General features: G+C 74.3%; 48 protein-coding genes (2 of these 48 cut by a window edge). 28 read left to right on the top strand and 20 right to left on the bottom strand.

Going from position 1 to position 57671, the window contains the following annotated elements:
* Together ACFY23_RS05205 and ACFY23_RS05210 are read left to right on the top strand one after the other, a co-directional pair.
* Positions 1-319 carry the 3' portion of a YkvA family protein gene (locus ACFY23_RS05205; RefSeq protein ID WP_350680329.1) on the top strand. It extends 38 nt beyond the left edge of the window, so 319 of the gene's 357 nt are visible here — the last part of the coding sequence; its start codon lies off the left edge, out of view; its stop codon occupies positions 317-319.
* A gap of 76 nt (positions 320-395) precedes the next feature.
* On the top strand, positions 396-1766 hold the full coding sequence (locus tag ACFY23_RS05210; protein ID WP_350680331.1) for a cystathionine beta-synthase: 1371 nt from the start codon (positions 396-398) through the stop codon (positions 1764-1766).
* A gap of 50 nt (positions 1767-1816) precedes the next feature.
* On the opposite strand, the gene ACFY23_RS05215 is transcribed toward ACFY23_RS05210, so the two are convergent.
* From ACFY23_RS05215 to ACFY23_RS05245, 7 genes are all read right to left on the bottom strand, one after another.
* On the bottom strand, positions 1817-2326 hold the full coding sequence (locus ACFY23_RS05215) for a GNAT family N-acetyltransferase (protein ID WP_350680333.1): 510 nt from the start codon (positions 2324-2326) through the stop codon (positions 1817-1819).
* Positions 2323-3252, bottom strand: coding sequence for a ribonuclease Z (locus ACFY23_RS05220; RefSeq protein ID WP_350680335.1), 930 nt, complete (start codon positions 3250-3252; stop codon positions 2323-2325). Before ACFY23_RS05220 ends, ACFY23_RS05215 begins: the two co-directional genes overlap by 4 nt.
* 336 nt (positions 3253-3588) lie before the next feature.
* On the bottom strand, positions 3589-4773 hold the full coding sequence (locus tag ACFY23_RS05225) for an osmoprotectant NAGGN system M42 family peptidase (RefSeq protein ID WP_350680337.1): 1185 nt from the start codon (positions 4771-4773) through the stop codon (positions 3589-3591).
* Positions 4770-6581 (bottom strand): N-acetylglutaminylglutamine synthetase, encoded by a 1812-nt coding sequence (gene ngg / locus ACFY23_RS05230; protein ID WP_350680339.1) that lies wholly within the window; start codon positions 6579-6581, stop codon positions 4770-4772. Before ngg ends, ACFY23_RS05225 begins: the two co-directional genes overlap by 4 nt.
* 2 nt (positions 6582-6583) lie before the next feature.
* On the bottom strand, positions 6584-8368 hold the full coding sequence (locus ACFY23_RS05235; protein WP_350680341.1) for an N-acetylglutaminylglutamine amidotransferase: 1785 nt from the start codon (positions 8366-8368) through the stop codon (positions 6584-6586).
* Positions 8369-8572: 204 nt separating this feature from the next.
* On the bottom strand, positions 8573-9235 hold the full coding sequence (gene msrA / locus ACFY23_RS05240) for a peptide-methionine (S)-S-oxide reductase MsrA (RefSeq protein ID WP_350680343.1): 663 nt from the start codon (positions 9233-9235) through the stop codon (positions 8573-8575).
* A gap of 82 nt (positions 9236-9317) precedes the next feature.
* Positions 9318-9737 carry an HIT family protein gene (locus ACFY23_RS05245; protein ID WP_350680345.1) on the bottom strand — a complete coding sequence of 140 codons (420 nt, stop codon included), beginning with the start codon at positions 9735-9737 and terminating at the stop codon, positions 9318-9320.
* Between the two features lie 148 nt (positions 9738-9885).
* Between ACFY23_RS05245 and ACFY23_RS05250 the strand changes: the two genes are divergently transcribed.
* The 3 genes from ACFY23_RS05250 (at position 9886) to ilvA (ending at position 13819) form a co-directional block, all read left to right on the top strand.
* Positions 9886-11028, top strand: a complete 1143-nt coding sequence (locus tag ACFY23_RS05250; RefSeq protein WP_350680347.1) for a cystathionine gamma-synthase — start codon at positions 9886-9888, stop codon at positions 11026-11028.
* A 15-nt stretch (positions 11029-11043) separates the two neighbouring features.
* Positions 11044-12441 carry an amidase family protein gene (locus ACFY23_RS05255; RefSeq protein ID WP_350680349.1) on the top strand — a complete coding sequence of 466 codons (1398 nt, stop codon included), beginning with the start codon at positions 11044-11046 and terminating at the stop codon, positions 12439-12441.
* 157 nt (positions 12442-12598) lie between these two features.
* Positions 12599-13819, top strand: a complete 1221-nt coding sequence (gene ilvA / locus ACFY23_RS05260) for a threonine ammonia-lyase (RefSeq protein ID WP_350680351.1) — start codon at positions 12599-12601, stop codon at positions 13817-13819.
* 88 nt (positions 13820-13907) lie between these two features.
* On the opposite strand, the gene greA is transcribed toward ilvA, so the two are convergent.
* Positions 13908-14405 carry a transcription elongation factor GreA gene (gene greA, locus ACFY23_RS05265; protein ID WP_350680353.1) on the bottom strand — a complete coding sequence of 166 codons (498 nt, stop codon included), beginning with the start codon at positions 14403-14405 and terminating at the stop codon, positions 13908-13910.
* A gap of 152 nt (positions 14406-14557) precedes the next feature.
* Positions 14558-14992 carry a DUF4307 domain-containing protein gene (locus ACFY23_RS05270; RefSeq protein WP_350680355.1) on the bottom strand — a complete coding sequence of 145 codons (435 nt, stop codon included), beginning with the start codon at positions 14990-14992 and terminating at the stop codon, positions 14558-14560.
* Positions 14993-15185: 193 nt separating this feature from the next.
* Here ACFY23_RS05270 and mca point away from each other — a divergent pair, with 193 nt between their 5' ends.
* The 9 genes from mca (at position 15186) to ACFY23_RS05315 (ending at position 26159) form a co-directional block, all read left to right on the top strand.
* Positions 15186-16067, top strand: a complete 882-nt coding sequence (gene mca / locus ACFY23_RS05275; protein ID WP_350680357.1) for a mycothiol conjugate amidase Mca — start codon at positions 15186-15188, stop codon at positions 16065-16067.
* A 48-nt stretch (positions 16068-16115) separates the two neighbouring features.
* Complete coding sequence (locus ACFY23_RS05280) at positions 16116-16409, top strand: hypothetical protein (protein ID WP_350680359.1); 294 nt, start codon at positions 16116-16118, stop codon at positions 16407-16409.
* Between the two features lie 242 nt (positions 16410-16651).
* Positions 16652-19120 carry a putative bifunctional diguanylate cyclase/phosphodiesterase gene (locus ACFY23_RS05285; RefSeq protein ID WP_387035845.1) on the top strand — a complete coding sequence of 823 codons (2469 nt, stop codon included), beginning with the start codon at positions 16652-16654 and terminating at the stop codon, positions 19118-19120.
* Between the two features lie 94 nt (positions 19121-19214).
* Positions 19215-21209 (top strand): thioredoxin domain-containing protein, encoded by a 1995-nt coding sequence (locus ACFY23_RS05290; protein WP_350680363.1) that lies wholly within the window; start codon positions 19215-19217, stop codon positions 21207-21209.
* 129 nt (positions 21210-21338) lie between these two features.
* Positions 21339-22520, top strand: coding sequence for a 5-(carboxyamino)imidazole ribonucleotide synthase (locus ACFY23_RS05295; protein ID WP_350680365.1), 1182 nt, complete (start codon positions 21339-21341; stop codon positions 22518-22520).
* A 50-nt stretch (positions 22521-22570) separates the two neighbouring features.
* Positions 22571-23041, top strand: a complete 471-nt coding sequence (gene purE / locus ACFY23_RS05300; protein ID WP_350680377.1) for a 5-(carboxyamino)imidazole ribonucleotide mutase — start codon at positions 22571-22573, stop codon at positions 23039-23041.
* Positions 23042-23206: 165 nt separating this feature from the next.
* Positions 23207-23359, top strand: a complete 153-nt coding sequence (locus ACFY23_RS05305) for a hypothetical protein (protein ID WP_350680367.1) — start codon at positions 23207-23209, stop codon at positions 23357-23359.
* Between the two features lie 128 nt (positions 23360-23487).
* Entirely contained in the window at positions 23488-25605 is a 2118-nt protein-coding gene (locus ACFY23_RS05310) for an MMPL family transporter (RefSeq protein WP_350680369.1), read from the top strand.
* A gap of 125 nt (positions 25606-25730) precedes the next feature.
* A complete protein-coding gene (locus ACFY23_RS05315) occupies positions 25731-26159 on the top strand; it encodes a protein-tyrosine phosphatase family protein (protein ID WP_350680371.1) in 429 nt (142 codons plus the stop codon).
* A gap of 163 nt (positions 26160-26322) precedes the next feature.
* Here the strand turns inward: ACFY23_RS05315 and ACFY23_RS05320 are convergent, their stop codons facing one another.
* Positions 26323-31236 carry an SCO7613 C-terminal domain-containing membrane protein gene (locus ACFY23_RS05320; RefSeq protein WP_350818856.1) on the bottom strand — a complete coding sequence of 1638 codons (4914 nt, stop codon included), beginning with the start codon at positions 31234-31236 and terminating at the stop codon, positions 26323-26325.
* 164 nt (positions 31237-31400) lie between these two features.
* Positions 31401-32828: a UDP-glucose/GDP-mannose dehydrogenase family protein gene (locus tag ACFY23_RS05325; RefSeq protein WP_350682601.1), complete on the bottom strand. Its 1428-nt coding sequence runs from the start codon at positions 32826-32828 to the stop codon at positions 31401-31403.
* Positions 32829-33075: 247 nt separating this feature from the next.
* Between ACFY23_RS05325 and ACFY23_RS05330 the strand changes: the two genes are divergently transcribed.
* Positions 33076-34239: an acyl-CoA dehydrogenase family protein gene (locus ACFY23_RS05330; RefSeq protein WP_350682599.1), complete on the top strand. Its 1164-nt coding sequence runs from the start codon at positions 33076-33078 to the stop codon at positions 34237-34239.
* Positions 34240-34281: 42 nt separating this feature from the next.
* Here ACFY23_RS05330 and ACFY23_RS05335 read toward each other — a convergent pair whose 3' ends face one another.
* Positions 34282-34938 (bottom strand): hypothetical protein, encoded by a 657-nt coding sequence (locus ACFY23_RS05335; protein ID WP_350682597.1) that lies wholly within the window; start codon positions 34936-34938, stop codon positions 34282-34284.
* Between the two features lie 23 nt (positions 34939-34961).
* On the opposite strand from ACFY23_RS05335, the gene ACFY23_RS05340 reads away from it, so the two are divergent.
* Both ACFY23_RS05340 and ACFY23_RS05345 read left to right on the top strand, forming a co-directional pair.
* Positions 34962-35480, top strand: coding sequence for an acyl-CoA thioesterase (locus ACFY23_RS05340; protein ID WP_350682595.1), 519 nt, complete (start codon positions 34962-34964; stop codon positions 35478-35480).
* 207 nt (positions 35481-35687) lie between these two features.
* Positions 35688-37676 (top strand): acetoacetate--CoA ligase, encoded by a 1989-nt coding sequence (locus ACFY23_RS05345; RefSeq protein WP_350818855.1) that lies wholly within the window; start codon positions 35688-35690, stop codon positions 37674-37676.
* Positions 37677-37790: 114 nt separating this feature from the next.
* On the opposite strand, the gene ACFY23_RS05350 is transcribed toward ACFY23_RS05345, so the two are convergent.
* A complete protein-coding gene (locus ACFY23_RS05350; protein WP_350682591.1) occupies positions 37791-38480 on the bottom strand; it encodes a TIGR03089 family protein in 690 nt (229 codons plus the stop codon).
* A 151-nt stretch (positions 38481-38631) separates the two neighbouring features.
* On the opposite strand from ACFY23_RS05350, the gene ACFY23_RS05355 reads away from it, so the two are divergent.
* Both ACFY23_RS05355 and ACFY23_RS05360 read left to right on the top strand, forming a co-directional pair.
* Positions 38632-39777: a glycosyltransferase family 1 protein gene (locus tag ACFY23_RS05355; protein WP_350682589.1), complete on the top strand. Its 1146-nt coding sequence runs from the start codon at positions 38632-38634 to the stop codon at positions 39775-39777.
* Between the two features lie 61 nt (positions 39778-39838).
* Complete coding sequence (locus tag ACFY23_RS05360; protein WP_350682587.1) at positions 39839-40930, top strand: sugar phosphate nucleotidyltransferase; 1092 nt, start codon at positions 39839-39841, stop codon at positions 40928-40930.
* Here ACFY23_RS05360 and ACFY23_RS05365 read toward each other — a convergent pair.
* Entirely contained in the window at positions 40899-41525 is a 627-nt protein-coding gene (locus tag ACFY23_RS05365) for an NUDIX hydrolase (RefSeq protein ID WP_350682585.1), read from the bottom strand. The two genes, ACFY23_RS05360 and ACFY23_RS05365, sit on opposite strands and share 32 nt — an antisense overlap.
* Positions 41526-41564: 39 nt before the next feature.
* Between ACFY23_RS05365 and ACFY23_RS05370 the strand changes: the two genes are divergently transcribed.
* Together ACFY23_RS05370 and ACFY23_RS05375 are read left to right on the top strand one after the other, a co-directional pair.
* Positions 41565-42599 (top strand): hypothetical protein, encoded by a 1035-nt coding sequence (locus ACFY23_RS05370; RefSeq protein ID WP_350682583.1) that lies wholly within the window; start codon positions 41565-41567, stop codon positions 42597-42599.
* 300 nt (positions 42600-42899) lie between these two features.
* Positions 42900-43904: a helix-turn-helix domain-containing protein gene (locus ACFY23_RS05375; protein ID WP_350682581.1), complete on the top strand. Its 1005-nt coding sequence runs from the start codon at positions 42900-42902 to the stop codon at positions 43902-43904.
* Between the two features lie 185 nt (positions 43905-44089).
* Here the strand turns inward: ACFY23_RS05375 and ACFY23_RS05380 are convergent, their stop codons facing one another.
* On the bottom strand, positions 44090-45178 hold the full coding sequence (locus tag ACFY23_RS05380) for a coenzyme F420-0:L-glutamate ligase (protein ID WP_350682579.1): 1089 nt from the start codon (positions 45176-45178) through the stop codon (positions 44090-44092).
* The gene (gene cofD, locus ACFY23_RS05385) at positions 45175-46158 is read right to left on the bottom strand and encodes a 2-phospho-L-lactate transferase (RefSeq protein WP_350682577.1); all 984 of its coding nucleotides are present in this window, start codon (positions 46156-46158) and stop codon (positions 45175-45177) included. Before cofD ends, ACFY23_RS05380 begins: the two co-directional genes overlap by 4 nt.
* A gap of 98 nt (positions 46159-46256) precedes the next feature.
* On the opposite strand from cofD, the gene ACFY23_RS05390 reads away from it, so the two are divergent.
* The 3 genes from ACFY23_RS05390 (at position 46257) to ACFY23_RS05400 (ending at position 51549) form a co-directional block, all read left to right on the top strand.
* Entirely contained in the window at positions 46257-47213 is a 957-nt protein-coding gene (locus ACFY23_RS05390) for a hypothetical protein (RefSeq protein ID WP_350682575.1), read from the top strand.
* 492 nt (positions 47214-47705) lie between these two features.
* Positions 47706-50213, top strand: coding sequence for a bifunctional FO biosynthesis protein CofGH (locus ACFY23_RS05395; protein WP_350682573.1), 2508 nt, complete (start codon positions 47706-47708; stop codon positions 50211-50213).
* Positions 50214-51291: 1078 nt separating this feature from the next.
* Entirely contained in the window at positions 51292-51549 is a 258-nt protein-coding gene (locus ACFY23_RS05400; RefSeq protein ID WP_350682572.1) for a WhiB family transcriptional regulator, read from the top strand.
* Between the two features lie 85 nt (positions 51550-51634).
* Here ACFY23_RS05400 and ACFY23_RS05405 read toward each other — a convergent pair whose 3' ends face one another.
* Positions 51635-52084: a metallopeptidase family protein gene (locus tag ACFY23_RS05405; protein WP_089001916.1), complete on the bottom strand. Its 450-nt coding sequence runs from the start codon at positions 52082-52084 to the stop codon at positions 51635-51637.
* 155 nt (positions 52085-52239) lie between these two features.
* Here ACFY23_RS05405 and ACFY23_RS05410 point away from each other — a divergent pair, with 155 nt between their 5' ends.
* Positions 52240-52608 carry a DUF3499 domain-containing protein gene (locus ACFY23_RS05410; RefSeq protein WP_350682570.1) on the top strand — a complete coding sequence of 123 codons (369 nt, stop codon included), beginning with the start codon at positions 52240-52242 and terminating at the stop codon, positions 52606-52608.
* A 13-nt stretch (positions 52609-52621) separates the two neighbouring features.
* Here the strand turns inward: ACFY23_RS05410 and ACFY23_RS05415 are convergent, their stop codons facing one another.
* Both ACFY23_RS05415 and ACFY23_RS05420 read right to left on the bottom strand, forming a co-directional pair.
* On the bottom strand, positions 52622-53998 hold the full coding sequence (locus tag ACFY23_RS05415; protein WP_350682568.1) for an FAD-binding oxidoreductase: 1377 nt from the start codon (positions 53996-53998) through the stop codon (positions 52622-52624).
* A gap of 80 nt (positions 53999-54078) precedes the next feature.
* Complete coding sequence (locus tag ACFY23_RS05420) at positions 54079-55425, bottom strand: aspartate aminotransferase family protein (RefSeq protein WP_350682567.1); 1347 nt, start codon at positions 55423-55425, stop codon at positions 54079-54081.
* Between the two features lie 628 nt (positions 55426-56053).
* Here ACFY23_RS05420 and ACFY23_RS05425 point away from each other — a divergent pair.
* Together ACFY23_RS05425 and ACFY23_RS05430 are read left to right on the top strand one after the other, a co-directional pair.
* The gene (locus ACFY23_RS05425) at positions 56054-56458 is read left to right on the top strand and encodes a Scr1 family TA system antitoxin-like transcriptional regulator (RefSeq protein ID WP_350682566.1); all 405 of its coding nucleotides are present in this window, start codon (positions 56054-56056) and stop codon (positions 56456-56458) included.
* The gene (locus tag ACFY23_RS05430; protein ID WP_350682564.1) at positions 56449-56649 is read left to right on the top strand and encodes a DUF397 domain-containing protein; all 201 of its coding nucleotides are present in this window, start codon (positions 56449-56451) and stop codon (positions 56647-56649) included. Before ACFY23_RS05425 ends, ACFY23_RS05430 begins: the two co-directional genes overlap by 10 nt.
* A 35-nt stretch (positions 56650-56684) precedes the next feature.
* Here ACFY23_RS05430 and ACFY23_RS05435 read toward each other — a convergent pair whose 3' ends face one another.
* Complete coding sequence (locus ACFY23_RS05435) at positions 56685-57197, bottom strand: Lrp/AsnC family transcriptional regulator (RefSeq protein WP_350682562.1); 513 nt, start codon at positions 57195-57197, stop codon at positions 56685-56687.
* A gap of 203 nt (positions 57198-57400) precedes the next feature.
* Between ACFY23_RS05435 and ACFY23_RS05440 the strand changes: the two genes are divergently transcribed.
* On the top strand, positions 57401-57671 hold the beginning of the coding sequence (locus ACFY23_RS05440; RefSeq protein ID WP_350682560.1) for a spermidine/putrescine ABC transporter substrate-binding protein. 914 nt of this gene lie beyond the right edge of the window; the window shows 271 of its 1185 coding nt (coding positions 1-271); the start codon lies at positions 57401-57403; its stop codon lies beyond the right edge, outside the window.

Raw genomic sequence — 57671 nt, forward strand, 5'->3', positions numbered from 1 at the left:
GCTGGCGAGGGCGCTCGCGGCGGGGTCCCGGGGCGGGCCGTCGCTCGGGGCGCGGCTGGCGGCGCTGCCCCGGATGATCCGGGCGACCGCCCGGGGGGAGTACGACGGCGGCCTGCGGCTGGCCCTGATGACCGCCGCGACGGCGTACATCGTCTCGCCGATCGACCTGCTGCCGGAGATCCCGCTGGCGATCTTCGGGCTGGCCGACGACGCGGTCATGGTGACCTGGCTGGCCGGCAGCGTGCTCGCGGAGACCGAGCGGTTCCTGGAGTGGGAGGCGCGCCGCGACTCCGTGATCCCCGGGCACGTGGTGTCCTGAGCCGACGTACCCTGGGGCGTCAGAACACGTCTGCCCGGCCGCCGCCGGCGGCGCCGGAGGAGAAGGGCACAACCAGGTGCGGTACTACGACAACGTCGTCGAGCTGATCGGCAACACCCCGCTGGTACGGCTGCGCAACGTCACGGCCGGCATCCAGGCCACCGTGCTGGCGAAGGTGGAGTACCTCAACCCGGGCGGATCGGTGAAGGACCGGATCGCGCTGCGGATGGTGGAGGACGCGGAGAAGGCGGGCATCCTCCAGCCGGGCGGCACGATCGTCGAGCCGACCAGCGGCAACACGGGCGTCGGCCTGGCGCTGGTGGCCCAGCTCAAGGGCTACAAGTGCGTCTTCGTCTGCCCCGACAAGGTCAGCCAGGACAAGCAGGACGTGCTGCGGGCGTACGGCGCGGAGGTGGTGGTCTGCCCGACCGCCGTGGCGCCGGAGGACCCGCGCTCCTACTACAACGTCTCCGACCGGCTGGCCCGGGAGATCCCCGGCGCCTGGAAGCCCAACCAGTACAGCAACCCGGCCAACCCGCGCTCGCACTACGAGACCACCGGCCCGGAGCTGTGGGAGCAGACCGGGGGCGGGCTCACCCACTTCGTGGCGGGCGTCGGCACCGGCGGCACCATCTCCGGCATCGGCCGCTACCTGAAGGAGGCGTCGGAGGGCCGGGTCAAGGTCATCGGCGCCGACCCGGAGGGCTCGGTCTACTCGGGCGGCACCGGCCGGCCGTATCTCGTCGAGGGCGTCGGCGAGGACTTCTGGCCGGAGACGTACGACCGGGGCCTCGCCGACGAGATCATCGAGGTCTCCGACAAGGCGTCGTTCGAGATGACCCGGCGGCTGGCCCGCGAGGAGGGGCTGCTGGTCGGCGGCTCCTGCGGCATGGCCGTGGTGGCCGCCCTCGAGGTGGCCCGCAAGGCCGGTCCGGACGACGTGGTCGTGGTGCTGCTGCCCGACAGCGGCAAGGGCTACCTGTCGAAGATCTTCAACGACACCTGGATGGCCCGGTACGGCTTCCTGGACAACTCCGGCACCGAGCCGACCGTCGCCGACGCGCTGGCGAACAAGCCGGGCGGCCTGCCCGAGCTGGTGCACGTGCACCCGACCGAGACGGTCCGTGACGCGATCGACTACATGCGCGAGTACGGCGTCTCGCAGTTGCCGGTGCTCAAGGCCGAGCCCCCGGTGGTGACCGGCGAGGTGGCCGGCTCGATCGCCGAGAAGGACCTGCTCGACGCGCTGTTCACCGGTCAGGCGCACCTGCACGACACGATCGAGCGACACATGGCCGAGCCGCTGCCGATGGTCGGCGGCGGTCAGCCGGTGAGCGAGGCGGTCGCCCTGCTGGAGAAGTCCGACGCCGCCCTGGTGCTGGTCGACGGCAAGCCCAAGGGCGTCCTCACCCGGCAGGACCTGCTCGCCCACCTCGGCGCCCGCTGACGATGTAAGGAAGGGTCCCTCGGGGCCCTTCCTTACACTCCGGCCGCTCGTTACAGGGCGCGGGCGTAGCGGAGCTGGGGCACGACCACCGGGCCGAGGTGCTCGTCCCGGGCGGTGCCGGTCGGGGTCCAGCCACCGCGCTCGTAGAAGCGGCGCGCGTCCGCGTTGCCCGCGAGCACCCACAGCGCCGCCCGGGACCAGCCGCGCGAGCGCATGGCGTCCAGCGCGTCGACCATCAGGGCCCGCCCGGTGCCCCGGCCGCGCTCGGCCGGGTCGAGATGGATGGCGTTGAGCAGGCCCGTCGCCGGGTCGCCCTCGTCGTCGGGGCCGAGGTAGCTGAAGCCGACCAACCGGCCGTCGCGGTCGGCGACGGTCATCCAGTGGTCGTCGCGCTCCCAGCCCCACCGCTCGGCCCAGTACCGCCCCATCGCCTCCGGCCCCGGCTCGGCCAGCGCCTCGGGCGGGACGAACGACGCGTACGCCGCCGCCCGGGAGCGCTGGTGCAGGGCGCCGACCGGCATCAGGTCGGCCTCGGTGGCGGGGCGGAGGGTGACCGTCACCCGGCCGAGGCTACCCGCCGGGGCGGGACCTGCACGGTGGTCAGGTCCTCGGCGATCACCAGGTCACCGTCGAAGTGGGCGCGGGCCTCGTCGGCGAAGCGGGTCGTGTCCGCGTACCGCTGGGAGAAGTGGGTGAGCACCAGCCGGCGTACGCCCGACTCGGCCGCCACCCGCGCGGCCTGGCCCGCCGTGAGGTGGCCGACCTCGGCGGCGAGCGCGGCCTCCGAGTCGAGGAAGGTCGACTCGATGACCAGCAGGTCGGCGTGCTCGGCGAGGGCGTACACCCCGTCGCAGAGCCCGGTGTCCATCACGAACGCGAACCGCTGCCCGGGCCGGGGCACGCTCACCTCCTCCCGGGTGACGCGACGCCCGTCGAGGTCGAGGTGGCCGACCCGGATCAGCTCCCCGACGGCCGGCCCGGCGATGCCGTACGCGGCCAGCCTCTCCGGCAGCATCCGGCAGCCGTCCGGCTCGACGAGCCGGTAGCCGTACGTCTCGATCGGGTGCCGCAGCCGGCGGGCCTCCAGCGTGCCGACGCCCAGGGTGATCCGCTGCCCGTCGGCCTCGATCGGCTCGACGCGCAGCTCGGCGGTCTCGTAGAAGGAACTGGCGTGCCGCAGCCGGGCGAAGTACTCCGCGCCGCCGGCCGGGAAGTGCACCGCCACCGGGTGCGGCACGCGGTCCAGCGAGAGCCGCTGGATGGTGCCGGGCAGGCCGAGGCAGTGGTCGCCGTGGAAGTGGGTGACGCAGATCCGGGTCAGGTCGGTGGCGGTGACCGTGCTGTGCAGGAGCTGCCGCTGGCTGCCCTCGCCGGGGTCGAAGAGGATCACCTCGTCGTCCCAGCGCAGCACGTACCCGTTGTGGTTGCGCTGCCGGGTGGGGGCCTGGCTGGCCGTCCCGAGCACCACCAGCTCGCGCATCGACACGGTGACCTCCGGCTGTGTCGACCACCCGGCCCGGAAACGGGTCGACCCCCGGGGCTTCCGCGCTCGCGCGCGGGCCGGCTGGACTGGGCCGGCACCCCGGGGGTCGGGTGGCTGTCGTGGATTCGCCGCACCGCTGCCACACGGTCTCGACGATGGTGCCTGTGCCCGCCTCGCGGCGGACGAGTTTACTGTCGAGGACAGCGGCTAGCGGACAGCCACCTCACGAGTCCGATTGCTATACAAGTCTGGACCACCTCCTTTCCCGTGTACGGCCACGCTATCCAGCGGCCGGGCCGGCGGCAACGGATTTCGATCACAGGCCCCCGGGGAATACGTTCAGGAGGTCTCCGCGATGCCGATGGGTCCCTCGCGGGGGCCCTCCTCGCTCGCCGGCTGGACGGCCAGCGACGGGAAGTCGGCCAGGTCGCCCTCCGGCTCGGCGTCCCACTCGGGGAAGACGAGGTCGCTCTGGAGGTAGAGGCAGAGCAACTGGGTGAGCTGGCGCAGCCCGTCGAGGTGGGTGCGCTCGTGCCCGTGGGTGGCGTCCACGCCGAAGCCGAGCAGCGCCACCCGGGCGTGCGCCCCGGCCTCCACCGCCGCCGCCACGTCCGAGCGGTAGTAGTCGAAGACGTCCCGGACCAGGCCCACCCCGTGCTCGGCGGCGATGGAGGCCAGGTTGCGGGTCAGGTGGTAGTCGAACGGCCCGACGCCGTCGCCCATCGCCAGGGTGGCCGCATCCTCCCGGGACTGCTGGCCGGGGGCGACCACCGCCGCGTCCACGGAGACGATCTCGGCGACGTCCGGGTCCAGCCCGTGGCTGGCGCCGTGCCCGATCTCCTCCGTCACGGTGACGAGCAGGTGCGCGGTGACCGCGGGGCGTACGCCGGCGTCGACCATCGCCTTGAACGCGGTCAGCACCGCCGCCACGCCCGCCTTGTCGTCCAGGTGCCGGGACTTGACGTACCCGGAGGGGGTGACCGTCGGGTTCGGCAGGAACGCGACGAAGTCCCCGGCGTCGATGCCGAGCGCGCGGAGACCGGCGATGTCGTCGACCGGCTCGTCGACCCGCACCTCGACCTGCTCCCAGCCGATGCCCTGGGAGTCGACGGCCTCGTTGTAGCGGTGGCCGCTGGCCTTCAGCGGGAGCACCTGCCCGGTGATCACGCGGTCCAGGTCGTCGGTGAAGATCCGCACGTGCGCGCCCTCGGCGAACCGGGCGCTGTGCGTGCCGATGGGCTTCAGCTCCAGCCGGCCGTTCTCCTTCAGCCGCTTGACCATGCCGCCGATGGTGTCGGTGTGCACCACGATCGCCCGGTCGGCGCCGGTGGAGCGGGGGCCGGGCAGGAAGGCGCTCAGCGCGCCGCGGCGGGTCAGCGTGGAGCCGATGCCGAGCGCGGAGAGCCGCTCGCCCACGTACTGCTGCACGTGGTCCGTACGCCCCGACGGGCTCGGGATCTCCAGCAGCTCCACCAGGACCTGCCGCAGGTAGTCCAGGTCGATCTCCAGGGGCCTCGGGCTCACGCGGCGCCTCCCGGGCCGACCGGGGACCAGAGCCGCTGCGGCGCGCGGGTGCCCGGGAAGAGCAGGTCGACGAAGCGCTCGGCGGTCGGCTGCGGCTCGTGGTTGGCCAGGCCGGGCCGCTCGTTGGCCTCGATGAAGACGTGCTCGGGCCCGTCCGGCGCCCCGACCAGCAGGTCCAGTCCGGTGACCGGGATGTCCAGCGCGCGGCTGGCCGTCACGCACGCCTCGGCGATCGCCGGGTGCAGCTCGGCGGTGACGTCGTGGATGGTGCCGCCGGTGTGCAGGTTGGCGGTCCTGCGTACGGCCAGCACCTGCCCCTCGGGCAGTACGTCGTGCAGCTCGTGGCCGGCCTCGGCGAGCACGTCCCGGGTCATGTCGTCGAGCGGGATCGTGGACTCGCCGCCCGTGGCGGCGGCCCGGCGGCGGCTCTGCCGCTCGATCAGCTCGGCGATGTCGTGCACCCCGTCGCCGGTGATCGAGGCGGGCCGACGGACCGCGGCGGCCACCACCTCGTGGTCGATGACGACCACCCGCAGGTCCTCGCCGGCGCGCATCTCCTCGATCAGCACGTCCGGGCAGAACCGGGCGGCCAACTCGACGGCCGCGGCCAGCGCCTCGGGGGTGCGTACGCCCACCGTGATGCCGTTGCCCTGCTCGCCCCGCGCCGGCTTGACCACCACCCGGCCGGCCTCGGCGAGGAAGGCGGCGTCGCCGTCGTCGCCCGTGGCGGTGCGCCCACGCGGCACCGACAGGCCTGCCTCGGCGAGGATCCGGCGGGTCACCCGCTTGTCGTCGCAGCGGCTCATCGCCACCGCCGAGGTCAGCTCCGACAGCGACTCGCGGGTCAGGACGGTGCGCCCGCCGCTGGTCAGCCGCAGCTCGCCCCAGGCCGGGTCGGTCACCTCCACCCGGATGCCGCGGCGCATCGCCTCGTCGGCGACGATCCTCGCGTACGGGTTGAGCTGGTCGTACCCCTCCGGCGTGGCGGGCAGGAAGAGCCGCTCGTTGATCGGGTTCTTCCGCTTCACGCAGAGCGTCGACGTCCGGTAGAAGCCGAGCCGCTCGTAGAGCCGGATCGCCCCGGCGTTCTCCGCGAGCACGGAGAGGTCCACGTACGCCCGCCCGCGCGCGACCAGCCGGGCGGCCAGCGCGGTGATCAGCGCCTGGCCGGTGCCGGGCGGCGCGGTGTTGAAGTCGACGGTGAGGCACCACAGGCTGGCCCCGTTGTCCGGGTCGTCGAAGACCGCGACGTGGTCCACGCCGGTGATGGTGCCGACGACCTCGCCGGTGGCGTCCTCGGCGACCAGGTGCAGGAAGCGGTCGGTGCGGGCGTTGGCCACGAGCACGTCGACCGGGGCGGTGACCATGCCGTTGCGGGCGTAGATCCGGTTCACCGAGTCCGCGTCGGCGGCGTCGGCCAGCGGGCGGATCGTCAGCCCCGGCACGTCCTCGTCGGCCGGCCGGTCGCCGCCGAGCGGCAGCCGGTAGGTCAGCGACGGGTCGATGAACAGCTCGTCGGGCAGCCGGGACACCAGCACGTGCGGGTCGCGCAGGTAGATGCAGATGTCCCGGGAGCCGGCCGCCTCGGAGCGCAGCACGGCGGCGACGGCGGCCTGGTCGGCGAAGGTCTGCCCGAAGACGAGCCGGCCCCAGCCGCAGTCCAGCACCACGTCGGTGTCGCCCTCGCGGGCGGGGGTCTCCGCCGTGCCGGGGGCCACCGGGTCGCCGCCGGGCCCGACCCGCTCCCGTCGCCGGCCGCCACGGAACCGGTCGGACCGGGCCGTGCCGGTCGCCAGGGTGTCGGTCACGGTCAGTCGATTCCGTGGCTCTGGAGCCACATTTCCAGGAGTCCGAGTTGCCACAGCTTGTTTCCGTTCAACGGGGTCAGTTCGGCGTTCGGGTCTGCGAGCAGCGCGTCGACGTAGTCGGCGCGGAACAGGTCGCGGCGGCGGGCCTCGGGCGCGGAGAGCGCGTCGCGTACCCGGTCGAGGAGCTTGCCCTCCAGGTGGGTGAGGCCCGGGACCGGGAAGTAGCCCTTCGGCCGGTCGATCACCTCGTGCGGCAGCACCCGGCGGCCGATCTCCTTGAGCACCCCCTTGCCGCCCTGCGCCAGCTTGAGCTCCGGCGGGCAGCTCGCGGCCAGCTCGACGAACTCGTGGTCGAGGAACGGCACCCGGGCCTCCAACCCGTGCGCCATCGTCATGTTGTCCACCCGCTTGACCGGGTCGTCGGTCAGCATGACCTGGGTGTCGATCCGCAGCCCGGCGTCGACCGCGGTCTCCGCGCCGGGCCGGCCGAGGTGCGCGGCCACGAACTCCCGGGCCGGGTCGCCGTCGGCCAGCCAGGCCGGGTTCAGCACGCGGGCCAGCCCTGCCGCGTCCCGGTCGAGGAAGGCCCGGGCGTACGTGTCGAGCGCCTGGTCGCGGCCGACGCGGGCGAGCGGCGGATACCAGTGGTAGCCGCCGAGGATCTCGTCCGCGCCCTGGCCGGACTGGACCACCTTGACGTGCTGCGCGACGACCTCGCTGAGCAGGTAGAACGCCACGCAGTCGTGGCTGACCATCGGCTCGGACATCGCGGCGACGGCCGCCTCCAGCGGCGGCACCAGGTCGGCGGCGGCCACCCGGATCTGGTGGTGGTCGGTGTCGAACGCCGTCGCGACGAGGTCGGAGTAGCGGAACTCGTCGCCCTCCCGGCCGCCGACGGAGTCGAACCCGATGGAGAAGGTGGAGAGCCCGCGCTGGCCCTCGCCGGCGAGCAGGGCGACCACCAGGCTGGAGTCCAGGCCACCGGAGAGCAGCACGCCGACCGGCACGTCGGCCACCATCCGCCGGCGCACGGCGGTGGTCAGCGACTCGAGCAGGGCGTCCTGCCAGTCCTTCTCGGACCAGCCGGCGCGCTCGGCGGCGCGGGTGAAGGCCGGGTCCCAGTAGACCCGCTCGGAGGTGCGGCCGTCGGCCTCGTAGACCCGTACGGTCGCCGGGGGCAGCTTGGCGACGCCGCGCAGGATCGTGCGCGGCGGCGGCACGATGCTGTGGAAGCTCAGGTAGTGCGCCAGGGCGACCGGGTCGATGGTCGTGTCGATCCCGCCGCCGGCCAGCAGCGCGGGCAGGGTGCTGGCGAAGCGCACCACGCCCGGCGTCTCGGCCACGTAGAGCGGCTTGATGCCGAGCCGGTCCCGGGCCAGCACCAGCCGGCCGGTGTCCCGCTCGCTGATCGCCACGGCGAACATGCCGACCAGGTGGTCGACGAAGTCGAGCCCCCACTCCGCGTACGCCTTGAGCACGACCTCGCTGTCGCCGGAGGAGAAGAAGCGGTGGCCCTTGGCCTGGAGTTCCTCGCGCAGCTCGCGGTAGTTGTAGATGCACCCGTTGAAGACCCCGGCCAGCCCCGCGCCCGGGTCGACCAGCGGCTGCCCGCTCGCGGCGGAGAGGTCGATGATCTTCAGTCGTCGGTGCCCGAGGGCTGTCGGGCCCTGGGCCCAGACGCCGCTGTCGTCGGGCCCCCGGTCACTCATCGTGGCCGCCATGCGCTCCACCGCCGACACGTCGGCGCGCGAGCCGTCACGGCGGAACTCTCCCGCAAGTCCGCACATGCGAGGCAATGCTGCCAGAGGCCGACGCGGTCCGCCCGTTGAGCTGATGCCAGCGGGTGTTCGTGGTTGCTATGATGCGCGACCTCGTCGGCCCGACCCGTGGCGGCGGGGGCGTTTCCGGCCTGGCCCCACCCGGTGCCCGAATCGGAAACGGGCCTGCGGTGTGACAAACACCGCAGACCCGTTCGCGGGCGCCGCGCGGGCTCAGCCGGCGGTGCGGGCGATGCCCACCGGGCAGCTCAGCCCGTTCGGGCCGTGGTTGCAGTACCCGTTCGGGTTCTTCGTCGGCGCGAGGTACTGCTGGTGGTAGTCCTCGGCGAAGTAGTAGGCGCCGAGCCGGTCGATCTCCGTGGTGATCTCGCCCTTGCCGGCGCGCGCCACGATCGGCGCGAACGCGTCCCGCGACGCCTGCGCGGTGGCGAGCTGCTCGTCGGTGGTGACGTAGATCGTCGACCGGTACTGGGTGCCCACGTCGTTGCCCTGGCGCATGCCCTGGGTCGGGTCATGGTTCTCCCAGAAGACCTTGAGCAGGTCCTCGTAGCTGATCGTGGCGGGGTCGTAGACCACCTGGACCACCTCGGCGTGCCCCGTCATGCCCGAGCACACCTCCTCGTACGTCGGGTTCGGCGTGATGCCGCCCGCGTAGCCGGCCGACGTGGTGATCACGCCCGGCAACGTCCAGAACAGTCGCTCGGCGCCCCAGAAACAGCCCATGCCGAACACGGCGACCTGCGAGCCCTCCGGGAACGGACCCTTGAGCGGGGTGCCCAGCACCTCGTGCCGATCCGCGATCGGCATCGCGATCAGGCGACCCGGCAGGGCCTGGTCGGGGGTGGGCAGTTCGGCCTTCATACGGCGCAGGAACACGGTGGGACTCCTCTCGTACCTCTCCCAGCGTGCAACACCGCCGGACCCGCCTTCCTTACCCGCCCCGCCGCCACTCAGGCCGTCAGGCGGGGGACAGGGCGGCGGTGATCCGGGCGGCGTACGCCTGGGCCTCGGCGTCGTCGGCGTAGCGGGTGCGGGGCCAGAAGAAGCCGCGCAGCCCGTCCCCCTTCGTGCGGGGCACCACGTGGGTGTGCAGGTGCGGGACCGACTGGGACACCTTGTTGTTGATCGCCACGAAGGTGCCGCCGGCCCCCAGACCGGTCTCCACCGCCACCGCCAGCCGCCGGACCAGGCCGAAGTAGCCGGCCAGCGCCTCGGCGGGCAGGTCGGCCAGGGTGACCAGGTGGGTGCGCGGCACCACCAGCACGTGTCCCCGGAAGACCGGCCGGGTGTCCAGGAACGCCACCCCGTCCGGCTCGTCGGCCGCCCGGAACGCCGGCACCTCGCCGGCCACGATTCCGCAGAACACGCACCCGCTCACCCGGGCAGGGTAACCGCCGTCGCGCGCCGCGGCCTCACCACAGCGCGGCGGGCGTCGCTCGCCGTGGTGGCCGGCGAGGCGGACGACCCGATGTGACAGCGGCCGGGTTCCATCCGCTGGGATGGACTGGACGACTAACGTTCCGGGAATGAGTCACGGCTTCGAGACGCTCGCCATCCACGCCGGCCAGGACCCGGAGGCCCGCACCGGCGCGGTGATCCCACCGATCTACCAGACCAGCACGTACGCCCAGGACGCCGTCGGCGCGCCCCGGCTGGGCTACGAGTACAGCCGCTCCGGCAACCCGACCCGCGACGCGCTCCAGGAGTGCCTCGCCGCGCTGGAGGGCGGGTCGGTCGGCCTCGCCTTCGCCAGCGGACTGGCCGCCGAGGACACCCTGCTGCGTACCGTCTGCAAGCCGGGCGACCACGTGGTGATCCCCGACGACGCGTACGGCGGCACGTACCGGCTCTTCGCCCGGGTCGCCGAGCGCTGGGGGCTGGACTACACCCCGGCGAAGGTGTCCGACCCGGACGCGATCCGGGCCGCCGTCGAGCCGGGCCGGACGAAGATCGTCTGGGTGGAGACGCCCACCAACCCGCTGCTCGGCATCGCCGACATCGCCGCGCTGGCCGGGGTCGCGCACGACGCCGGCGCCCTGCTGGTGGTCGACAACACCTTCGCCTCGCCGTACCTGCAGCAGCCGATCGCGCACGGCGCGGACGTGGTGGTGCACTCGACCACCAAGTACGTCGGCGGTCACTCCGACGTGGTCGGTGGCGCGCTGGTCGCGGCCGACGCCGGGCTCGGCGAGGAGCTGCGCTACCACCAGAACGCGATGGGCGCGATCAACGGCCCCTTCGACGCGTGGCTCACCCTGCGCGGCATCAAGACCCTCGGCGTACGCATGGACCGGCACTGCGACAACGCCGAGCGGATCGCGGCCTATCTGGACGGTCACGCCAAGGTCGGTCAGGTCATCTATCCCGGGCTGCCCTCGCACCCCGGCCACGAGGTCGCCGCCAAGCAGATGCGCCGGTTCGGCGGCATGATCTCGTTCCGGGCGGCCGGCGGCGAGGAGCACGCCGTGGAGATCTGCAACCGGGCCAAGCTGTTCGTGCTCGCCGAGTCGCTCGGCGGCGTGGAATCCCTGATCGAGCACCCGGGCCGGATGACACACGCAAGTGCTGCCGGCTCGCCGCTTGAAGTTCCCGGCGATCTCGTGCGACTGTCTGTCGGCATCGAGACGGTCGACGACCTGCTCGCCGATCTGGAGCAGGCGCTGGGCTGACCGCTGGCTGGGAGGGTGGCCGTGCAGGACATCATGCCGACCTGGGTGGGGGCGACCGCCAAGCAGATCGCCCGAGGCGTACGCCGGGGCGACGTCACGGCCACCCAGGTCGTCGCGGACCACCTCGACCACATCGCCCGGGTCGACGCCGACCTCGCCGCGTTCCGCACGGTGCGCGGCGGGGAGGCGATCACCGAGGCGGAGAAGGTCGACGAGCAGGAGGACCTGGCGAACCTGCCGCTGGCCGGGGTGCCGGTGGCGGTCAAGGAGAACACCCCGGTCGCCGGCCTGCCCACCTGGAACGGGTCGGCCGCGGTCCGTACGCCCGTCGCCGAGGCCGACCACGAGGTGGTCCGCCGGCTGCGCGGCGCCGGCGCGGTGATCCTCGGGGTGACCCGGATGCCGGAGCTGGGCCTCTGGGGGCTCACCGACGACGAGACGGCGGTCACCCGCAACCCCTGGGACACCGGGCGGACCCCCGGCGGCTCCTCCGGTGGCGCGGCGGCCGCGGTGGCCGCCGGGCTGGTGCCGATCGCCCACGCCAACGACGGACTCGGCTCGATCCGCATCCCGGCGGCCTGCTGCGGCCTGCTCGGGCTCAAGCCGGGCCGGGGCGTGGTCCCGTGCCAGCTCGGCGCGGAGGACTGGTTCGGCCTCACCGAGCACGGCATGCTCACCAGCACCGTCGCCGACGCGGCCGTCGGCTTCTCGGTGCTGGCCGGTCGCCGCCCGGAGAAGCTGGTCCCGCCGCAGCGGCTGCGGGTGGGCGTCTCGCTCCGCTCGCCGGTGCGGGGCGTGCACCCCGACCAGCCCAACCGGGACGCGGTCGCCGCCGCCGGTCGGCTGCTTGCCGCCGCCGGTCACGACACCGTGCCGGCCGATCCGGTCTACCCGACCGCGCTGGGCCTGCAGGGGATCGCCACGTGGTTCGCCGCGGCGGCCGCCGACGTGCGCGCCGCCGGGGTGGACCGGCGCGGCCTGCAGCGGCGCAGCCGCCGGCACGTCGCCCTCGGCGAGTGGGCGCAGCGGCGCGGGTACGTCCGGGAGGCCGACCGGGCCGCCTGGCGCGAACGCTCGATCGGCTTCTTCGCCGACCACTCGGTCGACCTGCTGCTCACCCCGGCCCTGGCCACCGTGCCACCAGAGGCCGGGAGCTGGTCCGGCCGCTCCTGGCGGGCCAACATGCTGGCCAACATCCGGTACGCCCCGTTCGCCGCGCCGTGGAACATCGCCGGCCTGCCCGCCCTGGTGGTGCCGGTCGGCCGCCGCCCGGACGGGCTGCCGGTCGGCGTGCAGCTGATCGGCCCGCCCGGCTCCGAGCTGCTGCTGCTCGGCGTCGCCGGCCAGTTCGAGATGCAGGCGCCCTGGTCCCGCCACGCCCCCGGCTACCCCCGCATCCCCGCCGCCGTCTGATCTCCCGCCCCGCCCCCGGTCTCCGCGATCGTGCGGTTTCCGCCCCGGCGGACGGGGACGAACGGGGCGCTTCGCGGGGCCGAAGTGCAGGATCGCGGACAGGCGTGGTGCGGGCGTCGGTGCGGGTGGCGGGGCCTGCGGGTGGCACGATCAGGGCATGACGGAACTGGTCGGTCTCGCCGACGTACGGGCCGCGCGGGAACTGCTCGCGGGCGTCACCCGGACGACCCCGCTGGAGCCCTCCCGGCCGCTCAGCGCGGCGCTGGGCGGGCCGACGTGGCTCAAGTGCGAGAACCTGCAGCGCGCCGGCTCCTACAAGGTGCGCGGCGCGTACGTGCGGATCTCCCGGCTGTCCGAGGCGGAGCGGGCCAACGGCGTGGTCGCGGCGAGCGCCGGCAACCACGCCCAGGGGGTGGCGCTCGCCGCCGGCCTCGTCGGCACGCACGCCACGGTCTTCATGCCGGTGAACGCGCCGCTGCCGAAGGTCGCCGCCACCAAGGGGTACGGCGCCCAGGTCGAACTCGTCGGCAACACCGTCGACGAGTCCCTGGTCGCGGCGCAGACCTTCGCCGAGCGGACCGGGGCGACGCTCATCCACCCGTTCGACCACCGGGACGTGATCGCCGGCCAGGGCACGGTGGCCCTGGAGATCCTCGAACAGTGCCCCGAGGTCAGGACGATCGTCACCGGGGTGGGCGGCGGCGGGCTGGTCTCCGGCATGGCGGTGGCCGCCAAGGCGCTGCGGCCCGACGTGCGCGTCATCGGCGTGCAGGCGGCCAGCGCGGCCGCCTTCCCGCCCTCCCTGGTGGCCGGCGAGCCGGTACGCCTCCCGTCGTTCAGCACGATCGCGGACGGCATCGCCGTCGGGCGGCCGGGGGAGATCACCTTCACCCACGTCCGCAAGCTGGTCGACGAGATCGTCACGGTCTCCGAGGAGGACATCTCCCGGGCGCTGCTGATGCTGCTGGAGCGCGGCAAGCAGGTGGTGGAGCCGGCCGGCGCGGTGGGCGTGGCGGCGCTGCTGGCGGGCGCGGTCGAGGTGGAGCCGCCGGTCGTGGCGGTGCTCTCCGGCGGCAACATCGACCCGCTGCTGATGCTCCGGGTGATCGAGCACGGCCTCGCCGCTGCCGGCCGCTACCTGCGGGTGACCGTGCGCTGCACGGACCGCCCGGGTCAGCTCGCCTCGCTGCTCAGCGAGATCGCCGAGCACCGGGCGAACGTGGTGGACGTGGAGCACCAGCGCGCCAACCCGCACCTGCGCCTGGGCGAGGTGGAGGTGGCGCTGTCGGTGGAGACCCGGGGCGTCGAGCACTCCGACACGCTGATCAGCGCGTTGCGGGCCAGCGGCTACCAGGTGGTCTTCGCGGCTGAGGCGTGACACCGGTCGGTGCCACGCCTCAGGCGGGTCGTGCGGAGCGTCGCCCGGGCTCCACCGCGTGGTGCGGTCGGCGCCGGGGCGGCGCGGATCAGCCGGAGAACGGCTCGAAACTGACCACGGTCACCTTGATGTCGGCGCCGCTGGGGGCCGTGTAGGTGCAGGTCTGGCCGGCGCGGCCGCCCAGGATCGCCTTGCCCAGCGCCGACTCCGGGCTGTAGACCGTCACGTCGGTGGTCGACGCGATCTCCCGGGAGCCGAGCAGGAACGTCTCGGTGTCGTCCTTGTCGTCGTCGAAGTAGATCGTGACGACCATGCCGGGGGACACCACGTCGGCGGTCGGCGCCTCGCCGACCTGCGCGGTGCGGAGCAGTTCCTTCAGGTAGAGGATGCGCCCCTCGGCCTTGCCCTGCTCCTCGCGGGCGGCGTGGTAGCCACCGTTCTCCCGCAGGTCGCCCTCCTCGCGCCGGGCGTTGATCTCGGCGGCGATGACCGGCCGGTTGGCGATCAGCTCGTCGAGCTCGGCCTGGAGCCGGTCGTATGCGTCCTGGGACAGCCAGGTGGCGGGCGCCTCGTTGCCAGTGGACACAGGCGGTCTCCTCAGATGTGCGTGCTGGCTGACAGGTGAAAGTCCAAGTTACCAGTGCGGTACGACACGGGGGTGTCGACGATCACCCGACGACGCCCGTCCGGCGTCGCCGTGTCGCCCGTGCCGGCGCGTCCGGCCCGCGTCGTGGCTGCTCAGGCCGGGGGCCGGCAGCGCACCACCTCACCGATGAAGGGGCGGGCGCTGGTGACCAGCCGGTGCTGCGCCGTCACCTGCCGCCGGCCCGGCCGGGCGGTCACCGTGACCTCTTCCCGGGCCACCTCGGCACCGTCGCGGTCCCGGGCGCGCAGCACGCACACCGCCGACCCGCCCTCGGGCACGGTGACCCGGAAGTCCACCAGCACCTGGCTGTCGGTGATGCCGGTGTAGGTGATCACCTGGGCGTCGTAGTTCGGGTCGCCGTACTGCCGGTAGAGCCGGACCGTGACCAGGCTCAGGACCGCGACGAGGGCGATCACGAGCAGCGCCGCCAGCAGCGGTCGGCGGCGGCCGGGCTCCCGGCGGCGGCCGTACCGGCCGGGCGGGAAGGCCGGCGCGCCCGGTGGAAGTGTGGCGTGCGTCTCGGTCACCGGCGGGTATCTCCTGGCGTTGTTGTCGGCGGCATCGGCAAGAATGGCAGAGTTCCACCTTCCCAGCCCGTCCCGTCGTCAAGAATGACACGTCGGCACCGCCAGGTCCCGGCGCGGGGGGAGGATTCCGGCAGGTCAGCCGGGCGGTCCCGCGGGGGGCCCGCCGGCCGCCCAGAGACGAGGAGCGCCGACGTTGGCAGAGCGACTGCGACTGATGGCCGTTCACGCACACCCTGACGACGAGTCGAGCAAGGGCGCCGCGACCATGGCGAAGTACGTCGCCGAGGGGGTCGACGTCCTGGTGGTCACGTGCACCGGCGGCGAGCGCGGCAGCGTGCTCAACCCGAAGATGGACCGGCCCGACGTCTGGGCCAACATCGCCGAGATCCGCCGCGGCGAGATGGACGCCGCCCGCGCCATCCTCGGCGTCGAGCAGGCGTGGCTGGGCTTCGTCGACTCGGGCCTGCCCGAGGGCGACCCGCTGCCGCCGCTGCCGGAGGGCTGCTTCGCCCTCCAGGACGTCGAGGTGGCGGCCGGGCCGCTGGTGCGGCTGATGCGCCAGTTCCGTCCGCACGTCGTCACCACGTACGACGAGGAGGGCGGCTACCCGCACCCCGACCACATCATGACCCACAAGATCAGCGTGGCCGCCTTCGACGCCGCCGGCGATCCGGAGCGCTACCCGGAGCTGGGCGAGCCGTGGCAGCCGCTCAAGCTCTACTACGACATCGGCTTCTCCAAGGGCAAGATCATGGCCCTGCACGAGGCGATGCTCGCCGCCGGCCGGGAGTCGCCCTACGAGGAGTGGCTCACCCGCTGGGAGGACCGGCCCGACAAGGGTCCCCGGATCACCACCCGGGTGGAGTGCGCCGACTACTTCCCGGTCCGCGACGACGCGCTGCGGGCCCACGCCACCCAGATCGACCCGGACGGCTTCTGGTTCCACGTGCCGATGGAGGTGCAGCGGCGCGCCTGGCCCACGGAGGACTTCGAGCTGGTCCGCTCGCTGGTCGACAGCCCGCTGCCCGAGTCCGACCTCTTCGCCGGGGTGCGCGAGACGGTCCATGCCCGCTGACCCGGCGGCCGGTTACGCTGGTCACCAACCGCACACCGGAGGAACGCCATGCTGACCGCTGCACAGGTGCTCGCCCAGAACAACTTCGGGGACACCCGCTCGGGTGGCCTGGCCGGGCCGATGGGCCTTCTCCTCATCCTGGTCCTGGCGACCGCGACCATCCTGTTGATCCGCAACATGAACGCCCGGCTGCGCCGGCTGCCCGACCGGTTCCCCTCGCAGGGGCCGTCCGTCGACGCGCACAGGGCGGACGCCGCAGTCGCCGATCCGACAGACGGGACGCCGGCACAGGATTCATCCTCGGACGCTCCCAACGGGCGTCAGCAGCGCCGCAACGGGTAGTCCGCGCATGATTCACGTCGAACCGGGTCGTCGCCCCCTGTTGCGGCCACCGGGTTTGCCTTAGCCTTCCGCCGGGGGGACCAGAAGTTCCCGAGCCGTGCGCGGAAGGGGGCGCCGATGACCACCACAGCAGCGGCCGCCCGGCGTACCGGCGATCGGCCCGTGGGCGGAGGGGATCGGTGACCTCCGGCAGGGCCGGCGAGTCGCCCGACCGACTCGAAGACCGCGGCACCCCGCCGCGGCTGCTCCTGCTCACCGCCGCCGTCGTGCTGACCGCCCTGGTCGCCGCCGCGGTGGGGTGGACCCTGCCGACGCGGCTTCCCGCCGACGACGCGCTCGGCGGGCCGGCCCGGTTCGGCATCGCCGTCGTCGTGTTCGCCGTCGCCCAGCTCGCCCGGCTGCGGTTCCGCACCGCCGCCGGAATGGTGAGCATCACCTGGGGCGAGGCCGCGCTGATCATCTGCCTCTACCTCGTGCCCGCCGGCTGGCTGCCCTCCGCCACGCTCCTCGGCGCCGGGTTCGCCTGGTCGGCGATGTCGCTGCTGGGCGACCGCCGGCCGGTGCTGGAGGTCGTCCGGATCACGGCCTCGTTGACCGCCGCCACCGCGCTGGCCGTCTCGGTCACCACCGCGCTCGGCCGCCCGCTGCTGGCCACGCCGACGCCGGGGATCGCCCTGGCGGTGGCCGCCGGGTCGGTCACCTACCTGCTCGCGAACGCCTGGCTGGGCGGGGCCACCCTGGCGCTCCGGCACGGCATCCCGGTCGCCCCGCCGCTGCTCGCCGCGCTGCGCGGCAAGTTGCTGATGTTCGTCGGCAACGTCGCCGTCGGGCTGGTCGTGGTGGCGCTGCTGGAACTCGACGCGCGCTGGCTGCTGCTGCTCCCGCCGCCGCTCTGGCTGCTCCAGCAGACCTACCGGCACCGGCTGCGCGCCGACCAGGAGCGCCGCACCTGGCGGGCCTTCGCCGAGGCCACCGCCGCGCTCAACCAGCTCGACGAGCGGGGGGTCGCCACCGCGGCGGTGACCGGCGCGCTGGCGCTGTTCAACGCCGAACTCGTCGACGTCGACGTTGCCCGGGGCGACGGCCGGTGGCGACGCTACCGGGGCGACCCGGGCGGTCACCTGGTCGACCGGGAGGTCGCGCCGTCGGACCGGGCCGACCCCGAGGAACACGAGCTGGTGCGCACCCTCACCGTGGGCGCCGCCCTGGTGGGCGAGCTGCGGGTCCGCTTCCCGCGCTCGGCGCCGCCCAGCGCCCGGGAGCGCGACGCGGTGGCCGCGTTCGGCGACGCCCTCGCCGCCGCCCTGCACGACGCCGCCACCCACCGGGAACTGCGCCTGGTGACCGCCCGTTCGTCGTACGAGGCGGTGCACGACCAGCTCACCGGGCTGGTGAACCGGTCGGCCATGCTCAGCAAGGGCGACCAGGCGCTGCGGCAGCTCGCCCACGACCACCCGGTGGCGCTGCTGCTGCTCGACATCAACCAGTTCAAGGAGGTCAACGACACCCTCGGGCACGCCGCCGGCGACCAGTTGCTGCGCCTGACCGCCAACCGGCTGGGCACCCTCGCCCGCCCCGGTGACCTGCTCGCGCGGCTCGGCGGCGACGAGTTCGCCCTGCTGCTGACGTCGGTCCCGGTGCTCGGCGACCGCGCCGCCCCGATGGCGTACGCGCTGCGGCAGGCCCGCGAGATCGCCGAGCGGCTCGCCGCGCCGACCGAGGTGGCGGGGGTCCGGATGTCCGTGGAGGTCTCCGTCGGGGTGGTGGTCGCCGATGCCGGCACCGCCGACCTGACCGAGCTGCTGCGTCGGGCCGACATCGCGATGTACCAGGCCAAGGAGGGCGGCGGCAGCGTCGCCGCGTACGACTCCACCAGGGACGCCGCGAGCACCGACCAGTTGGCCCTGCTGGCCGAGCTGCGCGAGGCGCTGAAGGCCGACGACCAGTTGGTGCTGGCGCTGCAACCCGCGGTCGACCTGGCCACCGGGGCGCCGACCGGGGTGGAGGCGCTGATCCGCTGGCGGCACCCGCGCCGGGGCTGGCTCGGCCCGCACGACTTCATCCGGCCGGTGGAGAACAGCGAGCAGCTCGGCAGCTTCACCCGCTACGTGCTGGACAAGGCGCTCGCCGTCGCCGCCGGCTGGGCCCGGGACGGGCTCGACGTGCCGATCTCGGTCAACCTGTCGGCGCGCAGCCTGCTCGACCCCCGCCTGCCCGCCGAGATCGCCGAGGCGCTGCGGCGGCACGAGGTGCCGCCGGACCGGCTGGTGCTGGAGATCACCGAGACGGTGGTGATGAGCGAGCTGGAGGTCATCGACGAGGTGCTCACCACGCTGCGATCGATGGGCGTGCAGCTCGCGGTGGACGACTTCGGCACGGGCTTCTCCTCGCTGGCGTTCCTCACCCGGGTCGCGGTGGACGAGCTGAAGGTGGACCGGTCCTTCGTGATCCGGATGGCCGACTCGCCGGAGGCGGCGGCGATCGTGCGGACCACCGTCGGCCTGGCCCACGAGCTGGGGTTGCGGGTGGTCGCCGAGGGCGTGGAGACCGCCGAGCAGCGGTCGGCCCTGGCCGAGCTGGGCTGCACGGCCGCCCAGGGTTACCACTTCTTCAAGCCGATGCCGGCCGACAAGATCGGCGCGGTGCTGGGCACCCTGCTCGACGAGGCCCGGCCGAACGTCTTCCCGCTGCGCGCCGACGGCGCCTCCTGACCCGGCCCGGTCCGGCGCACCGCCCGGGCGGTGCGCCGACGCGGGCGGCCACGGAGCGCGGGCGGGCGGGGCGCCGGCTGGTTATGGTCGTCGGGTGAACCGACTCGCTGACGCCACGAGCCCGTACCTCCTCCAGCACGCCGACAACCCGGTCGACTGGTGGCCGTGGTGCGACGAGGCGTTCGCCGAGGCGAAGCGCCGGGACGTGCCGGTGATCATCTCGGTCGGCTACGCGGCCTGCCACTGGTGCCATGTGATGGCCCACGAGTCGTTCGAGAACGAGCAGGTCGGCGCCCTGATGAACGACGACTTCGTCTCGATCAAGGTGGACCGCGAGGAGCGCCCCGACGTCGACGCCGTCTACATGACCGCCACCCAGGCGATGACCGGGCAGGGCGGCTGGCCGATGACCGTCTTCGCCACCCCGGACGGCACCCCGTTCTTCTGCGGCACCTACTTCCCCCGGGCGAACTTCGTCCGGCTGCTCCAGTCGGTCGCCGCCGCCTGGCGGGACCAGCGGGACGCCGTGATCAAGCAGGGCGCCGCCGTGGTCGAGGCCATCGGCGGAGCCCAGGCCGTCGGCGGCCCCACCGCGCCGCTGGACGCCGCGCTGCTCGACGCCGCCGCCGAGCAGCTCGGCAGGGAGTACGACGAGGTGAACGGCGGCTTCGGGGGCGCGCCGAAGTTCCCGCCGCACATGAACCTGCTCTTCCTGCTCCGGCACCACCAGCGCACCGGCTCGGCGCGCAGCCTGGAGATCGCCCGGCACACCTGCGAGGCGATGGCCCGCGGTGGCATCTACGACCAGCTCGCCGGCGGCTTCGCCCGCTACTCCGTCGACGCGCACTGGACCGTGCCGCACTTCGAGAAGATGCTCTACGACAACGCGCTGCTGCTGCGGGCGTACACGCAGCTCTGGCGGCTGACCGGCGACCCGCTCGCCGCCCGGGTCGCGGCCGAGACCGCCGCCTTCATGATCGACGACCTGGGCACGCCCGAGGGCGGCCTGGCCTCCGCGCTGGACGCGGACACCGAGGGTGTCGAGGGTCTCACCTACTCCTGGACCCCGGCCCAGCTCGTCGAGGCGCTGGGCCAGGACGACGGCCGCTTCGCCGCCGACCTGTTCGCGGTCACCGAGGAGGGCTCGTTCGAACACGGCACGAGCGTGCTGCGGCTGGCCCGGGACGTGGACGACGCCGCGCCCGACGTGGCCGCCCGATGGGAGCGGGTCCGGGCCCGGCTGCGCGAGGTGCGCGACACCCGGCCCCAACCGGCCCGGGACGACAAGGTGGTCGCCTCCTGGAACGGGCTCGCGGTCACCGCGCTGGTCGAGCACACCGCCCTCACCGGCGACCCGGTCACCGCCGCCGCCGCGATCCGGATCGGCGAGGTGCTCGCCGAGCGGCACATCGTGGACGGGCGGCTGCGCCGGGTCTCCCGGGCCGGCGTGGTCGGCGAGCCGGCCGGCGTGCTGGAGGACCACGGCTGCGTGGCCGAGGCGTTCTGCGCGCTGCACCAGCTCACCGGGGAGGGGCGCTGGCTGACGCTGGCCGGTCGGCTGCTCGACGTCGCGCTGGAGCGGTTCGCCGCCCCCGGCGGCGGGTTCTACGACACCGCCGACGACGCCGAGCGGCTGGTCACCCGCCCCGCCGACCCCACCGACAACGCCACCCCGTCCGGGCGCTCGGCGATCGTCGCGGCGCTGGTCGCGTACGCGGCGCTGACCGGTGAGACCCGCTACCGGGAGGCCGCCGAGGCGGCGCTGTCGACCGTGGCGTCGATCGTCGGCCGGCACGCCCGGTTCACCGGCTACGCGGCCACCGTCGGCGAGGCGCTGCTCGCCGGGCCGTACGAGATCGCGGTGGTCACCGACGAGCCGACCGGCGACCCGCTGGTGGCGGCGGCGCACCGGCACGCCCCGCCGGGCACGGTGATCGTGGCGGGCCGCCCGGGGCAGGCCGGGGTGCCGCTGCTCGCCGACCGGCCGATGGTCGACGGGCGGTCCACCGCGTACGCCTGCCGGGGTTTCGTCTGTGAGCGCCCGGTGACGACGGTGGACGAGCTCGTCGGCCAGCTCGCCCGGCGCTGAGGCCGACGGCCGCAGCCGCTCGCGGCCCGGCCCACGCCGGCGGAAGTGCGCCTTCACCAGGGGCGGCGGGTGTTCGATACGCCATCCGCCGGCGCGGGTGGCCCGCCGCCCCGATAGGCTGGCGCCGCTATGGATTCACGTACCGGTCTGCCTGTTGTCGGCATGGTGGGTGGTGGCCAACTGGCCCGGATGACCCACCAGGCCGCGATCGCCCTCGGCCAGTCGCTGCGCGTGCTCGCGCTGGCCCCCGACGACGGCGCCGCGCTGGTCGCCGCCGACGTCCAGTACGGCGACCACACCGACCTCGCCGCGCTGCGCACCTTTGCCAAGGGCTGCGACGTGGTGACCTTCGACCACGAACACGTCCCCACCGAGCACATCCGGGCGCTGGCCGCCGAGGGCGTGAAGCTCTTCCCGCCGGCCGACGCGCTGCTGCACGCCCAGGACAAGCGGGTGATGCGGGAGCGGCTCGGCGAGCTGGGCGCGCCGAACCCGGCGTGGCGACCGGTCGCCGAGCCCGCCGACCTGGTGGCCTTCGGCGACGAGGCCGGCTGGCCGGTCGTGCTCAAGGCGGCCAGCGGCGGGTACGACGGCCGGGGCGTCTGGATGGTCGGCGACGCGGCGCAGGCCGCCGAGCTGGCCGCGACGCTGCTGGCCGGCGGCACCCGGCTGATCGTCGAGGAGCGGGTGCCGCTGCGCCGGGAACTCGCCGTGCAGGTGGCCCGCTCGCCGTTCGGGCAGGTCGCCGCGTACCCGGTGGTCGAGACGGTGCAGCGGGACGGCATCTGCGTCGAGGTGCTCGCGCCCGCGCCGGGCCTGCCGGAGGAGCTGGCGGTCGCCGCCCAGCAGCTCGCCATCGACCTGGCCACCGCGCTCGGCGTGGTCGGCCTGCTCGCGGTGGAGCTGTTCGAGGTCGCCGACCCCGCCGCGCCCGCCGGGAGCAGGCTCGTGGTGAACGAGCTGGCGATGCGCCCGCACAACTCGGGGCACTGGACCATCGAGGGCGCGCGCACGTCGCAGTTCGAGCAGCACCTGCGGGCGGTGCTCGACTACCCGATGGGGGACACCTCGCTGGCCGCGCCCGTCGTGGTGATGGCGAACGTGCTCGGCGGCGAGCCGGGCGGGATGTCGATCGACGAGCGGCTGCACCACCTCTTCGCGGCGGAGCCGGGCGCCAAGGTGCACCTCTACGGCAAGCAGGTGCGGCCGGGCCGCAAGATCGGGCACGTCACGGTGCTCGGCGACGACCTGGACGACGTACGGACGCGGGCCGCGCGGGCCGCCCGCTGGCTGCGGGAGGGGCACCAGTGAGCACGACCACTGAGCAGGCCGGCACCGGAGCGGCCGCCGTCGGTCTGATCATGGGCAGCGACTCGGACTGGCCGACCATGAAGGCCGCCGCCGAGGTGCTGGACGAGTTCGAGGTGCCGTACGAGGTCGGCGTGGTCTCCGCGCACCGCACGCCGACCAAGATGATCGAGTACGGCCGCGCCGCCGTCGACCGGGGACTGAAGGTCATCATCGCCGGGGCCGGTGGCGCGGCCCACCTGCCCGGCATGGTCGCCTCGGTGACGCCGCTGCCGGTGATCGGCGTGCCGGTGCCGCTCAAGCACCTCGACGGGATGGACTCGCTGCTCTCCATCGTGCAGATGCCGGCCGGCATCCCGGTCGCCACCGTGTCGATCGGCAACGCCCGCAACGCCGGGCTGCTCGCCGTACGGATCCTGGCCGCCGGGGACCGCACCCTGCTCGACCGGATGGCGGCCTACCAGGCGGACCTGGAGCAGCTGGTGGCCGAGAAGGACGCGGCCCTGCGCGCCTCCCTCGCCTGACCGCCCTCCCCGGACGCGCCGCCGCCCGCCGATCACGCCGGAAGGAGCAGGGCGACCTGCCGCGCCGGGGTGTGGATTTCCGCATCCCGGACCTTGCGGTCCGCCCGCCGCGCTCGGCGGTCGACCTCATGGTCCGGGCCGCTGTGGATCCATAGCGTCGTCGGCATGATCCATCTGTGGCATGCGTCGACGCACGCTGGCTCGTGCGTCCAGAAGTCCGACCCGCTGTCGGGCGGACCGGTCGGGCTGGTGACCGACCTCGTGGAGCGGCCCGGTGCCTCCGGCGCCGACGTGGCGGTCGCGGGGGACGGCCGATGACGCCGGGTGCCGGCGGTCACGCGCCGGCGCACCGCGGGCGACGGGGCGGTCGTGCGCCCCTCCCCACGCGGGTCGGCCGGTGGAGCGCCAACCATCCCTGGCTCGCCATCACGGCCTGGCTGTGTTTCGTGCTGGCCAGCGTGGTCGGTGGCAGCCTGGTCGGCACGGTCGAGGCCACCACGCAGGACAGCCTGCACGGGGAACTGGCCCGTGCGGACCGCATCGAGCGGGCCGGGGCCTTCCCCGAATCCCCGGCGGCGGAGAGCGTCCTGGTCACGGCGCGGACGGGCGAGCTCGATCTCGACCGTGCACGGGCCGTGGCCACCGACCTGTCGGCGCGTATGCGCGCCCTGCCCGACGTGGCGAAGGTGGCGGACCCGGTCATCTCCCCCAGCCGTCAGGCAGTGCTGGTAGAGGTGGAGCTGGCCGGTTCGGCGGACGACGCCGACGCTCGGGTCGGGCCGCTGCTGGAGGCGACCGCGCAGGCGCAGCAGCGGTATCCCGACCTCCGGGTGGAACAGGTGGGATCGGGTTCCCTGGCGAAGGCGCTGACCGAGACGCTGGCGGCGGACTTCGTCAAGGCGGAGCTGATCAGCGTGCCGGTGGCGCTGGTGATCCTGCTGTTCAGCTTCGGCGCGTTGATCGCCGCCGGCGTGCCCGTCGTGCTGGCGTTGTCGGCCGTGGCCGGCGCGATGGGCCTGGCCCAGTTCGCCTCGCACATCTTCCCGGCGGGGGAGATGGTCAGCAGCATCATCCTGCTGATCGGCATGGCGGTCGGTGTCGACTACTCGCTGTTCTACCTGCGTCGCGAGCGGGAGGAACGGGCACGCGGACGCGACCACCGCAGCGCGGTCGAGATCGCGGCCCGCACCTCGGGGCACGCCGTGCTGGTCTCCGGCGTGGCCGTCATGGTCGCCATGGCCAGCCTGTTCCTGGTCGGCGACAACACGTTCAGCTCGATGGCGACCGGCTCGATCCTGGTCGTCGGGGTAGCCATGATCGGATCCCTCACCGTCCTGCCCGCGATCCTGGTCGTCCTCGGGCGGTGGGTGGACCGGCCACGGGTGCCCTTCCTCGGCGGGCGGATCCAGCGGGCGGAGCGCAGCCGCTTCTGGGCGGCGGTCCTGCGGCCGGCGCTGCGCGCGCCGCTGGCGACGTTCGTGATCTCCGTCGGAGTGCTGGTCATCGTGGCCGTTCCGGCGCTGGGGATGAACCTCAAGCGGCCCACCTCCACCGACCTGCCCCGCTCGATCCCGATCCTGCACACCTACGACCGCCTGGCCCAGGCATTCCCCGGCAACGACCTCGGCACCGGCCACCTCGTCGCGATCCGCACCGGCGGCGCGGGTGGGTCGGCGGTGGAGCGGGAGATCACCGAGCTGGCCGCGCGGATCAAGGGGGACGGCCGGTTCGCCCAGGACCGCCCCCCGACCGTGCGCAGGTCCGCCGACGGCACCGTCTTCCTGGCGACCGTCCGGGTGGCGGGCACCAGCGACAGCCAGGCGGCGGCACAGTCGCTGCGCCAGCTGCGTGCCGAGCTGCTGCCGCAGACGGTCGGCACGGTCCCGGGCACGGAGTGGGCGGTGGCCGGCCGTACCGCCAGCGACGCCGACTTCCGCGACCGCATGGCTGACGCGCTGCCGCCGGTCGTCGGGTTCGTGCTCGCCATGACCTTCCTGGTCATGCTCGTCACGTTCCGCTCGGTGGTGGTGGCGATGACCTCGATCCTGCTCAACGCGATCTCCGTGGCCGCCTCGTACGGACTGCTGGTGCTGGTCTTCCAGCACACCTGGGCGGAGGACCTGCTCGGGTTCACCTCCAACGGCGCGATCGTGTCCTGGCTGCCGCTGATGCTGTTCGTCATCCTCTTCGGGCTCTCGATGGACTACCACGTGTTCGTCGTGAGCCGCATCCGCGAGGCGGTCCAGCAGGGCGTACCGACCCGGCAGGCGATCGAGCGGGGCATCGTCTCGTCGGCGTCCACCGTGAGCAGCGCCGCGATCATCATGGTCGCCGTGTTCTGCATCTTCGCCACCCTGTCGATCGTCGAGTTCAAGCAACTCGGCGTGGGGCTGGCCGCCGCGATCCTGATCGACGCCACCGTCATCCGCGCGGTCGTCCTGCCGTCCCTCATGCGACTGCTCGGCGAGGCCAACTGGTGGGCCCCGCGATTCCTCGCCGGCCGCCGTCGGACCGCGGTCGCGGACGCCGACACGCAGGTCCTCATGGCGGCCGTCGACCGGTAGCCGGGTCGGCGGTCCGACGCGCGGCGCGCGTGACCGGCCGCCGCCCCCGCTGATCCGGTCCAACACACCGAACGGAAGGAGGACGGGCACACCGGCCCGCAAGGGCACGGCGGCCCTGGCGACAGATGACCACTTCATGGGAACCCAACGCGCCGGGCGTACTCCGGCTGCCATCCGGCCGACTCGTCCGCGGCCGCGGACTTCGACGCCCGCTCCCGCAAGGGGCGGAACCCACCTTCGCGCTCTATCTCCTCGGCAGCCGGCCGGCCCCGGTGGCCTGGGAGTACCGCTGGCTGCGGTGGCCCGACTTCTGGCTGCCGTCCGACCGCGTCGCGACCGCCGCCGCGTTGCGCGAGGCGTGGGCCCGAGCCGAGGACGGCCGCGTCGAGGTCGCCTGCGGCGGCGGGAAGGGGCGCACCGGCACCGCCCTCGCCTGCCTCGCGGTGATCGACGGGGTGCCGAACGACCAGGCGGTCGCCTACGTCCGGCAGCACTACTCCGCACAGGCCGTCGAGACCCCCTGGCAGCGCCGTTACGTCGCCCGGTTCCCGTAGCCGGCCCCGACGACCGGGTGCGCTCCCGACACGCGCGGACGCCGCCGACGAGCAGCAGGGCTGATCGTCGGCGGCGCTCGTCGCGCCGGTGCGCGAGCCCGCGCCCCAGCCCTCGGCTCGGCCTCGGCGTCCCGCCCCGGTGCCGCCCGCCGGGCTCTCCGCCTCACCGCATGCCGCGCAGGGCGGTCTGCAACCGCTCCTGGGCGCGGCGGCGGCGCTCGTTGCTCGCGCCGAGCACCAGCAGCAGGATCCCGACCGGGATCAGCGCCAGCCACGGCCCGAGACTGAACAGCGCGTGCACCGCCGCGATCGCGGTGACGGCGGCGCCGACGATCACCGGCGCCTGCTGCTGGCTCATCGAGCCGAAGATGAGCACCGCGACCGCCCCGAGCAGCAGCAGCACCTGGCGCAGCGTGCTGGAGTCGGTGGCCAGCACGATCGCCAGGGTCGGCACGAACGCGGCGACCAGCGCCGGCCCGTACGCGACCCAGCTGCTCAGGTCGGGCCGGTGCCGCAGCTCCAGCACGCCGACGAGCAGGGCGAGCGCCGCGAAGGGCAGCGTGTACGCCTCCGGCAGCGCCACGTCGGCCACCCGCATCAGGATCCACCAGGCGGCGATCTCGCAGGCCACCACCGCCCAGAACAGGATGCGCCGCTCCACCGGCCGGCGCCCCGGCCGGGTGGCCGCGACGCCGAGGACCGCACCCCAGGCGGCCAGCAGCGCCGCGATGTGCCGAGGCGAGTCGAAGGCCAGGGCCAGGGCGATCAGGGCGGCCGCGTGCCCGCTCCACTCCACGGTGGCCGCCTCGCGCTGGGCCTCGGGACGGCGGAGCCGGGGCAGGGTCGCGGCGAACACCTGCAGGGCCGCGCCGACCGCCAGCACGCCGAAGGCGGACCAGACGGCCGCGAGCCCGGCCACCAGCCCGGCGGTGAGCACGAACAGCTGCGCCATCAGCGAGGCGAAGAGCCAGCCGAGGATGCGCGCCCGCTGGGTGGTGCCGAACAGCGCCGCCACCGTGCCGACGCCGACCGCCCCGCCGAGCGTGAACAGCGTCAGCTCCCGGGTGGCGAGGCTGCCGGCCAGCCCCGCGCCCCCGGCCGCCAGCCCGATGGCGAAGACCAGCACCCGGGTCAGCCGCAGCGAGCGGGCCGGCTCGACCAGCGGCGGGGGCGGGGTCAGCGCCAGGCCCAGCATCGAGATGGTGAACACGGCCAGCGCCGCGAGGGTGCTCGCCGGCCAGCCGTTGCCCAGCGCGACCGGGGTGATCAGCAGGGTCACGGCCGCGCCGGGCAGCACCACCGGCACCGCCCGGGAGCGTCGGCCGCCGCTGAACCCGGTGGCGGCCAGCGCGGCGGTCGCGGTGAGCAGCAGCGCGGTCAGCACGTGGGTCGGGTCGACCGCGTCGGGTGGCGGGGTGAGCAGCTCCGGCGGTGGCCCCTGCCAGACCCGGGCGAGGCTGCGGTGCGGCTCGACCAGGGCGACGACCAGGGCGGGCGCGATCGACACCAGCGCCAGCACGGTGGGCAGCGCGGCGACGGCGAGGGCGCCGGCGGCCGGGCTGACCCGCCAGCGCCGCGTGCCGTCGTCCGGCAGCCGCCGCAGCGCCCCGTCGAGCAGCACCGACCAGCGCCGTACCGGCTGGGCCGAGCCGGCCGGCGGTTCGGTCGCGCCGCGGACCAGCTCGGCGAGCACCCCGAGCAGGGCCGCGGCGGCGGCGTAGACCCCGACGGGCAGGCCGGCGGGGACGGCGGCCAGCGCCGTCACCGTGGCGCCGCCGGCCACCGCCGCGCTCGCCCAGGGCAGGTACTGCGGAATCTGCCGCCGGGCGGCGGCCACCGCCGCCAGGCCCAGGCTGGACGCGGCCAGCGCGGCGGTGAGCACCACCTCCGGCGAGCGGCCGAACTCGGCCGCCAGCGCCGCGACCGCGCCCGGGGACGCGAGCAGGGCGGCGCCGACGGCGGCGCCCCCGATCTGCGCCAGGTGCGGCGGCATCCCCTCGGTCTCGATGTCGTCGACCAGCGGCGCGGCCAGCGTCCGGGCCAGCGCCGCCACCACCACGCCGATCAGCGCGATGCTGCCCAGCGCCAGCGCGGTGGTCCACGGCCGGACCAGGCCGGCCCCGGCGGCGTGCAGGGCCACCACGCCGGCCACGACCGCCCGGGACAGCCCGGCGCGCGGGTCGGTCGCCGCCACGGCGGCCATCCCGAAGACCGTGGCGACCATGCCGCCGACCAGGACCGGCGACCACCACGGCAGATCGAACGCGGCCGGCGCGCCGATCGTGGCGAGCACGGCCGCCGCGCCCGAGACGTCGTACTTCCAGGGCGGCGGCAGCAGGACCGCGGCGGCGACGCCGAGCAGGGCCAGCGCGACGGGCGCCTGCCACGCCGACCCACCGGTCGGCGCGGCCGGCCAGCCGGTCAGGTCGCCGGCCCAGATCGGGCCGGGGGTGGCGAGCACTCCCAGCCCGCCGCGCAGCGCGCTCCAGCCGGCCAGCACGCCGATGAGCACGCCGCCGACGGCGAGGCCGAGGATCGGCCCGCGCCGCCACTCCTCGGGCATCGCCCGGGCGGCCACCGCGACCACCAGCACCAGCCCGGCGGCGACGGCGAGCTGGCCGCCGGGGGCGAGCACCGCCGCGATCCGGGCGAGGGTGGCGATCAGGGCGGCGGTCACCGCCGCGGCGGCGAGGTCGGAGCCGTCCAGGGAGAGGTCCGAGCGCCGGCCCGCGTCGATGGGGCCGGCGAACACCACCATCGCGGCGGCGACGAGGAGCAGCCCGCCGACCCAGGCGTCGGCGGCGGTGGCGCCGGGGGCCCCGAACGCGGCGGCGGTGACCACGACCGCCCCCAGGGCGGTGCCCACCGCCAGCGGCGCCGGGATGTGTCGCTGGGACACCTGCACGATGGCGGCGTAGCCGAGGGTGACGCAGACCGCCAGGAAGCTGGCCGCCAGCACCGGGACGGTGGCCTCGCGCAGGCTTGCCGGGGTGGGCGTCGGATCGGTCGGCACGGTGGCGGCGACGAAGGCGGCCACCGCGCCCGGCAGCGCGAACGCCGCGCCGCCGGCGGCCCAGGCCGAGACGGTGTCGGCCGCGGCCGGGGCGAGCCGCATCCGGGGCGCCACGGCGACCAGCACCCCGGCGGCGAAGAGCGCGAGCAGGGCCGCGGTCGTCAGCGCCGGCCGGGCCAGGGCGGCGCCCGCCCCGAACAGCCCGACGCCGGCCGCGGCGGCCGCGTGCGCCACCGCCGCCCGTCCGGTCCGGGCGGAGAGCCCGACGACCCCGATGCCGATCGCGGTCAGCACCATCGGCCAGGGCGCCACCGCCCACCCGAGGCCGAACGACGCCGGCACGGCGAGCGCGGTCAGCGCCGCGCCGACCACCGCGAACTCCCGGCGGATCTCCGGCGGCAGGGCCAGCACCGCGGCCACGGTCAGCAGGAAGGCGCTGGCGGCGAGCTGCCAGGCGGCCGGGCCGACCGCGGCGGCCAGCTCGGCCGGGTAGCGGTCGAGGTCGGCCGCCCAGGCCGGCAGCGCGGCGCGGACGGGGGCGACCCCGGCGCGCAGGGCCCCGCCGGCGACGACCACCCCGCTGACTGTGAGCGCCACCGCCGAGGCGAGCTGGGGCCCGCGCCGGGCGGCCTCCGGCACCGCACGTACGGCGAGCCCGGTGACGGTGATGACCGCCGCGATCAACAGCAGCGCCCGGCCGGGCAGCGCCACCGAGGCGATCCGGCTCAGCGCGCCGATCACGGCCAGGGTGAAGATCCCGGCGCCGAGGTCGGGCAGCGGCGGCCGGCGCAGCACCAGCGTCCCGGCCAGGCCCACGGCGGCGGCCAGCAGCAGCGCCAGCCCCGCCCCGGTCGCGGCTGGCACGGTGGTCGCGCGCAGCAGGGCGGAGACGGCGTACGCGAGGGCGACGGCGACCGCCACCCCGTGCAGCGTCCAGGTCAGCTCGCGCAGCCACGGCACCGCACGGGCGGCCGCGGCCGGCGCCTGCTCCGGCAGGCCGCCGTCGAGCACCTCGCCGGCCTCCTCCGGGGCCCCCTCCGGCCGGCCCTCGGCGGGACGCTGGCGGGGCGTGGCCGGTGCCGCCGACGCGGCGGGGGCGGCCGGCGGCTCGGGCAGGTCCCGGCGGACCGGCCGCTCCACGGTGACCGAAGACCGGGCCAGCCAGAGGTCGAGCACGGCCACCACGGTCAGCACCAGCGCCCAGCCGCCGGGGCCGGTGACCCGGTCGTACGCGAACAGCGGCAGCATCGGCTGGGCGGCGAGCACGGTGGCGAACCGGGGCGCGCGCAGCCCCGTCCAGCCCGCGTAGCCGAAGGCGACGCCGGCGGTGACGGCGAAGATCACCCCGGCGAAGACCGCGCCCGAGGCGCCGCCGTTGCCGATCCGGTCCACCGCCCACAGTGCGTAGCCGGCGAGCGGCACCAGCAGCAGGCCGACGGCGGAGATGGTCTCGGCGGTCGAGGTGAGACCGCGCCGCGCCAGCACCGGCGGGGCGAGCAGCATCAGCACGGTCGCGAGCAGCAGGACGCCCAGCCGGGCCAGCGCGTCCATCGAGCTGGTGGCCACCGCGGCGAAGACCACCGCGGCGACGCCGAGCAGCAGGGCGCCGAGCCCGAGGGGGATGTTCTGCACCTCGCGGGAGGACGCCTCCGGCGGGTGCTCCGGGTCGTCGGCGTCGAGCCAGGTGGCGCCCGGCGGCGGGGGCGGGTCCTCCGGGCCGGGCGGGGTGCCCTGCCGGGGCACCCGGGGCGGTGCGCCGGTGGCGGCGGTGGGCGGGCGGCGGCCGGGCCGGCGGCGCAGCACGCGGCGGGGGCGGGTGGCCTGCTTGAGGCGTTCCTCACCGGCGTGCGCGAGGATGTCCCGCTGGAAGAGCGCGGCCTGCATCTTGGCGGCGATCTGCCGCTGCTCGCTGGCGATGGCGGCCTCGCGGGCCTTCATCTCCGCGATGGACCGCTCGATCTCCGCGAGGTGCTCGACCCACTGTGGCTGGTGCGCGCCGCAGTGCGGGCAGCTGACGGCCGGTTTGATCTCCCGGCCGCACGAGGAGCACTGAAAGCTCGCCACGACACCCCTCCACCCGCACTGTGGACTCCCACCTTGGCAGCATGCCCAATGCGGGCGCGGATTTCGACAGTTGTCGGCGGGTCCGGGGCAAAGATCGTCCACGCGGACGGCGAACGGTCGGTCGCGGAGCGTGCTCCACGGCCGGCCGTCTCAGTCGTCGGAGGTCAGGGGCGGCCCATGCCCCGGTACTCCCAGCCGGCCTGCGTCCACAGTGCCGAGTCCAGGCAGTTGCGGCCGTCCACCACCCGGCGGCCGGCGACCAGCTCGCCGAGGGCGACGGGGTCGGCGTTGCGGAAGTCGGCCCACTCGGTGAGCACGCAGACGAGGTCGGCGCCGGTCACGGTCTCGTTGACGCCGGGCTCGTAGGTCAGCTCGGGGGCCACCGCGCGGGCCCGTTCCATGCCCTGCGGGTCGTAGACGTGCACGTCGGCGCCGGCCTTGCGCAGCAGCGACGCGACGGCGAGCGCCGGGGCGTCGCGTACGTCGTCGGTGTTGGGCTTGAAGGTCGCGCCGAGCACGGCGATCCGGGTGCCGGACAGGTCCGGCCCGGCCGGCCCGGACCGGCGGCCGAGCAGCTCGGCGGCGAGCTGGACGACCCGGGTCCGGCGGCGCATGTTGATCAGGTCGACCTCGTGCAGGAAGCGCAGCGCCTCCCCGGCGCCGAGCTCCTGGGCGCGGGCCTGGAAGGCCCGGATGTCCTTGGGCAGGCAGGCGCCGCCGAAGCCGAGCCCGGCCTGGAGGAACCGGTTGCCGATGCGGGGGTCGAAGCCGATGGCCCGGGCGAGGTGGGTGACGTCGCCGCCGGCGGCCTCGCAGACCTCGGCCATCGCGTTGATGAAGGAGATCTTGGTGGCGAGGAAGGCGTTCGCGGCGACCTTGACCAGCTCGGCGGTCGCGAAGTCGGTGACCACCAGGGGCACTTCGCGGTCCTCCGTGGCGGCCAGGTCGAAGACGCCCTTGTGGGCGGCGTAGAGCATGCCGTTGGCCCACTCGCTCTTGACGCCGACCACGATCCGGTTGGGCCGCAGCACGTCGTCGACGGCGAAGCCCTCCTGGAGGAACTCGGGGCTCCACGCCACCTCGACGCCCAGATCGGCGGGGGTGTGCTTGCTCACGAGCTGCTCGACCCACTCGGCGGTGCCGACCGGCACGGTGGACTTGCCGACGATCAGCGCCTTGCGGGTCAGGTGCTGGGCCAGGCTGGTGACCGACGCCTCGACGTACGACAGGTCGGCGCCCATGCCGTCGGCGATCTGCGGCGTGCCGACGCAGATGAAGTGCACGTCACCGAAGTCGGCGACCTCGGCGATGTCCGTGCTGAACCGCAGCCGCCCGGCCGCCAGGTTGCGCTTGAGCAGCTCGTCCAGGCCCGGCTCGTGGATCGGCACCTCGCCGGCGTTCAGCATGGCGATCTTGTCGGCGTCGACGTCGAAGCCGAGGACCTCGTAACCGAGTTCGGCGTAGCAGATGGCGTACGTCGCACCGAGGTAGCCGGTGCCCAGGAAGGTCACCCGCGGCCGCTGCGCGCCCGAGGGGGGCGTCACCGCGGCGATGGCGGGCATCGGCTGGCTGTTCGGGTACGGGATCGTCACGCCTGTCTTCTCCGCTCGCGCTGGCGTCGCGTCGTCGCGTCGCGTTCTGCTGCGGCGCCTTGGCGGGCACCGGAGGGACTCTATGCCTGTCACTTCCATCATCGCCGGGCGGCGTCGACGCTCGTCGTGCCATAGCCTACGCGGCGGTAACATCGCCTGGGGTTGGTCGCTATCCTTCAGTCTGCGCCGTCGACGGTCAGGAGACGCTACAGACTGCGCATGATAGCGGTGAAGGGGAGGGGCCGACATGGCCGCAGAGCAGTCGTTCGACGTCTACCGGTTGCCGGAGGAGCACGAGGCGATCCGGGAGGCGGTCCGTGAGGTCTGTGCGGCCAAGGTGGCCCCGCACGCCGCCGAGGCGGACGAGACCGGTGAGTTCCCGAAGGCGTCCTACGACGCGCTGCGCGCCGCGGACTTCCACGCCCCGCACATCCCCGTCGAGTACGGCGGCGCGGGCGCGGACGCCCTGGCCACGGCCATCGTGATCGAGGAGGTGGCGCGGGCCTGCGCATCGTCCTCGCTGATTCCCGCGGTCAACAAGCTGGGCACCATGCCGCTGCTGCTGGCGGGCTCGGAGGAACTCAAGCGCCGCTACCTGACCCGGGTCGCGTCGGGCGACGCGATGTTCTCCTACTGCCTCTCCGAGCCGGAGGCGGGCAGCGACGCGGCCTCGATGACCACCCGGGCCGTCCGTGACGGCGACCACTGGGTGCTCAACGGCGTCAAGCGTTGGATCACCAACGCCGGGGTCTCGGAGTTCTACACGGTCTTCGCGGTGACCGACCCGACGGCCCGGTCCCGGGGCATCTCCGCGTTCGTGGTGGAGAAGTCCGACGCCGGGGTCAGCTTCGGCGCCCCGGAGAAGAAGCTCGGCATCAAGGGCTCGCCGACCCGCGAGGTCTACCTGGACAACGTCAGGATCCCGGCGGACCGCATGATCGGCGCCGAGGGCACCGGCTTCGCCACCGCGATGAGGACCCTCGACCACACCCGGGTCACCATCGCCGCGCAGGCGCTCGGCATCGCCCAGGGCGCGCTCGACTACGCCAAGGGGTACGTGCAGGAGCGCAAGCAGTTCGGCAAGGCGGTGGCCGAGTTCCAGGGCGTCCAGTTCATGCTCGCCGACATGGGCATGAAGCTGGAGGCGGCCCGGCAGTTGACGTACGCCGCCGCCGGCAAGTCGGAGCGCGGCGACGCCGACCTGACCTACTTCGGCGCGGCGGCCAAGTGCTTCGCCTCGGACGCGGCCATGGAGATCACCACCGACGCGGTGCAACTGCTCGGCGGCTACGGCTACACCCGGGACTACCCGGTCGAGCGGATGATGCGGGACGCCAAGATCACCCAGATCTACGAGGGCACCAACCAGGTGCAGCGCATCGTGATGGCCCGCCAGCTCCTCAAGGGCTGACCGGTCGTCGGGCGGGCCGGTCTCCCGGCCCGCCCGAAGGTGTCACCGGATCTCGGTCGTGTCCTCCGGTCGGTTGCCCGTGCGGGGTGGCGCCGACCACGGCGACTCGCCGCCGGTGCGGCGGGGCAGCGGCTCCGTCGGCGTCGGGTCCGGGTAGCCCAGGGTCAGCGGGGCGGTGTCCTGGTCGGTCGAGTCGGCCGAAGGCCAGTCGGTCAGGGTGAAGTCGTTCCGCTCCGGGCCGGTCGCGGGCTCCGGTGCCGGCTCGACGGCCGGACGCGGCCACCGGCGCCAGCGCTGCCCGCTGAACGTCGCCATGATCAGCAGCAGCCCGATCAGGAAGAGGGTGCCGTTCTCCACGGGCTCGTGCAGCGGCAGGGGGTCGCCGAAGACCTTCCAGCCCTCCGGAATGCGGTCCCGCACCTGGAAGGGCGCGGCGAACATCCCCGCGTACGGGGCGGCGAGCAGCAGCCCGGCCACCAGCGGGCCGAGCGGTGAGATGCGCAGCGTGCCGAGCAGGCCGAGCAGGATCCCGCCGACGGCCAGGTAGACGGCGGGCTCGATGAGATTGGCCGAGTTGGACGTGCCGATCTCGACCCAACGGTCGACGGTGCCCGCCGACCCGTCCTGTCCGAGGGCGACCAGCACCCACGTGATGGGTGCCACCACCAGCCCGGCGAGGAAGCTCCAGAGATGTCGCATCCGCGCACCGTACCGTTTCCGACATGACCGAGCACCCCTCCACCGCGCCGGCCGGTAAGCCGACCTCGTACTCCCGGGTCACCCTGAGTCGGATCATGACCGCCGTCGACGTCAATCTCTACGGCACCGTGCACGGCGGGGTGCTGATGAAGTTCATCGACGACGTGGCGGGCGCGGCGGCCGCCCGGCACAGCGGCGGCACGGCGGTCACCGCGGCCATCGACGAGATCGTCTTCGCCGAGGCGGTCCGGGTCGGCGACCTGGTGCACGCGCACGCCCAGGTGAACTGGACGGGGCAGACCTCGATGGAGGTGGGCGTGCGGGTGGTGGCCGAGCGGTGGGACTCGGCCGAGGACGAGCCGGTCCGGGTGGCCACGGCGTACCTCGTCTTCGTGGGCGTCGACGTCGGCGGCGCGCCACGGGCGGTCCGGCCGGTGCTGCCGGAGACCCAGGATGACGAGCGGCGGTTCCGGGAGGCGGAGATCCGCCGGGCGCACCGCCTCGCCCGCCGCCGCGCCATCCAGGCCCACCGCGCCGGCTGAGTTGTGAGGAAGGGACCCTTCCTCTACCGCAGACGTTAGGAAGGTGCCCTCCCTTACACCTGGCCCACACAGGGTGACGGTGGGGCATGTGGGCTCCGCACGTGCGCCGCCGGGGGCCGGGTGCGGAGAATGGCGCTTCGAGGTAGGGCAAGATGGCGCCACGGCCCATTTCACAGTGTCGTGCGGGGCCAGGGGGAGGGTGGAGCAGTGGGTGACGTGCTGTGGACGCCGCCGGCGGACGTACGCGAGCGGTCCCGGATCGGGAACTACCTGCGCTGGCTGCGTGAGCACCGGGGCGTGGACTTCGCCGACTACGACGAGCTGTGGCGCTGGTCGGTCACCGACCTGGAGGCGTTCTGGCGGTCGGTCTGGGACCACTTCGAGGTGGTCGCCCACACCCCGCCGACCGCCACGCTGACCGGCCGGGGGATGCCCGGCGCCCGCTGGTTCCCCGGCGCCACCCTCAACTACGCCGAGAACGTGCTGCGGATGCCCGGCCGGGCCGACGACGACCCGGTGGTGATCGCCCACGGCCAGACCCGGGCGCCGGTCACCCTCACCGCCGCCGGGCTGCGCGAGCAGGTCCGCCGGGTGGCGGCCGGGCTGCGCCGGCTCGGCGTCACCGCCGGCGACCGGGTGGCCGCGTACGCGCCGAACATCCCCGAGACGTACGTGCTGCTGCTGGCCACCAGCAGCCTGGGTGCGATCTTCTCCTCCTGCGCCCCCGAGTTCGACACCCGCAGCGTCACCGACCGTTGGCAGCAGATCGAGCCGAAGGTCCTCGTCGCCGTCGACGGCTACCGCTACGGCGAGAAGCCGGTGGACCGGCGCGGCGAGGTGGCCGCGATCCGGGCCGCCCTGCCGTCGCTGGCACACACCGTCGGCATCGCCTACCTCGACCCGGCCGGCCCGCCGCCCGAGGGCGCCCTCGCCTGGTCCGACCTGGCCGCCGAGACCGACGAGCCGCTGACCTTCACCCCGGTCGCCTTCGACCACCCGCTCTACGTGCTCTACTCCTCCGGCACCACCGGGCTGCCCAAGCCGATCGTGCACGGCCACGGCGGCATCCTGCTGGAGCACCTGAAGATGCTGGCCCTGCACCACGACCTGGGCCCGGCGGACCGGTTCTTCTGGTTCACCACCACCGGCTGGATGATGTGGAACTTCCTCGTCTCCGGGCCGGCGGTGGGCGCCGCGATCGTGCTGTTCGACGGCAACCCGGGCCACCCCGACCTGGGCGCGCTGTGGCGGCTGGCGGAGGAGACCGGCACCACGTACTTCGGCACGTCCGCGCCGTTCCTGCTGGCCTGCCGCAAGGCGGGGCTGGTGCCGAAGGAGATCGCCGACCTGTCCGCGCTGCGCGGGGTCGGCTCGACCGGCGCGCCGCTGCCCGCCGAGGGCTTCACCTGGGTGTACGAGACGGTCGGCGACGACCTCCAGCTCCAGTCGCTCTCTGGCGGCACGGACGTCTGCACCGGATTCGTGGGCGGGGTGCCGCTGCTGGCGGTGCACGCCGGGGAGATCACCTGCCGGGCGCTGGGCGCCAAGGTGGAGGCCCGCTCGGCCGACGGCACCCCGGTGATCGGCGAGCTGGGCGAGCTGGTGATCACCGAGCCGATGCCGAGCATGCCGGTGGGCTTCTGGAACGACCCGGACGGCGCCCGCTACCGGGAGGCGTACTTCGACCTCTATCCGGGCGTCTGGCGGCACGGCGACTGGATCACGATCAACGACCGGGGCGGCTGCGTGATCACGGGCCGCTCCGACGCCACCCTAAACCGGGGCGGCGTGCGGCTGGGCACCGCCGAGTTCTACTCGGTCGTCGAGGGGCTGGACGAGGTCGTCGACTCGGTGGTGGTGCACCTGGAGGACGACGAGGGCGGCGCCGGCGAGCTGCTGCTGTTCGTGGTGCTCGCCGAGGGGCTGGAGCTGGACGACGCGCTGCGGAAGAAGATCTGCCGGGAGCTGCGTACCGCCCTGTCGCCGCGGCACGTCCCGGACGAGATCCACCAGGTCCGCGCCGTGCCGCGGACCCTGTCGGCGAAGAAGCTGGAGGTGCCGGTGAAGAAGATCCTCACCGGCACCCCGGTGGACTCGGCGGCGGCCAAGGGCGCCCTGGCCAACCCGGAGTCCCTGTCGGCGTTCGCCGCCCTCGCCCAGCGCCGCGCCCCCCACCAGGAGTCCACCCCGGCCTGACCCACCCGACCGCCCCCGCGCCCCGTCGATCTTGCACCTTCTGCCCGACGAAACGGACCTTCCGCCCGAACCGCGGGCCGAAAAGTGCAAGATCGCGGACGAGCGGGGTCAGGGTCAGGGGAGCGTCAGGGTGGTGCGTTCCGTTTCCGCGCGGGCGGTCCGGCGAGCGGGGTCGGTGTGCGCGCAGAGGACCATCGACGCTTGGCCGGCCAGTGGGGCCAGGAGCCAGTCGACCGGGTCGGGCAGGGCGTCGACGTCGATCAGGGCGCGGGCGCCGGGGGCGATGCCGTGCTCCGCCGCGCGGGCGCCCGCGCGGCCCAGCAGCGCCGCGTCGTCCGGCCCGGGCCCGGCGTACGGGGTGAAGTGGTCGCCGTGCACCCGGACCTCCGACACGAAGTCGGCGAACCCCGGCGGCACCTGCCGCATCGGCAGGGCGAACGGGTCCAGGGCGAGGACGTAGCGGTCCCCGGCCGGCGTCCCGTCCGCCTCGGCCAGCCGCCCGGCCGCCACGAAGAGGACGTCCGCGTCGCCCGGGGAATCGACCACCGCGAGGCCGGCCGACCAGCACCCGAGCAGCACGGCGGCGGTCTGCCAGTGCGGCGGGAGCAGCACCCCGGCCGTGTCGCCCGGCCCGAGGCCGAGCCCGTCGACGAGCAGGTTGGCCGTCTTGGCCACCCAGTTCGCCAGGGTCGCGCCGGAGAGTTCGGTCCGCTCGCCGGTGGCGTCGTCGTACCAGGTCAGCAGCGGTCGGGTCGGGTCGGTCGCGATCGCGTCGGCGAAGACCCGGGCAATGTTGTCGGCCATCGGCGCGAACGATACGCCCCCGCCGGCCGTACTCGAAGACGGCGACAAGTCGGCGTACCGTCGGGTCGCAGTCAGCGTCCGCCCCGGGCTCGGGCGTAGGCTTGCCCGGAGTGTTGTTCCCCACAGATTCGCCAGTTCAAGGAGTCGCCCCGTGACCGCCGGTCGCCCGCCCCGCGTGCTCATCGACGCCACGAGTGTCCCCGCCGACCGTGGCGGTGTCGGTCGATACGTCGACGGCCTGCTCGGCGCCCTCGGCAAGGTGTGCGGGTCGGGGGTGGAGCTGGCCGTGGTCAGCCTCCGCACCGACCTGGAGCGCTACACCCGGATGCTGCCCGGCGCGGAGATCATCCCCGCCCCGGCCGCCGTCGCGCACCGTCCCGCCCGGCTCGCCTGGGAGCAGACCGGCCTGCCGCTGCTCGCCCAGCAGGTGGGCGCGCAGGTGCTGCACTCGCCCTTCTACACCTGCCCGCTGCGCGCCGGCTGCCCGGTCACGGTGACCGTGCACGACGCGACGTTCTTCACCGAGCCGGAGCACTACGACAAGTCCCGGCGCACGTTCTTCCGCAGCGCCATCAAGACGTCCCTGCGCCGCGCCGACCGGGTGATCGTGCCGAGCAAGGCCACCCGCGACGAGCTGATCCGGCTGCTCGACGCCGACCCGACCCGGATCGACGTGGCGTACCACGGGGTCGACCACGCCGCCTTCCACGCGCCCAGCGAGGAGGAGAAGGCCCGGGTCCGCGCCCGGCTGGGGCTCGGCGGCAGCAGCTACGTCGCCTTCCTCGGGGCCAAGGAGCCGCGTAAGAACGTGCCCAACCTGATCCGCGGCTGGGCCCGGGCGGTCGCCGACCGGGAGAACCCGCCGGCCCTGGTGGTCGCCGGTGGCCAGGGGCACGACGACGACATCGACCGCGCGGTGGCGGAGGTCCCGTCGCACCTGCGGCTGCTCCGCCCGGGCTACCTCCGCTACGCGGACCTGCCCGGCTTCCTGGGCGGGGCGCTGGTGGCCGCCTACCCGTCCTACGGGGAGGGTTTCGGCCTGCCGATCCTGGAGGCGATGGCGTGCGCCGCGCCGGTGCTCACCACGCCCCGGCTGTCGCTGCCCGAGGTGGGCGGCGACGCGGTCGCGTACACCAGCGAGGCCCCCGACCAGATCGCCGCCGACCTGGCCGCGCTGCTCGACGACGAGCAGCGGCGGTTGTCCCTGGCCAAGGCCGGTTTCAACCGGGCCAAGGAGTTCACCTGGGAGTCCAGCGCCGAGGTGCACATCGCGGCCTGGAGCCGGGCGCGGGCCTGACCCCGGAGCGCCGGGTGGCAACCCGGCGTCCGGGCGGGCGGGGTTCGGGCATGATGTGCTGATGCTCTACGCCGTCATCCCGGCGGGTGGCAGCGGCACGAGGTTGTGGCCGCTGTCCCGTGCCGGCCACCCCAAGTTCCTCCACCCGCTGACCGGTTCCGCCGCCTCGCTGCTCCAGGCCACGGTCGAGCGGCTGGGCCCGCTGACCACCGCCGAGCGCACCCTGGTGGTCACCGGGACCGCGCACGTCGCGGCGGTGGCGCGCCAGCTGGCCGGGCTGCCGGAGGAGAACATCCTGGTCGAGCCGTCGCCCCGGGACTCCTGCGCGGCGATCGCCCTGGCCGCCGCCGTCATCGCGCGGCGCGACTCGGCGGCGGTGATGGGCTCTTTCGCGGCCGACCACCTGATCGGCGACCCGGAGCGGTGGCGGGAGGTCGTCCGGGAGGCGGTACGCGGCGCCGAACAGGGCCTGCTGATGACGGTGGGCATCACCCCGACGCGGGCCGAGACCGGCTACGGCTACCTCCAGACCGGCGACCCGGTCGACGGCGGCCCGCTGCGCCCGGTCGCCGAGTTCAAGGAGAAGCCGAGCGCCGAGGTGGCCGAGGCGTACCTGCGCTCCGGGCGGCACCTCTGGAACGCCAGCATGTTCGTCTGGCGGGTCGACGTGTTCCTCGCCGAGCTGGCCCGCCAGCAGCCCGCCCTGCACGCCGGGATCGTCGCGATCGCCGAGGCGTGGGGCACCGAGGGGCAGGACGACGTGCTCGGCACGGTCTGGCCGACGCTGCCGAAGATCTCCGTCGACTACGCGGTGATGGAGGGCGCGGCGACCGCCGGGCGGGTGGCCACGGTGCCGGGCGACTTCGGCTGGAACGACGTCGGCGACTTCCACACGCTGGGCGAGGTGCTGCCGGCCGACCCGGACGGCAACGTGGTGCTCGGCGGCGACGCCAAGCCGGGCGTGCTGCTGCGGGACAGCTCCGGGCTGGTCGTGGTGCCCCACTCCGGTCGGCTGGTGGCCACCGTCGGCGTGCACGACCTGATCGTCGTCGACACCCCGGACGCGCTGCTGGTCTGCCCGCGCGACCGGGCGCAGGACGTCAAGAAGATCGTCGACGAGCTCAAGGAGCGGGGCGAAGAGGGGCTCGTCTGAGCGTCGCCAGGGCCGGGGCGACCAGCTTCGCCGTCCCGCCGGCCAGCGGCTCCGGCAGCTGGTCCGGCGGGAACCAGGCCAGCGCCTCGGACTCGTCGCTGACCCGTTCCGTCGCGGCGGGCGGGGCGAGGACGGCGAACCGGACGTCGTAGTGCAGGGAGCCGCCCTGGCAGCTCACCGGGTGGATGTCCACGTCGATCGGGACCGGGTCGATCCGCAGGCCGGCGATCCCGGACTCCTCGCCGGCCTCGCGCAGGGCGGCGCCGGCGAGGGTCCGGTCGGCCGGCTCGCAGTGGCCGCCGAGCTGCACCCACTTCCGGAACTTGCCGTGCAGGCAGAGCAACACCCGCGAGCCGGTGGCGTCGAGCACCAGCGCGCTCGCCGTGACGTGCCCGGCCCGGTGCGCCCGGCTCATCGCCACCGGCCCGGCGGCCAGCAGCCGCACGGTGCGGTCCCGGGCCTCGGCGGCGGCCGGGCCGGTCGGCTCCCAGCGCTCCAGCGTGGCGACGGCGTCGGCGTGCAGCGCCGCGTACACCTCGGCGTCGGTCGGCGGTGACGTCCTGGGGTCGGCGGCGGCGGTGGGGAAGTCGGGCATGCCGACACTGTACGAGCCGGCGGTTCGTACCCTGGCCGGGTGACCCTGCGACTGTTGGAGTTCGTCGTGGCCGGCAACGAGGCCAGCGACCTGCTACCGGTACGCTCCGCGCCGCTGCTGCGCGCGCACGGCGCCCGGCGCGGCTTCTGGACGGTGCTCGACGAGGGGCCGGTGGAGCGCTGCCTGGCCCTGCTGCTGGAACGCGACGACGGCGAGTGGGTCGCCCGGCACGTGACCGCCGACGCCGGGGCGGAGAACGGCCGGACGGAGGACGGCGAGGCCCTCGCCCACCACGACGGCTGGGTCTACGTCTTCGGCTCGCACTTCGGCTCGAAGGGCGGGCCGCTGCGCCCGCGACGCGCCTTCGTGGCCCGGTTCCGGGAGGACGACGCGACGGGCGGCACGCTGCCGGTGCAGGTGGTGCGCAACCGGTTCCGGCTGCACCGGGCGGTCAACGACGCCCTGCTCAAGGCGCCGTTCACCCCGTTGCCGCCCGGTGCGCGGGTGCGGGCCCGCTTCATCGGCGAGACCGTCGCGCGTGGCACCGCCCGGTCGAAGGGCTGGGTCAGCCGACTCGTCCCCGACGACCTGCCGCTGAACGTCGAGGCCGCCGCCTTCACACCGGCCGGCACCGTCCTGATCGGACTGCGCTTCCCGGTCACGGCCGACGGCGAGCCGATCCTGGTCGAGCTGACCGGCGTGCCGGGCATGTTCGACCCCGTGCCGAGCTGGCCGGAGGCGACCGGCGCGTACGTGTTGACCGGGGTGACCCCGCCCGGCGCGCTCGCCGGCTTCCGGGCGATCGCCCTCACCGACGACGGCGGTTACGCGGCGGTCGCCGGGTCCATCGACGCGCTCGGCAAGGGTTCGGTGCTGCTGGACGACCACCCGGCCGGCGGCGACGTCACCTCCCGGCACGTCCGGTTCCCGCCGCCCGGCGACGGGCACCTGGTCCCCGGCGAGATGGTGGCGGACCTGGCGCCGTTCCACCACGTGGAGGGGTTGGCCGAGCTGGACGGGCGCACCTTCTACGTCACCGACGAGGACCACCGCGTGGCGCTCTGGGTGGGGTGAACGGGCAGGCGCCAATCGGCGCGGGGAACGACGGCGGCCGGGCGGCACCTCTGCGGAGCAGGCCCGCAGACCCTCGTGGTGCCGCCCGGCCGCCGGTGTTCCCCATCCCCCGGGACGCCCCGGTCCGCGGGCGCGTCGCCGACGCGTCCGCCCCCGTGCGCGGGCAGTGGAAGCATGCCCAACCCCCACCATGGACGTCGAGGTTTTTCAGCTCAGGCTTAAAGACGGAGATAAGTGCCGCCCGGGTAGGCTGCAACGGTCACCCGGCATCCCCCTGCCGGGGCGACACGGGAGCACTCCATGCTGAAGATCTATTTCTCCGCCGAGGACATCCTCCGGACCCGGGTGGCTCCGGCGGCGGACCCGGTGTGGGAACTGGTCCTCAGTCTGCACCTGCTGCCGGATCGTGACAGGGACCCGTTGCTGGCGGGTTGGCGGCGCAGCGTGACCCAGGCGCTGCGCCAGGGCAGGGGGTCCCCCGGCCTGAGGCTCCTCCTGTCGCTCAATCCGCCCCGCGGCTACTTCCCCGACTTCCTCACCCCCTACCAGAGCGTGTCCGGCTTCGAGGCCGGCATGGAGGCGGTCCGGAGCACTCCCGTGTCGCTGCTGCAACGCGACCTGTCGCTGCTCGCCACCGGCCGCCCCTTGCCGGCCGGCGCGACCGCGCTGGCCCGCGGCGAGCCGGGCACGCTGCGCGACCTGACCGGCGCGATGGCGCAGTACCGCGACCTGGCGATCGACCCGTACTGGGCCCGGATCCAGGCGGCCGTGGAGGCCGACCGGTCCCGCCGGGCCCGGGCGCTGCTCGACGGCGGGGTGGAGGGGTTGCTGGCCAGCCTGCGGCCCGTCATGCACTGGGAGTCCGGGGTGCTCCACGTCCGCGGCTATCCGCACAGCCGCGAGCTGCACCTGGACGGGCGCGGCCTGCTGCTGGTGCCGTCGTTCTTCTGCGCGCCCACCCCGGTGGCCCTGCTCGACCCGGCGCTGCCCCCGGTCCTGGTCTACCCGGTGGACCGGCTGGGCGGCCTGCTGCCGGCACCCGGCGAGGGCGCCGGCCCGGGCACGCCCGACCCCGGACGGAAGGCGCTCGCCGCGCTGCTCGGCCGCACCCGGGCCGCCGTGCTGGAGGTCAGCGACGACGGCTGCACCACCGGGGAGGTGGCCCGCCGGCTGAACATCTCACCGGCCGCCGCCAGCCAGCACGCCACCGTGCTGCGCAACGCCGGCCTGCTGGTCAGCCACCGCGACCGCAACACCGTCCTGCACACCCTCACCCCGCTGGGGCGGGCCATGCTCAACACCTGACGCCCGGCCCGGTCCCCGCGTCCCGCGCCGTCCCTTCCGCACCCGCGCGCCGCCAATCCCCGCGTCCCGCGCCGTCCGCTCCGCACCCGTGCGCCGTTGGGGCGGGGAACGGGAGCGGGAGGCCCGTCAGAAAGGGGAGGCAGGCGGCGCGGGGGCGTCGGTCGGCGGGGGCAGCGGGAGGCCCGTCAGAGGGCGAGGCAGGCGGCGGCGGGGGTGTCGGTCGGCGGGGGCAGCGGGAGCGAGGCGACGCCCTCCGCCGCCAGGGCGGCGCGCAGGCGGTGCAGGTCGGCGCCGAAGCGGACCAGCTCGGCCGGGCCGGCCGGGGCGGCCTGGGAACCGAGCACCAGCATCGTCGCCTCCGCCGGCCAGCCGGGCACGGCGGCGACCATCCCGGCGCGTACGGCCTCGTCGGTGACCAGCGTGAACTCCGTGCCGGACGCGACCACGCCGGCGACCGCGGCGATCGCCCGCCGTACCGCGTCCGGGTCGGGCGGGGTCGGGTTGGGGGCGTCCGGCAGGGTGGCGGCGGCGGCCAGCCCGGCCGCCTTCGCCTCGGCGGTGCCCAGCGAGAACAGGTCCATCGCGGCGTCCCGGACCAGCGCCGCCGCGCCGGCGCCGTCGTCCGGCCGGGTCGCGGTGAGGTAGCCGCGCACCACGGCGACAGGCACCTGGTCGCACTTGCCCTTGATCAACTCGCCCGCGCCGGCCAGCTCGTCCACGACCGCCATCTGGGTGAGCTGGAGCTCGTTGCCGTACGGGTCGACCTCGCCCCGGTGGTCGCGGATCGCGTCCATGCCGGCGACGCCGAGCGCCACGTCGGTGAGCCCGTTGCGCCAGGGCCGGCCCATCGTGTCGGTGATGATCACCGCGACGTCGACCTGGTAGCGGTCCCGCAGGGCGGCGCGCAGCGCCCGGGCCGAGGCGTCCGGGTCCGCCGGGAGCAGCACCAGCCGGGTCTTGTCGACGTTCGAGGCGTCGATCCCGGCGGAGGCCATCACGAAGCCGTGGTGGGTCTGCACGATCCGGGTCGCGCCCCGGGTCGCCACCACCCGCGCCGTCTCGGCGGCCAGCACCTCGTCCCGCGCGGCGAGCCGCTCCGGCCCGTCCGCCGGGACGTCCACCAGCCGGCCCTCCGCCTTCGAGACGATCTTGCTGGTCACCACCAGCACGTCACGGTCGCGCAGCCAGGGCGCGGCGTTCGCGATCAGCGCGGCCAGGTCGTCGCCCTCGGACACGTGGCCGATGCCCAGCACCGGCAGGATCTCCAGCCTCACGTCAGCTCCAGCGCGGCGCGGACCATGGCGGCCGTCGCCGTCTCGTCGGTCATCAGCAGCGGCACGGCGCGAACCGTCACCTCCGGCACCACGACGCCGGCGTCCTCCTCGGCGACCAGCCAGCCGTCGAGCAGCCCGCCGGCCGCCCGGCCGCCGTAGAGGCTACCCACCCCGGCCGCGCTGCACTCGACCCCGAGCACCTCCAGGCAGCGGTCCGCCATGCCCCGAACCGGCGCGCCGCCGATGATCGGGGACACGCCGACCACCGGGGCGGCGCCGTCGGCGACCGCCTCGCGCAGCCCGGGCACGGCGAGGATCGGGGCGATGCTCACCACGGGGTTGCTCGGCGCGACCAGCACCACGTCGGCCCCGGCGATCGCCTCCACCACGCCGGGCGCCGGCTTCGCGGTCTCCGCGCCGACGAAGACGAACCGGTGGGTGGGGACGTTCCCGCGGTGGCGCACCCACCACTCCTGGAAGTGGATCGCCCGCTGCCCGCCGTCGGTGCCGTCCGCGTCGGTGCCGCTCGCGACCGCCGGCCCGCTCACCACGACGTGGGTCTCCAGCCGGTCGTTTGTCGCCGGCAGCAGGCGTACGCCGGGCTGCCAGCGGGTGGCCAGCGCCTCGGTGACCGCGTGCAGCGGGTAGCCGGCGTTGAGCATGGTCGTGCGCACCAGATGGGTGGCGACGTCCCGGTCGCCGAGCCCGAACCAGGTCGGCTCGGCACCGTACGCGGCCAGTTCCTGCTTGACGGTCCAGCTCTCGTCGACGCGGCCCCAGCCCCGCTCGGGGTCGGCGCCGCCACCCAGCGTGTACATGACGCTGTCCAGGTCGGGGCAGACCTTGAGCCCGTGCAGGAACAGGTCGTCGCCGACGTTGACCACGGCGGTCACCTCGGCGTCGACCTCGCGGGCGTACGCCCGGACGCCGAGCAGGAAGCGGGCGCCCCCGATGCCACCCGTCAGAACCACGATGCGCATGTTCACATCCTCGCGCACGGACCGTCTCCGATCCGCGCATGGGCCGGGAGACTAGGCTCACCCCGGCAACTGTCCGCTATCGCCCCGAGGGGGATCCCGTGACCAGCCCCGCCGAGCCCGCGTCGACCGACGCGACGGAGGCCAGCCAGCTGACCAAGCCGCTGCGAGAACTCGCCGCGTTCGTGCTTCTCGGCGCGAACGCCGTGTTCCTCTTCGTCGGCCTGATCCGCCTGCTGACGCCGACCGAGTACGTGCCCTTCGCCGGCCGGGCGGGCAGCGCCTTCTCCGCTTTCGTCGGCATGGAGGCGGCGGCACTGCCGGTGCTCGCCGTGCTGCTTGCCACGCACGTGCGGCCCACGACGCCGAAGGCGAAACTGATCACGCAGGTGGCCCTCGGCGAGTACGCGTTCAGCGCCCTGCTCGGCGCGCTCACCTTCCTGGTCTGGACGGTCGACCTGCTGGCCGCCGGCGAGGTCCTCGAGGCATTCACCGGTCTGCTCGTCCGGGTCGCCTGGCTGGCGCTGCTCGGGTTGGGCGCCTTCGTCGTCTTCAAGATCTGGCGCACCCTCTACTTCGTTCCCAGCCCGAAGCCCCAGCCCGGCGTGTACGGCCAGCCGCAGCCCGGTTGGCCGCAGCAGGGCGGTTACCCCGCCCCGGGCCAGCCGGGTCAGCCGATCCCCGGCCAGCCGGGCCAGCCGATCCCCGGCCAGCCGGGCCAGCCGATCCCCGGCCAGCAGGGCGCCTGGCAGGCCCCCGGCCCGTACGGCGCCCCGTACGGCCAGCAGCCGGCACCGTTCGGCGGCCCGCAGGCGACCCCGCCGTTCACCCCGGCGCCGCAGTCGGGCCCGCCGGCCGCCGCCGCACCGCAGTCGGCGCCCCCGTTCGGGTCGTCGCCGACCGCCCCGCCGTTCGGGCCGCCGCCGTCGGCCGAACCGACCCAGGCCATCCCGCGCCAGTCCGTCGAGCCCACCCAGGCGATTCCGCGCCCGACCGACGGCGAGCCGGACCACACCCAGCGCATCAACCCGGGCGAGTACCCCGACGCCCCGCGCTGACCGGCGCCCCACCGTCCCCGAGCGCCCCGCACGCCCCCGTGCGGGGCGCTCGCATTTCCCCAACCCCAACCCCCAACCCCCAGCCCCGGCCCCCAGCCCCCAGCCCCCAGCCGCCGACCCCGGTCCCCGGCCGCCGATCCGTTGATCAAGAGGTTTTGGTCCCGAGGAAGCGCTCCCCTGGACGAAAACCTCTTGATCACCCCGGCGGTCCGGCGGTCGGAGGTCCGGCACCCCGGCGCTCCTGCTTCCGGCATCCCGCGCCCCGGCGCCCGGCGGTCCGGCGCCCCGGCGTCCGGCACCCCCGCACCCCGGCACTGCCGCACCCCGGCGCCCCGGCGCCCCGGCGGTTGGGCGCTTTGGTTCGGTGGGCTGGTTTGGGGGTGGTGACGCTGTGGCGTGCCGGGGCGGTCCGGGTGGGCGAGGGTGGGTGCGCTTGTTCACGGTGTGGGGCGGCCGGCCGGGGTGGGGCGAGCGAGCACTTAGGCTGGGCGGATGGTTGATCGCACCGAGTCCGGCCCGAGTGACGCGAGCGTGCGGCGGGCGTTGCGCAGGGCGGCGACCGGGCGGGCGCTCGACGTCGACGAGGCCACCGCGCTGCTGAGCGCCCGGGGCGACGCGCTGGACGAGTTGCTGGACGTCGCCGGCGCCGTCCGCGACGCCGGGCTGCGCGAGGCCGGGCGGCCGGGCGTGGTGACGTACTCGAAGAAGGTCTTCATCCCCCTCACCCGGCTGTGCCGGGACCGCTGCCACTACTGCACCTTCGCCACCGTGCCGCACCGGCTGCCGGCGGCGTTCCTCGACCGCGACGAGGTCCTCGCCATCGCCCGGGCGGGCGCGGCCCAGGGCTGCAAGGAGGCCCTGTTCACGCTCGGCGACCGGCCGGAGGAGCGCTGGCCGGCGGCCCGGCAGTGGCTGGACGAGCGCGGCTACGACTCCACGCTGGACTACCTGCGCGCCTGCGCGGTGGCGGTGTTGGAGGAGACCGGGCTGCTGCCGCACCTGAACCCGGGCGTGCTGTCCTGGTCGGAGTTGCAGCGGCTGAAGCCCGTCGCGCCCAGCATGGGCATGATGCTGGAGACCACGGCGACGCGGCTCTGGTCGGAGCCGGGCGGCCCGCACTTCGGCTCGCCCGACAAGGAGCCGGCGGTACGGCTGCGGGTGCTCGACGACGCGGGCCGGGTCGGGGTGCCGTTCACCACCGGCATCCTGATCGGCATCGGCGAGACCCCCGCCGAGCGGGTCGACGCGATCTTCGCCATCCGCCGCGCCCACCGGGAGTACGGCCACCTCCAGGAGGTGATCGTGCAGAACTTCCGCGCCAAGCCGGACACGGCGATGCGCGGGATGCCCGACGCGGAGCTGCACGACCTGGCCGCCACTGTGGCGGTGGCCCGGGTGCTGCTCGGGCCGAAGGCCCGCATCCAGGCCCCGCCGAACCTCATCGAGGGCGAGTACGACCTGCTGCTGCGCGCCGGAATCGACGACTGGGGCGGGGTCTCCCCGCTGACCCCGGACCACGTCAACCCCGAGCGACCCTGGCCCCACCTGGACGAGCTGGCCCGGCAGACGGAGAAGGCCGGCTTCGCCCTGCGCGAGCGGCTGACGATCTACCCCGAGTACGTACGGGCCGGCGACCCGTGGCTCGATCCGCGCCTCCTCCCGCACGTCGGCGCGCTGGCCGACCCGGCGACCGGGCTGGCCGTCGAGGAGGCGCGGCCGGTGGGGCGCCCCTGGCAGGAGCCGGACGAGACGTACGGCGGCCGGACCGACCTGCACGCCACCATCGACACGACCGGGCGCACCGGCGACCGGCGCGGCGACTTCGACCACGTCTACGGCGACTGGTCCGAGGTGGCCGGCAAGGTCAGCGTCGGCGGCGGGGGCGGCACCGACCGCGACCTGCGGGCCGGGCTGCGGCTGGCCGCCGACGACCCGGCCGCGCTGCTGGAGCCGAGGCACGCCGACGCGGCGCTGGCGCTGTTCGCCGCCGACGGGCCGGCGCTGGACGAGCTGTGCCGGCTCGCCGACGACGTCCGCCGGGCGGCGGTCGGCGACGACGTGACGTACGTGGTCAACCGCAACATCAACTTCAGCAACGTCTGCTACGTGGGCTGCCGGTTCTGTGCCTTCGCACAGCGGGAGCGGGACGCCGACGCGTACCGGCTCTCGGTGGAGCAGGTCGCCGACCGGGCCGAGGAGGCGTGGGCGGCCGGCGCCAGCGAGGTCTGCCTCCAGGGCGGCATCGACCCGAAGCTGCCGGTGACGATCTACGCCGACCTGATCCGGGCGATCAAGGCGCGGGTGCCGGGGATGCACGTGCACGCGTTCTCGCCGATGGAGATCGTCACCGCCGCCGCCAAGGCCGGCGTGTCCGTGCGGGAGTGGCTGACCGGGCTGCGCGAGGCCGGGTTGGACACCATCCCGGGCACCGCCGCGGAGATCCTCGACGACGACGTGCGCTGGGTGCTCACGAAGGGCAAGCTGCCGGCCGCCGCCTGGGTCGAGGTGGTCGGCACGGCTCACGAGCTGGGCATCCGGTCCAGCTCCACCATGATGTACGGCCACGTGGACCACCCCGCGCAGTGGCTGGCGCACTTCCGGGTGCTGGCCGGGGTGCAGGACCGTACGGGCGGCTTCACCGAGTTCGTGGCGCTGCCGTTCGTGCACACCAACGCCCCGATCTACCTGGCCGGCCTCGCCCGGCCTGGGCCGACCTGGCGGGAGAACCGGGTGGTGCACGCGATGGCCCGGCTGCTGCTGCACGAACGGATCGACAACATCCAGTGCTCCTGGGTGAAGCTCGGCGACGAGGGCACGGTGGCGATGCTCCGGGGCGGCTGCAACGACCTCGGCGGCACGCTGATGGAGGAGACGATTTCCCGGATGGCCGGTTCCGGCAACGGTTCGGCGCGTACCGAGGAGCAGTTGGTCGCCATCGCGGCGGCCGCCGGACGCCCGGCCCGCCGGCGCACGACCGCGTACGGCCATCCCCGGCCCTAGGGTCGAGCCTTTCCCCGCCGCCGGCCCGGCGGGGTTCCCGGTGCCCGGCCCAGCCTCCAACCCATTTCGCGTGGTCGGCTTCTTCGGGTTCGGCGACGGCGTGGGATACGAGTTCCATATCGACAACGACGGTGTGGACGGGCCGGCGTCAGCCACCGGTCGAATTCACCACCGCGAATCAGAACAGCTTTCTCCGACGCCGGGGCCGGGGCGCCGCCGACGTGTCGGGGCCGTCCTGACTCCTCGGGAGCGGACGAGCGCGGGCACTCGCACACGTGCGGGCGCTCGCCACTCGGATTCAGGATCTGCACGGCGCGGTGGCGTCGTCGCTCTCGGCGGCGGCACGGCGCCTCGGTGCTCTACATGGAACGGAACCGCACGGTCTGGGGAGATCGAGGTCAGTCGACCCGACGATCCGCGTACGCACCCGACGTCCGGGAGCGCCGGGTGCGGGAGGGGCGTCCCACAGTGCCGTCCGCCCGGATCTGACCGCCGGCGTCCGTACCGTCTGGTGGGACGACCGGATGCCGGCCGACCAGGTCGCCGTCGCCGGCGGCCTGGTCGCCGGGTTCGTCCGGCCGACCAGCGCGCCTCCGGCTTTCCGGCGGGGCCGGCCGGCACCGGCCGCCGCGGCGCTCCGTCCACATTGTGGGCGGGAGGCTGTCGGTCGTTTCCGGCTCGACGGGCGGTCGGCGCGAACTCGGGTTAACCTTTGCCCCACCAAGATCAACCATCTGGTGGGTGGTCTTTCGGGGGTCTCCATCGGCCTGTCCGGTCGGGCCGGCGGGGAAGCGCCACGGGAGAAATCTCGGGCAACTCGCCGGAGAGGGCGTTACTCGGCCGGGGTCTGAATCGATAGGGCAGGTTGCGAGGCCGGGCGGCCGGGTGGTCGTCCGGAGTGTTGTCGGGAGGGCGACTCCATTATCAAGTTCGGCTTGACGGCGCACGCATTACACGCGTGTAATTTGAATGGGGTTGTTCGCACGGTACGCAACAAATCGGGACCGGACGGACACGCGCGCCTTTCGCGTGGGGGTTGCAGCGGCGATGACGCCGGTGCGCGACAAGGAGGCATTTGATGGACGGCCAGCTTGAGGTGGCCGACCTGCTCGGAAACGCGCCGGAGTGGCAGGAGCGGGCGCTCTGCTCGCAGACCGACCCGGAGGCGTTCTTTCCCGAGAAGGGCGGCTCGACCCGCGAGGCGAAGCGGATCTGCTTGCGCTGCGAGGTCAAGACGGAATGCCTCGAATACGCTCTCGGGCACGACGAGCGGTTCGGGATCTGGGGCGGGCTCTCGGAGCGGGAGCGGCGCAAGCTCAAGCGGCGGGCCGCCTGAGCGTTGCCGGGCCGGGGCGGTGGGGGCCGCCCGGCTCGAGCGCATCGAATCCGGTCGCCCGCCGCGGCGGCATCCGGCGGGCGGCTCAGGCCAACTCGTCCGGATCGACCCCGAGCAGGTTGGCCACCTGCTCGATGATCACGTCGTGCACGAGATCCGCGAGATCCTCGCGGTCCATGGCGCGGAACTCCAGCGGCCGGCGGTAGAGCACGATCCGCGGCGGCACCTCCTGCCGGCCGGGCCGGCCGGGCAGCAGCCGGGCGAGCGGCACCTCGCCGTCCTCCAACACGTCGGAGTCGTAGACGTTCAGGTCCGGCGGGACGTCCTCCACCGCGAACTCGACCCCGGCCAACTCCTTGGCGAACCGCCGTTCCAGGGTCTCGACGGTGTCCAGCACGAGGTCGTCGAAGATCTCCGCCTTCGTCCGTGCCAGCGGCACCGTCGCCGGCACCAGCCGCCCGCGCAGGCCGCGCCCGTGCCGGTCACGGTGGGCGCGCCGGCCGGGGCCGGGGCGGCGGTGTTCCGGGCTCGTCATGAGGGACAGGTTAGCTCCCGCACCGGCCCGGCCTGCGGTAGCGCGGCGAGTGTGGCGCGGCGCGGGTCGCGCCGGACCGAATTGTGATCACCGTGACGGGCGTGTCGCAACGCGAAGCGGTGCGCCGGACCCGGTAATGGGGATACCCTGCCGCCGTGAGGTCACCACGGCGCTGCTCCCGTAACGGCTGCCCCCGGCAAGCGGTCGCCACGCTGACCTATGTCTACAACGAGTCGACAGCCGTGGTGGGACCGCTGGCCGCCTTCGCCGAGCCGCACACCTACGACCTCTGCGAGCCGCACGCCCGCAACCTGACCGCGCCGCGCGGCTGGGACGTGGTCCGGCACGAGGGCGAGTTCGAGCCCCCGCCGCCCACCACCGACGACCTGGTCGCCCTCGCCGAGGCCGTCCGCGAGGCCGCCCGCCCGGTGGCCCCCCGCCCGCCCGAGGGCGACGAGAGTCTCAACGCCGCCCCCCAGACGGGCCGCCGGGGCCACCTCCGCGTCATCCCCCCCAGCCACTGACCCGCCCCAGGGGTCAGTGGCCCAGGAGGCGGGCGAAGAGGGCGGCACGGCGGGAGGCACGGCCCGTGCGCTGTTCCGCCGCGTCGGCCGAGAACATCAGCCGTAGGCCCGCGTTCACGGCCAGCCAGCGCAGCGGCTCCGGCTCCCACTTCGGGGAGCGGTGGTTCACCCACGGCAGGGCGGTCAGGTCCGTCCGCTCGCCCCGGATCAGGTCGGCCAGGGTCCGGCCGGCGAGGTTGCTGGTGCCCACGCCGTCGCCGACGTAGCCGCCGGCCCAGGCCAGCCCGTCGGCCGGGGCGAAGCCGACCGAGGCCGCCCAGTCCCGGGCCACCCCGAGCGGCCCGCCCCAGGCGTGGGTCACCGGCACGTCCGGGCCGAGCACCGGGAACAGTTCGCCGAGCGTACGGCGCAGCGCCGCGAAGACCGTCGGCTCCCGGTCGTGGTCGGGACAGACCCGGGAACCGAAGTGGTAGGGCGCGCCCCGGCCGCCGAAGGCGAGCCGCCCGTCGGCGGTGCGCTGGCCGTAGACGATGACGTGCCGGTGGTCGGAGAAGGTCTCCCGCTCCGCCAGGCCGATCCGCTCCCAGGTCGCGACGGGCAGCGGCGCGGTGGCGACCATCAGCGAGTAGACCGGCGCGACGGTGCGGCGCTGCCCCGGGAGGCCGGGCGTGTAGCCCTCGGTCGCGCGCACCACCACCGGCGCGCGCACCGTGCCGGCCGGGGTCACCGCCGCGCCGGACCGGATCCGGGTCACCCGCGTGCCCTCGTGGATCGTCACCCCTCGGCGTTCCACCGCCCGGGCCAGGCCGCGCACCAGCCGGGCCGGGTGCACCGCCGCGCAGTGCGGGGTGTACGTGCCGCCGCGTACCCCCTCGGCGGCGCAGCGGGCGGCGGCCTCGGCGGCGTCGAGCAGCGCCAGATCCTCCAGCCCGAGCCCGTACGCCCGCGCCTCCGCCACCGCCGCGCGGGCCCGGTCGAGCTGGGGGCCGGTGCGGGCGAGCATCACCGTCCCGCCGTACGCCCAGTCGCAGTCGATGCCCTCGGCCGCGACGACCCGGCCGACCTCGGCGACGGTCGCGTGCATGGCGCGCTGCATGGCGATCGCGGCGTCCCGCCCGTGCCGGCGCGCCAGCGCGGGCAGCGAGGTGGGGAACAGCGCCGAGCACCAACCCCCGTTGCGGCCGGACGCGCCGTAGCCGGCGACCTGTGCCTCCAGCACGGTGATCCGCAGCGTCGGGTCGGCGACCGCGAGGTAGTACGCCGTCCAGAGCCCGGTGTAGCCGGCCCCGACGATCACCACGTCCGCGTCGGCGTCGCCGGCCAGCGGCGGGCGCGGCGTGAGCGGCTCGTCCACGGTGGACAGCCAGTACGACAGGTCCTGGTAGCGCATCGGCCGCTCCGGGTGCGGGAACGGCCGGGTCGACCACGCGCCTCTGGGGCGCGCGGCCGGCCCGGCCGGATGGACGAGGGTTACAGGCGCGCCCACGCCTCGGTGAGCACGGCGCGCAGGATCTGCTCGATCTCGTCGAACTGCTGCTGCTCGGCGATCAGCGGCGGGGCGAGTTGCACGACGGGGTCGCCCCGGTCGTCGGCGCGGCAGTAGAGCCCGGCGGAGAAGAGCGCGGTGGAGAGGAAGCCGCGCAGCAGCCGCTCGGACTCGGCCTCGTCGAAGGTCGCCCGGGTGGCCTTGTCCTTGACCAGCTCGATGCCGTAGAAGTAGCCGTCGCCGCGCACGTCGCCGACGATCGGCAGGTCGTGCAGCTTCTCCAGGGTGGCGCGGAAGGCGGCCTCGTTGGCCCGGACGTGCCCGACCAGGTCCTCGCGGGCGAAGACCTCCAGGTTGGCCAGGGCCACCGCGCAGGAGACCGGGTGGCCGCCGAAGGTCACCCCGTGGGCGAACATGCCGGTCTCGGTCAGGAACGGCTCCATCAGCCGGTCGCTGGCGATCATCGCGCCGAGCGGCGCGTAGCCGGAGGTGATGCCCTTGGCGGTGGTGATGATGTCCGGCTGGTAGCCGTACCGGACGGCGCCGAAGTATTCGCCGAGGCGGCCCCAGGAGCAGATCACCTCGTCGGAGACGAGCAGCACGTCGTACGCGTCGCAGATCTCCCGGACCCGCTCGAAGTAGCCGGGCGGCGGCGGGAAGCAGCCGCCGGAGTTCTGCACCGGCTCCAGGAAGACGGCCGCGACCGTGTCCGGCCCCTCCCGCTCGATGGCCCGGCCGATCTCCTCGGCAGCCCAGCGGCCGAACGCCTCGGGGGAGTCGCCGTGCTCGGGGGCGCGGTAGAAGTTGGTGTTCGGCACCTTGATGCCGCCCGGCACGAGCGGCTCGAAGTCGCTCTTGATGCCGGGCAGGCCGGTGATCGACAGCGCGCCCATCGAGGTGCCGTGGTAGGCGATGTAGCGGCTGACCACCTTGTGCTTGTTCGGCCTCCCGGTGCGCTTGAAGTAGGCCCGGGCCAGCTTCCACGCCGCCTCGACCGCCTCCGAGCCGCCGGTGGTGAAGAAGACCCGGTTCAGGTCGCCGGGGGTGAGCGCGGCGATCTTCTCGGCCAGCTCGACCGCCTTCGGGTGGGCGTACGACCAGAGCGGGAAGTAGGCCAGCTCGGTCGCCTGCTTGGCGGCGGCCTCAGCCAGCTCGGTGCGCCCGTGGCCGGCGTTGACGACGAAGAGCCCCGCGAGGCCGTCCAGGTAGCGGCGGCCCTGGGCGTCCCAGACGTACGCGCCCTCGCCGCGCACGATGGTCGGCACCTCGCCGGCGGAGTAGCTCGCCATCCGGGTGAAGTGCATCCAGAGGTGGTCGGTGGCGTCGGCCATGTCAGCCCCATCGGGTCTCGGGCCGGTCAGGGGTGACACCGGCCGCTCTGCCCACGGTTATCCCACAGCCCAGCCGACGAAAGCAAGTGAGATCGGTGGCACACGGGCTCTCTGGCGACGGAATCAGCGAGTACGTGTCCAGTGAGCAACGGAATCCGTACCAGTCGTTGACGGGCGGCCGGCGTCCGTCGGCGGGTCCAGGGTGCGCCCCTCTCGCCCTGTCGAGCTGAATCGTTTGCGACATCGCGATCGTTTGCGGCATCGCGTCGGGCCGGAGCGCCCACCGCGGCGCCGAGGGGGCTGGATCGTCTGCAGCATCGCGTCGGGCCGGAGCGCGTCCAGCGTGGTGCGCCGGGGCTGGATCGCCTGCGACATCGCGTCGGGCTGGAGTGCGTCCCGCGTGGTGCGCCGGGGCTGGATCGCCTGCGACATCGCGTCGGGCTGGAGTGCGTCCCGCGTGGTGCGGAGGGGCTGAATCGTTTGCGACATCGCGTCGGGCCGGAGCGCGTCCCGGGTGGTGCGCCGGGGCTGAATCGTTTGCGACATCAGCTCGACAGGCGTGGGCGGGGCGTAGGGCCGGGTCGTTCGCGACCTGCCGTGACGCCCGCGCCCGCCTGCCGCGCTTCCCGTGCCCGCCGCGCTTCCCGTGCCCGCCGCGCTTGTTGAGCGTGTGCGGCTGGGCGGGGAGGGTGCGGGGCAGGTCCAGGGCCTTTCCGGGCGGTTGCCGGCGCGGGCGGTGATGGCCGGCCAGTTGACCCACCTGCTGAGGGTCGCCGAGCAGGAGCACGTGCAGGTGCGGGTGATCCCGTCCGAGGTCTCCTGGCACACCGGGCTTGCCGGGCCGTTCGTCCTGATCCGCCTGCCCGACGGCGCCGAGGCGGCCTATGTGGACAACCGGCTCCGCGGTCAGGTCGTGACGGAGAGTGCCGACATTGCTAGCCTGGGCGGCAGATGGGAGAGCGTCGCCGGCGAGGCGCTGCCGAGACGCCGGTCGATCGAGCTGATCAGGGAAGTGGCGACGACATGGACATGACCGACGCCCGCTGGCGCACCGCCACCCGCAGCAGCAACAACGGCGGCAACTGCGTCGAGGTGACCGACAACCTGCCGGGCCGGGTGCTGGTGCGGGACAGCAAGGACCGCGACGGCGGCACCCTCACCTTCGGGCCGGGCGCCTGGCGGACGTTCGTCGCCTCTGTTGGGCGCGGCGGGGGCGCTGGCTGAGGCCGAGCGGCGTCCGGAGCCGGCGGGCGGCCCGATCAGGCGGTGCCCCAGGTGTACGTCTGCTTGCGCAGCTTGAGATAGACGAACGCCTCGGTGGAGAGCACGCCCTCGACCGCCCGCAGCCGCTGGAGGATCTCCAGCAGGTGGTCGTCGTTGCGGCAGACCACCTCGGTCAGCAGGTCGAACGAGCCCGCCGTGATCACCACGTAGTCGACCTCGTCCAGTTCGGCGAGGCGGTCGGCCACGGCCTCCAGGTCGCCGTTCGTACGCAGACCGATCATGGCCTGGCGGGGGAAGCCGAGCTGGAGCGGATCGGTCACCGCGACGATCTGCATCACCCCGGCGTCGAGCAGCCGCTGCACCCGCTGGCGCACCGCCGCCTCCGACAGCCCGACCGCCTTGCCGATGGTCGCGTACGGTCGGCGGCCGTCCTCCTGGAGCTGCTCGATGATCTGCTTCGCCACGTCGTCCAGCAGTGCGTGGCTGGCGCCCTCGCGGACGGTGACCCTTCGTCCGCCGTTGCCGTTGTCGTGCTGCCGGTTCGTCATCGACCGCTCCCATATCCGTTCCCGGGCTGAGCCTAGTGCCCCGGGCAGTCTGGCGTATTTCGTCGTCCAGAGCTATTCCGGCAACGGAATCCCTTGTAAGGGAGGTGGCCTCATGTCAGGATCAGTCGTCCACCGCACCTGACCCTCCCGCCGGCGCGCCATCCCCGTCCCGCCGCCGACGATGACCCCTTAGGAGTCGTCACATGCGAACTCCCTTTCGGCCCCTCACCCGGCGTGGACTCCTGACCGGCACCCTCGGCTCGGCCGCGCTGCTCGCCGCGGGCGGCTCGCTGGCCGGCTGCGGCACCAAGGCCGCCACCCAGACGGAGGCCGGCTGCGTCAGCCAGGACCTGTCCGGCATCGAGAAGAAGCTGGCCTTCTCCAACTGGCCGCAGTACATGGACGTGGACGAGTCCGACGAGTCCAAGCGGCCGACCCTCGACGCGTTCATCGCCCAGACCGGCATCCAGGTCA

The organism is Micromonospora sp. NPDC000121, assembly GCF_042899165.1.
Taxonomy (GTDB): Bacteria; Actinomycetota; Actinomycetes; order Mycobacteriales; family Micromonosporaceae; genus Micromonospora.

Excerpts from the sequence above, each read along its gene's own strand:
- ACFY23_RS05430 (WP_350682564.1), top strand. The coding sequence starts at position 56,449 with ATGGACATGACCGACGCCCGCTGGCGCACCGCCACCCGCAGCAGCAAC.
- ACFY23_RS05395 (WP_350682573.1), top strand. The coding sequence starts at position 47,706 with ATGGTTGATCGCACCGAGTCCGGCCCGAGTGACGCGAGCGTGCGGCGG.
- ACFY23_RS05315 (WP_350680371.1), top strand. The coding sequence starts at position 25,731 with ATGACCACTTCATGGGAACCCAACGCGCCGGGCGTACTCCGGCTGCCA.
- ACFY23_RS05305 (WP_350680367.1), top strand. The coding sequence starts at position 23,207 with ATGATCCATCTGTGGCATGCGTCGACGCACGCTGGCTCGTGCGTCCAG.
- ACFY23_RS05405 (WP_089001916.1), bottom strand. The coding sequence starts at position 52,084 with ATGACGAGCCCGGAACACCGCCGCCCCGGCCCCGGCCGGCGCGCCCAC.
- ACFY23_RS05365 (WP_350682585.1), bottom strand. The coding sequence starts at position 41,525 with ATGCCCGACTTCCCCACCGCCGCCGCCGACCCCAGGACGTCACCGCCG.
- ACFY23_RS05335 (WP_350682597.1), bottom strand. The coding sequence starts at position 34,938 with ATGCGACATCTCTGGAGCTTCCTCGCCGGGCTGGTGGTGGCACCCATC.
- ACFY23_RS05400 (WP_350682572.1), top strand. The coding sequence starts at position 51,292 with ATGGACGGCCAGCTTGAGGTGGCCGACCTGCTCGGAAACGCGCCGGAG.
- purE (WP_350680377.1), top strand. The coding sequence starts at position 22,571 with ATGGGCAGCGACTCGGACTGGCCGACCATGAAGGCCGCCGCCGAGGTG.
- ilvA (WP_350680351.1), top strand. The coding sequence starts at position 12,599 with ATGACGGAACTGGTCGGTCTCGCCGACGTACGGGCCGCGCGGGAACTG.
- ACFY23_RS05250 (WP_350680347.1), top strand. The coding sequence starts at position 9,886 with ATGAGTCACGGCTTCGAGACGCTCGCCATCCACGCCGGCCAGGACCCG.
- ACFY23_RS05350 (WP_350682591.1), bottom strand. The coding sequence starts at position 38,480 with ATGGCCGACAACATTGCCCGGGTCTTCGCCGACGCGATCGCGACCGAC.
- ACFY23_RS05280 (WP_350680359.1), top strand. The coding sequence starts at position 16,116 with ATGCTGACCGCTGCACAGGTGCTCGCCCAGAACAACTTCGGGGACACC.
- cofD (WP_350682577.1), bottom strand. The coding sequence starts at position 46,158 with ATGCGCATCGTGGTTCTGACGGGTGGCATCGGGGGCGCCCGCTTCCTG.
- ACFY23_RS05340 (WP_350682595.1), top strand. The coding sequence starts at position 34,962 with ATGACCGAGCACCCCTCCACCGCGCCGGCCGGTAAGCCGACCTCGTAC.
- ACFY23_RS05420 (WP_350682567.1), bottom strand. The coding sequence starts at position 55,425 with ATGGCCGACGCCACCGACCACCTCTGGATGCACTTCACCCGGATGGCG.
- ACFY23_RS05235 (WP_350680341.1), bottom strand. The coding sequence starts at position 8,368 with ATGTGCGGACTTGCGGGAGAGTTCCGCCGTGACGGCTCGCGCGCCGAC.
- ACFY23_RS05295 (WP_350680365.1), top strand. The coding sequence starts at position 21,339 with ATGGATTCACGTACCGGTCTGCCTGTTGTCGGCATGGTGGGTGGTGGC.
- ACFY23_RS05360 (WP_350682587.1), top strand. The coding sequence starts at position 39,839 with ATGCTCTACGCCGTCATCCCGGCGGGTGGCAGCGGCACGAGGTTGTGG.
- ACFY23_RS05375 (WP_350682581.1), top strand. The coding sequence starts at position 42,900 with ATGCTGAAGATCTATTTCTCCGCCGAGGACATCCTCCGGACCCGGGTG.
- ACFY23_RS05330 (WP_350682599.1), top strand. The coding sequence starts at position 33,076 with ATGGCCGCAGAGCAGTCGTTCGACGTCTACCGGTTGCCGGAGGAGCAC.
- ACFY23_RS05415 (WP_350682568.1), bottom strand. The coding sequence starts at position 53,998 with ATGCGCTACCAGGACCTGTCGTACTGGCTGTCCACCGTGGACGAGCCG.
- ACFY23_RS05435 (WP_350682562.1), bottom strand. The coding sequence starts at position 57,197 with ATGACGAACCGGCAGCACGACAACGGCAACGGCGGACGAAGGGTCACC.